The 52,877-nt window shown below is 41.7% G+C and carries 41 protein-coding genes and 2 pseudogenes; 38 read left to right on the forward strand and 5 right to left on the reverse strand.

The window, feature by feature from the left end; genetic code table 11:
* From BM097_RS11725 to BM097_RS11740, 4 genes and pseudogenes are all read left to right on the forward strand, one after another.
* Window positions 1-189 (forward strand): annotated as a pseudogene (locus BM097_RS11725) (transposase); the annotation flags it as partial.
* Between the two features lie 1,018 nt (window positions 190-1,207).
* Window positions 1,208-2,029: a hypothetical protein gene (locus BM097_RS11730; RefSeq protein WP_143084986.1), complete on the forward strand. Its 822-nt coding sequence runs from the start codon at window positions 1,208-1,210 to the stop codon at window positions 2,027-2,029.
* 78 nt (window positions 2,030-2,107) lie between these two features.
* Complete coding sequence (locus tag BM097_RS11735) at window positions 2,108-2,617, forward strand: RNA polymerase sigma factor (RefSeq protein ID WP_242944707.1); 510 nt, start codon at window positions 2,108-2,110, stop codon at window positions 2,615-2,617.
* Between the two features lie 2 nt (window positions 2,618-2,619).
* Window positions 2,620-3,414 carry a hypothetical protein gene (locus tag BM097_RS11740; protein ID WP_090549876.1) on the forward strand — a complete coding sequence of 265 codons (795 nt, stop codon included), beginning with the start codon at window positions 2,620-2,622 and terminating at the stop codon, window positions 3,412-3,414.
* A 66-nt stretch (window positions 3,415-3,480) separates the two neighbouring features.
* On the opposite strand, the gene BM097_RS11745 is transcribed toward BM097_RS11740, so the two are convergent.
* Complete coding sequence (locus tag BM097_RS11745) at window positions 3,481-4,428, reverse strand: P1 family peptidase (protein ID WP_090549879.1); 948 nt, start codon at window positions 4,426-4,428, stop codon at window positions 3,481-3,483.
* Window positions 4,429-4,623: 195 nt separating this feature from the next.
* Between BM097_RS11745 and BM097_RS11750 the strand changes: the two genes are divergently transcribed.
* The 6 genes from BM097_RS11750 to BM097_RS11775 all read left to right on the forward strand — a co-directional run bounded on the left by BM097_RS11750 (window position 4,624) and on the right by BM097_RS11775 (window position 10,055).
* Window positions 4,624-4,977 carry a GntR family transcriptional regulator gene (locus BM097_RS11750; protein WP_090549881.1) on the forward strand — a complete coding sequence of 118 codons (354 nt, stop codon included), beginning with the start codon at window positions 4,624-4,626 and terminating at the stop codon, window positions 4,975-4,977.
* Window positions 4,978-4,979: 2 nt separating this feature from the next.
* On the forward strand, window positions 4,980-5,690 hold the full coding sequence (locus tag BM097_RS11755) for an ABC transporter ATP-binding protein (protein WP_090549884.1): 711 nt from the start codon (window positions 4,980-4,982) through the stop codon (window positions 5,688-5,690).
* A complete protein-coding gene (locus BM097_RS11760; RefSeq protein ID WP_090549887.1) occupies window positions 5,690-6,442 on the forward strand; it encodes a hypothetical protein in 753 nt (250 codons plus the stop codon). The genes BM097_RS11755 and BM097_RS11760 overlap by 1 nt, the downstream gene beginning before the upstream one ends.
* Window positions 6,443-6,576: 134 nt before the next feature.
* Window positions 6,577-8,025: an efflux RND transporter periplasmic adaptor subunit gene (locus BM097_RS11765; RefSeq protein ID WP_090549890.1), complete on the forward strand. Its 1,449-nt coding sequence runs from the start codon at window positions 6,577-6,579 to the stop codon at window positions 8,023-8,025.
* 14 nt (window positions 8,026-8,039) lie between these two features.
* Complete coding sequence (locus tag BM097_RS11770) at window positions 8,040-8,765, forward strand: ABC transporter ATP-binding protein (RefSeq protein ID WP_330389642.1); 726 nt, start codon at window positions 8,040-8,042, stop codon at window positions 8,763-8,765.
* Window positions 8,766-10,055: an ABC transporter permease gene (locus BM097_RS11775; protein WP_090549893.1), complete on the forward strand. Its 1,290-nt coding sequence runs from the start codon at window positions 8,766-8,768 to the stop codon at window positions 10,053-10,055. It begins immediately after the preceding gene.
* Between the two features lie 2 nt (window positions 10,056-10,057).
* On the opposite strand, the gene BM097_RS11780 is transcribed toward BM097_RS11775, so the two are convergent.
* Window positions 10,058-10,690: an endonuclease III domain-containing protein gene (locus BM097_RS11780; protein ID WP_090549896.1), complete on the reverse strand. Its 633-nt coding sequence runs from the start codon at window positions 10,688-10,690 to the stop codon at window positions 10,058-10,060.
* Window positions 10,691-10,983: 293 nt separating this feature from the next.
* Between BM097_RS11780 and BM097_RS11785 the strand changes: the two genes are divergently transcribed.
* The 4 genes and pseudogenes from BM097_RS11785 (at window position 10,984) to BM097_RS11800 (ending at window position 22,513) form a co-directional block, all read left to right on the forward strand.
* Complete coding sequence (locus BM097_RS11785) at window positions 10,984-17,811, forward strand: CehA/McbA family metallohydrolase (protein ID WP_090549899.1); 6,828 nt, start codon at window positions 10,984-10,986, stop codon at window positions 17,809-17,811.
* 3 nt (window positions 17,812-17,814) lie between these two features.
* Window positions 17,815-18,948 carry a YibE/F family protein gene (locus tag BM097_RS11790; protein ID WP_090549902.1) on the forward strand — a complete coding sequence of 378 codons (1,134 nt, stop codon included), beginning with the start codon at window positions 17,815-17,817 and terminating at the stop codon, window positions 18,946-18,948.
* A 128-nt stretch (window positions 18,949-19,076) separates the two neighbouring features.
* Complete coding sequence (locus BM097_RS11795) at window positions 19,077-20,864, forward strand: ABC transporter ATP-binding protein (RefSeq protein WP_090549905.1); 1,788 nt, start codon at window positions 19,077-19,079, stop codon at window positions 20,862-20,864.
* Window positions 20,857-22,513: pseudogene (locus BM097_RS11800) on the forward strand (ABC transporter ATP-binding protein). The gene BM097_RS11795 and the pseudogene BM097_RS11800 overlap by 8 nt, the downstream one beginning before the upstream one ends.
* Window positions 22,514-22,622: 109 nt before the next feature.
* On the opposite strand, the gene BM097_RS11805 reads toward BM097_RS11800, so the two are convergent.
* On the reverse strand, window positions 22,623-23,174 hold the full coding sequence (locus BM097_RS11805; RefSeq protein ID WP_143084987.1) for a hypothetical protein: 552 nt from the start codon (window positions 23,172-23,174) through the stop codon (window positions 22,623-22,625).
* Between the two features lie 300 nt (window positions 23,175-23,474).
* Between BM097_RS11805 and pyrE the strand changes: the two genes are divergently transcribed.
* From pyrE to BM097_RS11860, 11 genes are all read left to right on the forward strand, one after another.
* Window positions 23,475-24,161, forward strand: a complete 687-nt coding sequence (gene pyrE, locus BM097_RS11810; RefSeq protein ID WP_090549911.1) for an orotate phosphoribosyltransferase — start codon at window positions 23,475-23,477, stop codon at window positions 24,159-24,161.
* Window positions 24,161-24,502 (forward strand): hypothetical protein, encoded by a 342-nt coding sequence (locus tag BM097_RS11815; RefSeq protein ID WP_090549915.1) that lies wholly within the window; start codon window positions 24,161-24,163, stop codon window positions 24,500-24,502. Before pyrE ends, BM097_RS11815 begins: the two co-directional genes overlap by 1 nt.
* Before the next feature lie 2 nt (window positions 24,503-24,504).
* Window positions 24,505-26,556 (forward strand): aminopeptidase, encoded by a 2,052-nt coding sequence (locus tag BM097_RS11820; protein WP_090549918.1) that lies wholly within the window; start codon window positions 24,505-24,507, stop codon window positions 26,554-26,556.
* Window positions 26,557-26,724: 168 nt separating this feature from the next.
* Window positions 26,725-27,231 carry a 5-(carboxyamino)imidazole ribonucleotide mutase gene (gene purE / locus BM097_RS11825; protein ID WP_090549922.1) on the forward strand — a complete coding sequence of 169 codons (507 nt, stop codon included), beginning with the start codon at window positions 26,725-26,727 and terminating at the stop codon, window positions 27,229-27,231.
* A 226-nt stretch (window positions 27,232-27,457) separates the two neighbouring features.
* The gene (gene purM, locus BM097_RS11830) at window positions 27,458-28,483 is read left to right on the forward strand and encodes a phosphoribosylformylglycinamidine cyclo-ligase (RefSeq protein ID WP_090549926.1); all 1,026 of its coding nucleotides are present in this window, start codon (window positions 27,458-27,460) and stop codon (window positions 28,481-28,483) included.
* Between the two features lie 137 nt (window positions 28,484-28,620).
* On the forward strand, window positions 28,621-29,247 hold the full coding sequence (gene purN / locus BM097_RS11835; protein WP_090549929.1) for a phosphoribosylglycinamide formyltransferase: 627 nt from the start codon (window positions 28,621-28,623) through the stop codon (window positions 29,245-29,247).
* 540 nt (window positions 29,248-29,787) lie between these two features.
* Window positions 29,788-31,059, forward strand: a complete 1,272-nt coding sequence (gene purD, locus BM097_RS11840) for a phosphoribosylamine--glycine ligase (RefSeq protein WP_090549932.1) — start codon at window positions 29,788-29,790, stop codon at window positions 31,057-31,059.
* A gap of 13 nt (window positions 31,060-31,072) precedes the next feature.
* Window positions 31,073-31,414, forward strand: coding sequence for a hydrogenase maturation nickel metallochaperone HypA/HybF (locus BM097_RS11845; protein WP_028243060.1), 342 nt, complete (start codon window positions 31,073-31,075; stop codon window positions 31,412-31,414).
* Between the two features lie 27 nt (window positions 31,415-31,441).
* A complete protein-coding gene (locus tag BM097_RS11850) occupies window positions 31,442-32,023 on the forward strand; it encodes an ABC transporter ATP-binding protein (protein ID WP_090549935.1) in 582 nt (193 codons plus the stop codon).
* A 17-nt stretch (window positions 32,024-32,040) separates the two neighbouring features.
* The gene (locus BM097_RS11855) at window positions 32,041-32,736 is read left to right on the forward strand and encodes an MgtC/SapB family protein (protein ID WP_090549937.1); all 696 of its coding nucleotides are present in this window, start codon (window positions 32,041-32,043) and stop codon (window positions 32,734-32,736) included.
* Window positions 32,737-32,763: 27 nt separating this feature from the next.
* A complete protein-coding gene (locus tag BM097_RS11860) occupies window positions 32,764-34,341 on the forward strand; it encodes a helicase HerA-like domain-containing protein (protein ID WP_090549940.1) in 1,578 nt (525 codons plus the stop codon).
* A 48-nt stretch (window positions 34,342-34,389) separates the two neighbouring features.
* Here the strand turns inward: BM097_RS11860 and BM097_RS11865 are convergent, their stop codons facing one another.
* Entirely contained in the window at window positions 34,390-35,172 is a 783-nt protein-coding gene (locus BM097_RS11865) for a biotin--[acetyl-CoA-carboxylase] ligase (protein WP_090549943.1), read from the reverse strand.
* Between the two features lie 201 nt (window positions 35,173-35,373).
* Between BM097_RS11865 and leuB the strand changes: the two genes are divergently transcribed.
* The 13 genes from leuB (at window position 35,374) to BM097_RS11930 (ending at window position 52,426) form a co-directional block, all read left to right on the forward strand.
* Entirely contained in the window at window positions 35,374-36,465 is a 1,092-nt protein-coding gene (gene leuB, locus BM097_RS11870; RefSeq protein ID WP_090549946.1) for a 3-isopropylmalate dehydrogenase, read from the forward strand.
* A 133-nt stretch (window positions 36,466-36,598) separates the two neighbouring features.
* Entirely contained in the window at window positions 36,599-38,269 is a 1,671-nt protein-coding gene (gene ilvD / locus BM097_RS11875; protein WP_090549949.1) for a dihydroxy-acid dehydratase, read from the forward strand.
* An 18-nt stretch (window positions 38,270-38,287) separates the two neighbouring features.
* Window positions 38,288-39,958, forward strand: coding sequence for a biosynthetic-type acetolactate synthase large subunit (ilvB, locus tag BM097_RS11880; RefSeq protein WP_090549952.1), 1,671 nt, complete (start codon window positions 38,288-38,290; stop codon window positions 39,956-39,958).
* A 24-nt stretch (window positions 39,959-39,982) separates the two neighbouring features.
* Window positions 39,983-41,065, forward strand: coding sequence for a 3-phosphoserine/phosphohydroxythreonine transaminase (gene serC / locus BM097_RS11885; protein WP_090549955.1), 1,083 nt, complete (start codon window positions 39,983-39,985; stop codon window positions 41,063-41,065).
* Window positions 41,065-42,228, forward strand: coding sequence for a phosphoglycerate dehydrogenase (locus BM097_RS11890; protein ID WP_090549958.1), 1,164 nt, complete (start codon window positions 41,065-41,067; stop codon window positions 42,226-42,228). Before serC ends, BM097_RS11890 begins: the two co-directional genes overlap by 1 nt.
* Window positions 42,229-42,326: 98 nt before the next feature.
* A complete protein-coding gene (locus BM097_RS11895) occupies window positions 42,327-43,199 on the forward strand; it encodes a mechanosensitive ion channel family protein (RefSeq protein WP_090549961.1) in 873 nt (290 codons plus the stop codon).
* Between the two features lie 12 nt (window positions 43,200-43,211).
* Window positions 43,212-46,124 (forward strand): insulinase family protein, encoded by a 2,913-nt coding sequence (locus BM097_RS11900; protein ID WP_242944708.1) that lies wholly within the window; start codon window positions 43,212-43,214, stop codon window positions 46,122-46,124.
* Between the two features lie 132 nt (window positions 46,125-46,256).
* Window positions 46,257-47,168 carry a GTPase Era gene (era, locus tag BM097_RS11905; RefSeq protein WP_090549969.1) on the forward strand — a complete coding sequence of 304 codons (912 nt, stop codon included), beginning with the start codon at window positions 46,257-46,259 and terminating at the stop codon, window positions 47,166-47,168.
* 3 nt (window positions 47,169-47,171) lie between these two features.
* Window positions 47,172-47,897, forward strand: a complete 726-nt coding sequence (recO, locus tag BM097_RS11910) for a DNA repair protein RecO (RefSeq protein ID WP_090549973.1) — start codon at window positions 47,172-47,174, stop codon at window positions 47,895-47,897.
* The gene (locus tag BM097_RS11915; RefSeq protein WP_090549978.1) at window positions 47,894-48,667 is read left to right on the forward strand and encodes a hypothetical protein; all 774 of its coding nucleotides are present in this window, start codon (window positions 47,894-47,896) and stop codon (window positions 48,665-48,667) included. The genes recO and BM097_RS11915 overlap by 4 nt, the downstream gene beginning before the upstream one ends.
* A 15-nt stretch (window positions 48,668-48,682) precedes the next feature.
* Window positions 48,683-50,080 (forward strand): glycine--tRNA ligase, encoded by a 1,398-nt coding sequence (locus BM097_RS11920; protein WP_090549981.1) that lies wholly within the window; start codon window positions 48,683-48,685, stop codon window positions 50,078-50,080.
* A 36-nt stretch (window positions 50,081-50,116) separates the two neighbouring features.
* A complete protein-coding gene (locus BM097_RS11925) occupies window positions 50,117-50,764 on the forward strand; it encodes a hypothetical protein (RefSeq protein WP_090549984.1) in 648 nt (215 codons plus the stop codon).
* Window positions 50,765-50,782: 18 nt separating this feature from the next.
* Window positions 50,783-52,426: a putative manganese-dependent inorganic diphosphatase gene (locus BM097_RS11930; RefSeq protein WP_090549985.1), complete on the forward strand. Its 1,644-nt coding sequence runs from the start codon at window positions 50,783-50,785 to the stop codon at window positions 52,424-52,426.
* A 188-nt stretch (window positions 52,427-52,614) separates the two neighbouring features.
* Here BM097_RS11930 and BM097_RS11935 read toward each other — a convergent pair whose 3' ends face one another.
* The gene (locus BM097_RS11935) at window positions 52,615-52,809 is read right to left on the reverse strand and encodes a hypothetical protein (RefSeq protein ID WP_090549988.1); all 195 of its coding nucleotides are present in this window, start codon (window positions 52,807-52,809) and stop codon (window positions 52,615-52,617) included.
* Window positions 52,810-52,877 lie beyond the last annotated feature (68 nt).

Genomic DNA, 52,877 nt, shown 5'->3' on the forward strand with positions numbered 1-52,877 from the left:
CAGACCTTAGGTATGAAAGATTTATACTCTCACAGAAAAGAAACCATAGAAAGAATCTTCGGAACAGCCAAAGAGAATCATGGTTTTAGATATACGCAGATGTATGGGAAGGCGCGCATGGTAATGAAGGTTGCGCTTACCTTTGCGTGTATGAATTTAAAGAAGCTGGCAAAGATACAGCAAGAATGGGATTTAGAAATGGCCTAAAGGAAGGCCTTTTTACATAAAAATCAAAATATAATCTTAGAAAAATGGAAAGGATGCTGCAAAACTTAGTTTTGCAGCATCCTCTTTGTCTACACTCTGTAATCTCACATACAGTTGTATGTGAGATTTTTTTATTAGCTTTAGGTTGGGGAACCTATTCAATATACGCCTTCACTTTTCTAGTGAGGCTAGAATTCTTTTGGCTATCATTTCGATAGCATATTTCATGGTAAGTTGGATTTTTCGTATCCATGCGCAGCAAGCAGGATATGGTTTATTTTCTGTACCTTTTTGCACTCTTTTTTTGCGAAGGCAGGGTGACAGAGGAATACTTTACACGGAAATAAGTAACTATTTTGTTTTGTGCGGGTGACAGGACTTGAACCTGCACGGAGATTACCACTGCGGAAGCTGATGTGGGAAGCCATAGTGGTAAAGTAAGCCGGAAATTACCACTGTGAAGCCGATGCAGGGAAGCCACAGTGGTAAAGGAAGCCGGAAATTACCACTGTGAAGCCGATGCAGGGAAGCCACAGTGGTAAAGGAAGCCGGAGATTACCACTGTGAAGCTGATGAATGGAAACGCAGTGGTAAAGGAAGCCGGAAATTACCACTGCGGAGCCGATGCGGGAAGCCACAGTGGTAAAGGAAGCCGGAAATTACCACTGCGGAGCTGATGCAGGAAGCCACAGTGGTAAAGTAAGCCGGAAATTACCACTGTGAAGCCGATGCAGGGAACCACAGTGGTAAAGCAAGCCAGAGATTACCACTGCGGAAGCCGATGCAGGAAGCCGCAGTGGTAAAGTAAGCCAGAAATTACCACTGCGAAAGCTGATGCAGGAAGCCGCAGTGGTAAAGTAAGCCGGAAATTACCACTGCGGAGCCGATGCAGGGAAGCCACAGTGGTAAAGGAAGCCGGAAATTACCACTGTGGAAGTTGATGCAGGGAACCACAGTGGTAAAGCAGAAGTCAGAAAAGCCAAAAAAGAAAAGGAGTATTATGAGTAAAGCTATAATTGATGTTTTAAACAAGGAAAGAAATCAACTTATCATGGAAAAAGAAAGATTAGAGAAAGTAATTGTCCCAGATGATGGTAGTTATTTGGAAATTAAGAAGAACAAGGGAAAGTATGTCCAGTATTATAAGTGTAGCAAAAAGGGAAATAGCATGGCTTCAGCCAAAACTTTTATTAGAAAAAGTGATTTAGATATCGCAAAGCAGCTTGCTCAGTCTGAATTCGATAGGAAGCTTTATGCAGATATCAATACCAGATTCAATAGATTAGATTCTTTGCTAAGCTATTATAGCAATAATAGAATAAGTGATTTATATTCAAAGTTATCCCCTGAAAGAAGAGCATTGATAGAAAGTACTTATTTAGATGATGAGAATTATATAAAGCAGTGGCAAGAGTTATATGCAAACAAAGATGATGAATACATAAGTAAGTACCCCATCGAAACCCAATATTACACCGAAAAAGGCGAACATGTCAGATCAAAGTCTGAAATGATAATAGCAGACAAGCTTTCCAAAGCAGGTGTTCCTTATGTATATGAGCCAGCCTGTGATTTGAATAAGAAAGGACTTCACCCAGATTTCGCTGTACTCAACATAACAACTAGAGAGACATATTTCTATGAGCATTTTGGGATGATGGATAAGCCAGAGTATGCCACAGCAGCAATAAGAAAGATTGCTAAGTATCGCGAGCTAGGATACGAGTATGGGCAGAAGCTGTTGTTTACATTCGAGACTGGTGGAGATGGATTAAGTATAAAAGATTTAAAAATAATAATTGAAAAATATTTACGAAATTAATAATTTTACTGTCATATTTTGTCATCATTAGTCGTATTATAAGTGAAGGCCTTTCAAAAAACATACGAGGTGAAAAAGATGCCATATATGAATAGCCATAACGTGCAACAGCTTGTAAATCGATATTCTGATATGATTCTAAGGATTAGTTTTATGCAGCTGAAAAGTACTGATGATGCAGAAGATATTTGCCAAGATGTATTTATGAAACTTTTAACTGGGGATTTTCAGTTCGAAAGTGAAGCGCATGAAAAAGCTTGGATTATCCGCACAACTATAAATGCATGCAGAGATCATATGCGAACAAGTTTCTGGAAAAGAGCGACCGTATTAGATGAAGCCTATGGAATTCATGCAACAATGCAACAAGATTCAGAGATGCTAGAAATCATCATGACATTACCTAAGAACTATAGAACCAGTATTTATCTGCATTATTACGAAGGATATTCAGTAAATGAAATCGGGACAATGCTAAATAAACCTGCAAATACCATATCTGCATATTTATCTAGGGGAAGAAAGAAATTAAGACCGTTATTGAAAGATGCTTATGATTTGCAGTGTAGTTCACTTGAAAGGAGTTAATCATGGATAAAGATTTACGAGAAGAGATAATAGAATCTATGGATGCAATTTGTTTTTCACCTTCAGATAAGAAAAGGATTGTGGCTAATCTTACACAAGCTAAGATTACACCAATTGAAAGAGAGGGCAAAAATATGAAGAAATGGAAGCTGCCAAAGGTAGCAGTAATTGCAGTAACAGTTATAGCTTTGACTGGTGGAGTAGCTTATGCAGCAGGTACGATTTCAAGCACTTCAGTAGGTTCATCGATATTCGATTATAAATACACCTATGAAAAGCTTGATAAGATATATGATAAGGCAGGATTTGAAGGATATATTATAGAGGAATTCTCAAATGGATATTCCTTTGATAAAGCTGCAGTTTTAAAAGTTAATGGGCAGGATAAAAATTTAAACAATGTTAAATCTTGGAATGAAATTGATGTAAAGTATGAGAATGCTCAAGGAGATGAAATAGGCCTTGCATTGGACGAAAGTATAAATACAGGAGAGACTGAAGACGATAGGACTCCATCCTCATCAAGAGACATAAATGGAATCATTGTTAAATATAACGAGGATGAGTATGTATTTTTGCCAGGTAATATGGAAAACAATGTGCCAGAAGAAATAAAAAAGAGGGCTGAAAATGATGAACATTACATTATTAGTTATGGTTCAGATGAAGAAGAGCATTCAACATTCACTAGTATTAATTTTGTGAAAGATGATGTCTATTATTTGATATATGGACAGAATACAACCCTTTCAGAGGATGACTTTTATTCAATGGCAGAAGAGATTATTAATGAATAACAAAGAACCGGAGATTTTCTAATAAAAGAAATCTCCGGATTTTTGTTATTATAATGAAAAAAATGTCTATACATTAACGCTGCGCTTGATAGCTTCGCACATAACCTGGTTAGCCAAAGTACCAACCACATCCAGTGAAGCTTCCACTGAACCTAAGGATATGGCGTAGATGCTGTCACCGTCCATAGATGTGTGGACAGGGCGAATGCAACGGGCATAGGCATCATGTGTCATGCCAGCAAGCTTGCAAAGCTGAGTCTTGTTGAACTTTGCATTCGTAAATACGATACCGATAGTAGTGTTAGTAGTTACCCCGGCAGGTGGATTTGCTACCATGTCATACATAAGCTCCTCGCAGGAAACATCGTTAAGTGAAGAGCCATCAGCAGACAATACACCGGCGATGCGCTTGTTGTCTACATAATCATAAACATCTCCAACAGCGTTTGTGCATACAATTGCGCCCACCTTCAAATCTCCTAAAGCAACAGCGTAGCTTGCGATACCTGATTTTGTACATCTATCAGGGCCAAGTAATTTTCCTACTGTGGCGCCACAACCAGCACCAAAGCAACCTGATTGGAAATTACCGGCAGCGCCCTCAAAAGCAAGGGAAGCAGCCTTGTAACCCATTTCCTTATCCGGGTAAACATCATTTCTGCCATAGCCTAAATCAAAAATATCTGATTGGCAAACAAGTGGAACAACCACATCTCCAACAGGAAATCCAATGCCATGTTCAGCTAAATATTTCATAACACCGCCAGCAGCATCTAGACCAAAGGCTGATCCGCCGCCTAAAACTACAGCGTGAATTACCTCTGCGGCAGCAAGTGGGTCCATAAGACCTGATTCGCGACTGGCAGGGCCGCCACCTCTAATATCTAAACCGCAAGGCGCACTTTCAGGTGCGATGATAACGGTAACACCTGTGCCAGCGTAAGCCTCCTCAACTTGACCAATTTTCACATTGCCAATATCTGTAATAGGAATTTCTTTTAAAAGTTTATTCATTTGATTTCTCCCAATTCATTAAAAGTATCGATTCAGACCGCCCAGCCAACTAAGCATAATCAGCAGCCCAGCCCAACCTAAGTTTAATTATAATACTTCTTTCAAAAGAAATGTGTAAAAAATCTTGACGGCTATAGTATCATAGTGTACTATACAGATAGTACACTAGTACAAACGAACAGGAGGAGTGTGGATATGCAGTATGATTCAAAAATACCCATTTATTTGCAGGTGATTAAATTCCTCAAAACCGACATTATTAGCGGGCAAATAAAGTGCGGACAGAAGCTACCATCCAGCCGCGAGCTGGCAGTAACATATACGATTAATCCTAACACCGCAGCCCGTGTTTATCAGGAACTGGAGCGTGAGGGTGTGTGCTATACCAAGCGAGGTATGGGCACTTTTGTAACAGAGGATGAAGGAGTGATTACAATGCTAAGAGAGCAGATGGCAGAGGAAGCATTAGATGTATTTTTAAAATCTATGAGCGAATTAGGGATATCTATTGATGAAGCGGTAGAGCTTCTAAAGCAAAGGGAGGAATAACTATGCTAGAAAGTATTGATGTAACCAAAAAATTTGTGGGCAAGACAGCTGTGGATGGAATCACTATGCAGCTTGAACCAGGGCACATATATGCATTGCTTGGGCCAAACGGAAGTGGTAAGACCACATGGATGAAAATGGCAGCAGGCCTTATAAAGCCTACCTCGGGACAGATTAGATATAACAATCAGCCTATTTCCATAGCTACCAGAAATGAAATTGCATACATGTCAACAGAGCCATATTTCTATGATTGGATGACTGTTGGGGATGTTGGAAAATACTACGCAGATTTTTTCCAGGACTTCTCCATGGAAAGATATGACTACATGCTTGAAAAAATGGATTTGGACAAGAAGCTAAAGGTTAAATCCCTTTCATCAGGTATGATGGCAAAGCTTAAGGTAGCAGCTACCATGGCGAGAGATGCAAAGGTTTATATGCTTGATGAGCCTCTTAACGGCATCGATTTGCTGGCAAGAGATTCAGTGATGAACATGATTTTGATGGCAGCAGACGAAACCAAAACCTTATTGGTTTCCAGCCACTTGGTAGAGGAATTAGAATCAGTTGTGGATAAGGCAATCTTCATTAAGAGAGCCCAGTTCGCTGGAATGTATGATGTAGAGGCACTTAGAACAGAAGAAAATACATCCTTGGCAGATAAATATCGTCAGGTGTTTTCTGATGTGGAAATGGGAGGAATTCAGTAATGTTAAATCTTATTAAATATGAGTTCAGAAAAAGTTGGATTATCAAAGCAATCATTTTAGTGTTCACTGCTGTATTTGAATTGATGTTTATTGGTGGCACTATTTTTAACAACGAAGATTTTTTAGGCATGGGAATAGCCTTCTTGTCCCTTACAACAATCTGTGCACTTTTCATTATTGGAGTGTACGGAATATTCAGATTGCATAAGGATTTAACTACAAAACAAAGCTACATGCTTTTCATGACACCAAACAGTAGCTATAAGATTCTTGGGGCGAAGCTGATTGAAAATGCAGGCTCTATTTTAGTTGCCGGTTTATTTTACGTACTTTTAGCCATCGTTGATTTCACTTTCCTCATGGCGGCAAATGGTGAAATAAGAGAAGGAATTGAATTTTTAAATCAGATACTGGGGGCACATTATTCAGTGGATACCTATGGCTTTGTAATGGTCAGCCTAAACCTTATTGTTATATGGATATTTACTATTGTTGTTGGATATCTTGCAGTCATCATTTCAGCAAGCATATTAAGTGGAAGAAAGTTCAGCGGTGTTATCAGCTTCATCATCTTCCTGATTATCAACGGGGTAGTGCAGAAGATTCATGGAATTATCCTGGAGCTAGTTGGATTTGATACTTTCGGATTTTCCACTGGAAAGACAGTGCTTGGATTAGTTTTTGATATCGTATTTGCGATAATTGTTTACTTTGCTGCTGCATGGATTATGGATAACAAGCTATCTGTTTAAGAATTTATTAAAATTATAAAATTTGTATAAATTATTTGTGATATCTATTTACATAAAAGAATAATGAAATTACACTAATTAGCAAATGTGTGTTAATCATTATGTGCCCTAAGGCAATTCAAGGAGGATGAAACGTGAAGGTTTTAAAGAAAATAGGGGGCTTTTTAAAGAAGCACCTTAAACTGGTAATTATATTGGCAGTTATATTGGCAATAGTTGGACTAATAGTTCACAATGCGAACTCAGCTAAAAAGGCAATGGAGGAAGCGGCAAACGAGCCTGTTACCTCTGAAATCAAAAAGATGGATTTGCAGAAGAGCGTGGCAGTGACAGGTTCCCTTACTGCAAACGATAAGGCAACAGTTACTTCCACAATCGGTGGCACAGGTATCACTGGTGTAAAGGTTTCAAAGGTAAACTACAAGGAAGGCGATTATGTTGAAGCAGGCACTGTTGTAGTTGAGTTTGACGGCGATGATTACGAGAGAAAGCTTGCGGAGCTTAATGCTCAAAATAACATTGATAATAAAGTAAGCTTGAAGGACATTGCAGATTTACAGCAGAAGATTCTTGATGCACAAAAGGATTTGGAAAACACTCAGGCAGATATTGTAAAGAAGCAGGAGTGGCTTGATAAAAACGAAAAGTATTATAGAGATATAAAGGATGCTTTTGAAAATGGTCAGAAAGATCCTTATTCAGATGAAACAGAAAGATATCTCGAGCAGAGCGCAATAGTTCAGGAAAGATATGGATTCACTATCGATAGCTACGAGGCAAAGCAGGACGAGCTAAAGACCTTAAAGGACAAGGCAAAGACACTTCAGGACACCATTACAAATACTCAGCAGTCCATTGAAATCGCTCAGCTTAAGCAGAACTTTGCACAGACCTATACTCAGGTAGATGCCAAGGATGATGTGTACGAGAGCATGGAGAAGACCCACGTATCAGCACCAATTTCTGGTTACATCATCACAATGAATGTAGAAGAGGGTAACAACTATACTCAGGGTAATACCGTATTTACCATAGCAGATACCAGCGGCTTTGTGGTTGCAGCAACTGTTAATGAATACGATGTAGCCAATATTGCAACTGGTCTTCCAGCAAAGATTAAATTTGAAGCAACAGGTGATGAGGAATTTGATGGGGAGGTAACCTTCGTGTCAGTGGCATCTGAAGGCTCTATTTCAGAGTCGAACCCACAGGCACAGGCTGCTGCAGCAGGTACCAGCGCAGGAGTGGCTAACTACAAAATCAAAATTCAGCTTAAAAATAATGATGACCGACTTCGCGTAGGCATGACAGCAAAGGCCAGCGTAGTATTGGATTCTGTAGATAACGTGCTTGCTGTTCCATACGATTGCATTCAGCAGGATGATAAAGGCAAAGATTTTGTTGCCGTTATCGACAAGGATGGAAACAAGAAAAATGTATACGTAACAGTTGGACTTGAAAGTGACTACTATGTAGAAATCAAGGGCGACGGCCTTAAGGAAGGCATGACAGTAGAGGCGATTGTTAAGGATGCTCCAAGTACAGACATTATGGATTACATGGAGATTTCAACAGAAGAATAGCGGAGGAAATTAAATTGGAAGATAATGTAATGCTTGACCTTCGCAATATTCATAAAAGCTTTTTCATCGGAACCCCTAACGAGTTTGAGGTTTTACACGGACTTAATTTCACGGTGAAAAAGGGCGAGTTTGTTTCCATAGTTGGTCAGTCTGGTTCAGGTAAATCTACTCTGATGAATATCATCGGCGCACTGGACAGGCCTACAGCAGGGGAGTACACCCTGGATGGAATTGATATTGAAAAAGCGAAGGATCATGAGCTTTCAGCTTTAAGAAATAAGAAAATCGGATTTGTGTTCCAAACCTACAATCTGATTGCCAGAACCAATGCTCTTAAAAACGTTGAGCTTCCTATGATGTATGCGGGAATGGGCAGAGCCGAGCGTATGGAACGAGCAAAGATGCTTCTTGAAGAGGTAAATATGACTGATAGAATGCATCATAACCCGGACGAGCTTTCAGGTGGACAGAAGCAGCGTGTGGCAATTGCCAGAGCTATGGCAAACGACCCAGCAATCATCCTTGCCGATGAGCCAACAGGTGCCCTGGATTCTGCAACAGGTAGAATGATTATGGATATCTTCCATAAGCTTCATGAGGAGCAGGGCAAGACCATCGTTCTAATCACTCACTCTCCAGAGCTTTCTCAGGAGACTGAACGCATAATCACCTTGAAGGATGGCAACATTATTGGTGAATCAGCAGGCAATTGGAACAGAGCAACAAAGGAGGTGGAGTAAATGCTATTTACTGAAAACATCCTGGTTGCTTTAGCAGGACTTAAAGCCAACATAATGCGTTCCTTGCTCACCATGCTTGGAATCATCATCGGTATCGCATCGGTTATTGCTATCATGACAGTTGGTAATTCTATTACCTCAATCGTCAACAGCACCATGCAGGATTTAGGTGCCAACAACCTGGAAATGGGCGTTATGCAAAAATCCAGGGACAACAAAGCCTCAGATTCAGGTGAAAATTACGGCAGTGGCTATGTCCGTGAAATGACTGATCAGGATTTGATTACAGAAGACATGCTAAAGGCCTTCAGGGCAGAATTCCCGGATGACGTTAAATACGTGCTTAAGTATGAGAATGTTGGGGATAAGGGCAAGGTGACAGAAGGCAGTAAAAACGCTAACGTTCAAATCATTGGTTATAATAAGGATAATTTTGATTTTAAGGATAAGAAAATCCTTGCTGGACGTGGATTTTTGAATCGTGATTATGAAGAGGCTAAAAAGGTTTGTATCGTTACCGATAAGCTGGTAGAAAGAATCTATAATGGCGACAATGAAAAGGCTTTGGGCCGGCAGATTGAAATCAATGTGGGTGGCACCTACTATAGCTACTACATTGTAGGTGTGTACGAATACGTGCAGGAGCAATTCTCCTTCGGTGTTTCTGACAATCCTACAACAGAGCTTATCATCCCTTACGAAACAGCAAGGGTAGCCAATCATAATCAGAATAAGGGCGATTATTATTTCACCTTGGTAACCTCTGTAAATACCAATAATGATGAGTTCGCCACAAAGGTAAGAGATTACTTCAATATTAATTACTATTCAAGAAATGATGCCTACGAGGTTATGGTTGTTTCCATGACATCCATGATGAATCAGATGAATACCATGATTGGTGCCATTCAGCTGGCGCTGTCAGTTATCGCAGGCATATCCCTTGTGGTAGGTGGTATCGGCGTTATGAACATTATGCTGGTGTCCATCACCGAGCGTACCAAGGAAATCGGAACCAGAAAAGCACTTGGTGCTACAAATGGTTCCATCAGATTGCAGTTCATCACCGAATCAGTGGTTATCTGCCTGATTGGTGGAATTATCGGAATTGTTCTTGGAATTGTTCTTGGAACAGTTGCTGTAAAGATAATGGGCTATGATGCTGCGGTTTCCCTACAGAGTATCGTAATTGCGGTAGGATTTTCTATGGCAATCGGTATCTTCTTCGGATACTACCCAGCTAATAAAGCTGCCAAGCTTAACCCAATCGACGCTTTGCGTTACGAATAAAACTATATACGTTTTAAACATACATCTGAAAGGCAGCATTTGTCGCAGTAAGGCGCGGTGCGGGCAGTGCAGACAGCACGACCGTGGTCAACCAGTCTGTGGCAAAGGTTGTTGCCTTCTTCAGGAGGAACGATTTTCCTAAGAGCCATCTCAACTTTGGATGGCTCTTTTATATTGTCTACAAGGCCGATTCTATTTGACAGACGGATAGCGTGGGTGTCGGTGACGATGGCAGGCTTGCCAAAAACATCTCCTAGTATAAGATTGGCAGATTTGCGGCCTACACCAGGAAGCGCCAACAATTCCTCCATAGTATCAGGAACCTTGCAATCGTACACATCCCTAAGCATTTTCATGCATGCCACAATATCCCTGGCTTTAGATTTGCCAAGTCCACAAGGTCGTACAATTTCCTCAACCTCACTTACATCAGCATCGGCAATTGCGCTGATGGTAGGAAATTTGGCATACAGATGTGGAACGATTTCATTTACCCTGGCATCAGTGCACTGGGCTGCTAGCCTGACACTTACTAACAATTTCCAGGCATCGTCATAATCCAATGTGCAATCGCTGTATGGATATTCCTTTTTTAATCTTTCAATTACTATTAGTGCTAATTCTTTTTTTCTCATGTGATAATAATAACACAGATACTTTACATAGGGGATGACTTTTGAATAATACATTCAATTAGTAAAAAGCACAGAACATTTTTAATTTTTTGTATAATGTGATGAAATGTGTCTAGAGTGTGAATTTTATATTGAAAAGAATTTTCAGAAATGATACTCTAACATTACACGACATAACGATTTAGGGAAGGCGATTTATATACCGAATCATTTGGGGCTATATTGGGATGATTAGGTAGGGTCGCTTTTTTTGACGCGTTTTGTCAAAAAATTTTAAGGAGGAGAGTATAGGAATGAAAAAATTGGCTCGAAGAGGGCTTTCTTTGGTTCTGGCTTTTTTCATGGTTGCAACTACTGCATATTCTGATATGTCCTTTGTATCCCTTGCAGAAGAAGCTAATCATGTATGGACTAAAGTAAGTCTTAACGAAATCACTTCTAATGACTCTATTGCCATCGCAGTTACAACATCTGATGGCGAAACCTATGTTATGCCAAGCGTATCCTCTACTAAATCTGGACCTAGTGCAGTTCTAGCAACAGTTAGTGGAAGCGAGCTTACCGTTTCAGAGGGTAAGGACAGCGATTATGCTTGGAGCGTTAGCACAAAAACAGTAGAAGAAACTGTTGTTGCTAATAGCGAAAACAATGCTGAGGCTGAGGAGGATTCTTTAGTAGAAAAGAATCTTTCAGATTCAGAGGATAAATCCGAAGAATTAACTTCAGAGAAAACAGCTGAAGAAACTGTAGTAAATACAGATGATTCTTCAAAGGCTGCTGTTGAGGAAGATGCTAAGGAGCAGCTTTCAGATAATAAGGAAGCTTCAGAAGAATTAAAGGAAGATGCTTCAGCAGAGGAAGAACAGGAAGAAGATAAGAAGGAAGAGACTGTTACAAAAACATACTACACCTTCGCTTCTGGTACTAACTATCTATATACTACTGCAGCAAACAATGGTGTAAGAGTTAACAGTATGCCAAAGGATGAAGTAGGCGCTAGATGGGAATTAGCTGATAACGGCTATCTATCAGCCAAGGATTCTAAGGGGGTAGCTCGTTATTTAGGAATCTATAATAAGAAGGATTTCAGAGCTTACACTTCAAATGGTGGAAATATTGCTGACCAGTCAGTGGCTTTCTACAAGCTCACCACCAAAAACGCAGGTGATGCCAAGGTTGCAGCACCTACAGCTTCAATCGAAAGCGGAAAAGCTGTTGAATTTGGCACAGAGGTAACTCTTTCATGTGCTGATGAAGACGCAAAGATTTATTACAACGTAAACGGTAGTGAGGATAACTATTCCCCATACAAGGAAGCAGTTGTAATCACAAAGGACACTACAATCTACGCTTATGCTACAAAGGATGATAAGAAGAGCGAAATCGTTTCTTTCAATTATACACTTGCAGCAGGAAGCAAAATCACTGATGTAACAAAGCTTGATTCTGAGCAGGAGTTTGTTCTTGCATTTAACGATGCAAACATCATGACAACAACTGCTACAGCACCAGATAAGAAGGGTAATACAAAGCTTGAAGCTCTTAAGGCAGAGCTTGATTCTGACAAGCACCTTGTTTACTCAGAGGCAGAAGCACCTATCGCAAAGCTTTCATTAGAGAAGGCTGAGGCAGATGGTGAGTATTACATCACAACAAACATCTTTATTGAAAATGTATTAACAAAGCATTATTTAACAACTACAGCTACAGGCAGTGCTCTTTCTTTTGTTACTGAAAAGACAGATTACAGCACATGGTCAGTAGAGACACAGGAAGATGGTAGCTTATTAATCAAAAATACAAAGGCTATTTATCACGATGCAAAGAAGAACATTGATAAGCCACAGTACATCGAGTTTTTCAATACCTTCACAGCTTACAGCTATGTTGCAGGAACAGATAAAATCGATGCATTCAAGCTTAATGCATACACAGTTCCTTCCCTTCAGGTAAAGGAAGACGTTCCTACTAAAAATACTGTAGGCAAGCTGCTTACAAGAGAGCTTTATGATGGTGACCAGGTAGTTGCATATCATCCAGGCTCAGGCAAGGTTATGACATCGGTTGCTGAAAAGGGTGGTCTTCAGGGAATCGACCTTAAGCCAGCTGAAGATGAAACAATTGATATCAAGGATACTGAAGCAGTTGTTCTTACAGTAGTAATTGATGAAAACGGAAACTATCTGTTCAAGACAGAAGATGGTAAGTATCTTACAATCGAAAAGTTAGAGACAGAAAAGGATGGCAAGACAAAGACAACAATCAATCTTATTCTTGCAGATAACGCAACAGATGAAAGTACATGGACTCTTGCAGCAGCAGATGACAAGAATGCTGGTAACTTCTATCTAAAGAGTGCAACTGTAAAGGTTGGCTCTAGCGTTCAGGCCTTCGAGTACTACGGCGGTGATTTCAAGGCTTATGGCTTCAAGGAAGATCCAGCTTACGTATTTAATTTCTTCGCTTTAGAAGAAGGCGAGAAGACAGTTAAGCTTGAGTACGAGGACGAAAGACTTGCTGTTGCACAGTGGGCAGGTAATGCTCATTACAACGAGTTTGAAGATTGTGCTAAAGCAATCTATGGTGATAAATACGCTACAAACGATATGCTTGATAAGTCAGCAAAGTTCACATCAGTCGTTGGTGGTGTAGAAACACAGCCATGGACATCTGCAAAGAGCTCAACAACAGGCTCAACAAGCTTTTACATGGGTTCAACTGGTGTTGCAAATGCTGCAACAGATTACATGCAGCTTGCTCTTTCAACAGTTGGCTATGGAAACCTTGAGCTTGGCTTTAGAATGAGAGCTTCAAATACAGCAGCTGGTTCATTCCAGTTACAGTATTCAACAGATGGAGAGAACTTCAAAAACTTCAAGACAGGTACTTACTCATACAAATATTCTGCATACAAGAAATCTGGTAAGCAGGATGAAAATGGTAAGGAAATCATGGAGCAGTATGAGGTAAGTGGTTCTGGCGATATTGCAGACGGTATTGCAAAGACATCTTATGCTCCTACATATTATGTGAGCTTTAAATTTAATGTTCCAAATGCAGCAGCAAATGCTGAGAAGCTTTATATCAGATTTGTTCCAGGCAATTTAAATGCTAAGGGTGACAAGGAGCCATCTAATGGCGGCGTTATCCGTATGGATAGTGTTGCATTATCAGGAAACCCAGTTATCGACCCTACCAGAGCAAGATTTGTAGTTGCAAATCCAAGCAGCTCAGAGGTTGCTATTGGACAGAAGATTGATCTTTCATCACTTACAGAAGGCGCAGATATTTACTATTCAGTAAATGGTGGCGAATTCGTTAAGTATGATGAAAACGAAAAGCTTACAATCACTGAGCTTCCTGCAACAGTTCAGGCATACGCTACAAAAGAGGGTATGGAAAAGAGTATCACAGTTAGCTACTCATATACTCAGGCTCAGGTTCAGGCAGTAAAGGCTGCACCAAACGGTGGTGCCGTTATCGAAAATCAGAAGGTATCACTTAAGACAAAGACAGAAGATGCAACAATCCTCTACAGATACATGACTGAAGAAGAGATTGCGGCAGCTGATGCAAAGGCTACAAAGACTGAAGAAAAGGCAGAGGGCGAAGAAGCTACTGAGCCTACAGAGCCTGCAACAGAAAAGGAAGTAGAGCACGAAGACTGGATTACCTACACAGGTTCATTCGAGCTTAAGGCTCTTCCATGTCAGCTTCAGGTAAAGGCTGTTAAAGAAGGCTATAAGGATAGCGCAGTATCAACAATTAAGTTCACAAAGAGACTTAATGACAAATACAATATCTACTTCGGACAGGTTCATGCTCATACAAACATTTCCGATGGTGCTGGTTCACTTGAGGATGCCTTAAAGCATGCAACAAAGGTAGATAACTTAGATTACATTGTAATCACAGATCACAGTAACTCAATTGATAATGAGAAGGAATCAAAGATTACTGAAAACGTTGATAAGTCTGCAGATGATGAGTGGACATACGCTCACAATCTTGTAAAGCAGTACTCAACAGACAAATTTACATGTGCTTACGGTTATGAAATGACATGGTCAAACGGACTTGGTCACATGAACACCTTCAACACACCAGGTTTCCAGAGCCGTACACAGACAGAATATTCAACATATTCAACAGCTCTTCAGAACTACTATGCAGCACTTAGAACTGTTCCTGATTCAATCAGCCAGTTCAACCACCCAGGTACTACATTCGGTGATTTCAGTGATTTCGCATATTACTCAGAAGAGAATGATAACCTTATCACAATGATCGAGGTTGGTAACGGTGAAGGAACAATCGGTTCTTCAGGTTACTTCCCATCATACGAGTACTACACACGTGCACTTGATAAGGGCTGGCACGTAGCTCCTACAAACAACCAGGATAACCACAAGGGTAAGTGGGGCGATGCCAATACAGCACGAACAGTAATGCTTGCTGATGTAAATGATGAGAACGCTATCTACGATGCAATGAGAAACTATCGTATTTACGCAACAGAGGATAACGATCTTTCAATTTACTACACACTTGATAATTACATCATGGGTACAATCCTTGAGAAGGATGCAGTTGGCGACACAGTAGAGCTTAAGGCAGACATTAAGGATCCTACAGATTCAAAGATTGGCAGAGTTGAAGTTATTGTAAACGGTGGACAGTCAATCGCTATGCAGAACGTATCAGGTAATGATACAACGGTTAAATTTGAAGTACCTTCAAGCTATTCATACTACTACTTAAAGATTACAGAGGATGATGGCGATATCGCTGTTACAGCTCCTGTATGGGTAGGCGAGGTTGAAGCTTGTGGTATCAACAAGACTTATACAAACACAGTTCTTCCAGTTAAGGGAGAAAGCCTTGACGTAAATGTTGATTTATACAACAACGAAGCAAGTGCTCTTGATATTAACTTCATCGACGTTGTACTTAAGGACGTTGATGGTAAGGAAACACCGGTTGCATCACTTACAGGCGAGGAAGCAGGGGTTGCTTCAGTTGCTTCAAATGATACAGCTACATTCAAAACAGATTTTGTTTACAACGAAGCAGGTCAGGTAACCTACGAAATCACAGTTAGAGCAACACTTAACGGTGTTCCAAAGGTTTACACAGATAAGCTGCAGGTAAGCTACGCACTTCCATCTATGATTGCAGACATCGTTATCGATGGTACACATGGAAATGATTATGTAACAGGCTACTACGGTGGAAACGTAAATGCGTTTATCAAGCTTTGCGCAGCAAAGAATATCCGTGCAACAGTTGTAAGAGACAAGATTACAGCTGACACACTTAAGAATGCTAAGCTTCTTGTAGTTTCAGCTCCAGCAAAGAAGTCTGGTACTGCAAACGCAGGAGATTACAAGGTAAGCCATTTCGAAGATGAATTCATTGCTACTGTTAAGGACTACGTTGCAAACGGTGGTTCAGTTGCAGTTTGCGGTTTGGCTGATTACTCAGATACAGCAGAAGGTCAGACAGGCACAGAGCAGAACAAGCTTCTTTCAGCAATCGGCGCAACAATCCGCATGGGTTCTGATGAGGTTTGCGATGACAAGAATAATGGCGGTCAGGTTTACAGAATGTATCCTACAAATGTAAATCTTGATTCTGAGCTTCTTGCAGGCTTCAGAGAGGGCCAGAAGTACAGCCAGTATTCAGGCTGCTCAGTTGATATTTCAAATGCTACAGCAAACGATGTTGTAGATGCAGCAGAATGGCTTGTAAAGGGATATAACACAACATACTCTGTAGATTGCAAGGATGATAATGGTAAGGCAATCGAAGGCACCCTTGAAAATGGAGTAAAGGGTAAGAAGCTTGACAACGAAGGCAACGTAACCTTCCTTGCTCGTCAGAAGACAAAAGCAGGTGGACAGATTATCGTAGCCGGTGGCGTATTCCTTTCAGACTTCGAAGTAAAGGCAGAGATGGACAACAACGATTCTCTTCCTTATGTAAACCACACAATCGTAAACAACATTTTAGATGGTTCACAGGTTGAGCTTCCAGTATCAACAATCGCTGAAGCAAGAGCCGGTGAAATGAATGAAGTGTTTGCCGTAGAAGGATATGTAACATCTGGTACAGACAACGAAAACACAACATTCTTCGATACAATCTATCTCCAGGATGAGACAGCTGGTATCGATATCTTCCCATACGCAACACCAGGTCTTGCAATTGGTACAAAGATGCGTATCGTTGGATATGTTTCACAGTACCAGGGAGATAAGGAATTAAAGGTTATTTCTTACAAGATTCTTAATGATGAGCCACACATTTGGGAGCCTAAGAAGGTTGATACAAAGACAGCAATGGATTACGACAAGCTGGGCGGTTCATTACTTGAGACAGAAGGTAAGGTTACAAGAGTAGCAATTGGTGCTGATGGTGCCATTGAAGAGTTCTGGCTTAAGGATAAGTCAGGTGTTGAGGCAGCTATCTTCATCGATGGTTACATCAAATCAGCTACAACAGGTAAGAACACTCTTACTGATTTTGTAAAGGTTGGCGCTACAGTTTCTGCAATTGGTGTACTTTACAAGCATCCAGAAGGAGCTTCTGATGTATCAGTACCAGTATTCAGAGTAAGAAACTGCGATGACATTAAGCTTATCAAGGCAGCTCCATCAGTTACTCCAGGTGGTAACGGTGGAAATGGCGGAAACAGCAATCCTATTGCAAATATTATCAGCAACATCAACAAGGCTATTGATAAGGCAGTAGATGCTATTATCGCTCCAATCGAAAACACACCAGTTGGTCGTGTAGTAAGAAATGTAGTTGACAGAATTAGAACTGTAAGAGACAGATTCTTCGGAAACGGTGATGCAACTGTATCAGAGGATACTACTGAAGCAGTAGTAGAGGATGAAGCAGAAGAGCAGCCAGAAGAAGAGCCGGCAGATGAGGAAGTTTCTGTAGATCCACAGCCATCTGAGACAATCGAAGATGAGCAGGTACCAGAAGCTGGCAAGGAAAAAACATCATTCCCAGTAGTGCCAGTTGCAGCAGCATCTGTTATAATCGTAGCAGGAGTTGGAGCAACACTTGCAGGAAAGTTTGGACTACTAGGAAAGTTGTTTGGAAAGTAAGAAATGAAAAACGAACTGATTATTAAAATTGTATCAGTCGTATTATTTGTAGGTTTAAGCATTGGCGTAATTTTATACGCTAATGCTGACAAGCCTACATACACTATTACAGAGGACTCTGGCGTTGAATTCGAAACCGCTAGAGTTCTTTCTGTATTAGAGGATAATACGACAGTTGATGAAGAAACAGAAAATGTAAAAAAGGGAGACACCGACCTTGAGGTAGAGCTTTTGACTGGCCGCTACAAGGGTGATGTGTGCCATGTTACCAATTACTACAGTGCCCTTTACAATGTGGATGTGTCAAAGGGAGACAGGGTAAGCGTACGAATCGATACTACGGGAAAACATGAGTACACAGTCAGCATCTATAATTACGATAGAGTGCCACTGATGATTGGACTTGTTATCGTATTTGCGATAGTTCTTATTGCACTTGGTGGCAAGCAGGGCTTGAAGGCATTTTTAGGTCTTGTGTACACAGTGCTTGTGATTGTGTTTGTGCTTCTTCCTCTTACACTTAAGGGAGTAGCGCCAATACCACTTACCATAGCAATCGTATTTGTTACCTCGGCAGTGTGCTATTTGCTTATCGGCGGTCTTCAAAAGAAGACTATTGCAGCAGCCCTTGGTAGTCTAGCAGGAGTACTTATTGCGGCACTTCTTGGAGCCACAGCAGCACACATAGGCGGTGTAACCACCTTCCAGATGGATGAGGCAGAGGCACTGCTTCTTGTTAAATCAAGCTACCCAATTCAGCTTAGGGGCTTGTTTATAAGCAGTATTCTTATAGCAGCCATCGGTGCAGTAATGGATATTGCCATGTCTATATCATCTGCAATAGGAGAAATCCACGAAGCCAATTCAAAGCTTGGCTTTAAGGAGCTTTTTGCGGCAGGCATGAACATTGGCCGTGATGCAATGGGAACCATGGCAAACACACTTGTGCTTGCTTATGTGGGTGGGGCACTTAATATGATGGTGCTTATATATTCCTATGGTGTTTCATTCATCCAGTTGGTAAATACCGATTTTGTTGCTATTGAAATGATTAGAGCCATCGCAGGTTCCATCGGAATCATCGGCACAGTGCCTTGTGTTTCGGCGATTGCAGCATATTTATATTCGAAGAAGTAATAATAGAGTCTCCTTTGTGGAGGCTCTATTTTTATAAAAAAGAGTTAGACATAGCTAACGCGAAGTAGTAATATATAACCGAGATAAATAAATCTCGTGGTTTAATGAGTTCCAAGAAGGAGGACTATATGAAAAAAAGAAGTACATTCTCCTGGGTAATTCAATTTGCAGGGAGAAAGAAGAGTTATTACATCGGTAGTGTGCTACTTGCTATTATAGGTGTTGCCATGTCATTTATTCCATATTTGATAATTGCAAAGATCGTTGGAATGCTTTTATCAAAGGATATGGATTTCAGCCATTACATGCCACTGATTTTGATGATGGCGTTATGTTGGATTCTTAGAGTTGCGCTTCACTCAACATCTACAACATTGTCCCACATTGCCACATTCAACGTATTAGGCGGGATTAGAACTCAGCTTTGCAAGAAGCTTTCAACCATTCCCCTTGGTTCGGTTTTGGACGACAACAGTGGTGCCTACAAAAATATTATTGTAGAGCGCGTTGATTCTATGGAAACAACTTTGGCTCATATTGTGCCTGAGTTTACAGCAAATATCTTGTTGCCTATAGTCATGTTCATTTACATTCTTGTTTTGGATTGGCGCATGGGCTTAGCAAATCTCATTTCAGTTGCAATCGGTTTATGTTTTGTAGCTGGTATGATGACCCGAAGTCAGGGTGAATTCGAATATACGATACAAAAAACTAAATATTTAAATGATACAGCTGTTGAATATATCAATGGTATTGAGGTTATCAAAGCCTTTGGTAAGACAGGAAGCTCCTATGAGAAATTCGTACTTGCTGCAAAAGAAGGGGCAGATTGCTTCATCAATTGGATGAGAAAATGTATCTGGTTCCAGGCAGGATGCTTTGCCTTTACACCTGCTACATTCCTTGGAATACTTCCAGTTGGTTTGCTTTTAGTGAAAAATGGTAGCATGACTCCAGAAGATTTCATCACATCAGTTATTCTCTCAGCAGGTCTCATGGGACCTTTGATGATTGCCTTTTCATACATGGACGACATTATGAAAATGCAGGCAATCTTTGGGGAAGTCACAGAAATCATTGAAAGAGAAGATATGGTGAGACCTGGTACTCTTACAAAGCAGCCAGTTGGCGCTGATATTTCTCTCAGAAATGTGCATTTTTCTTACAAGGATCAGGAGATTTTGCATGGACTGAATATGGATATCAAGCAAGGTGAGGTTAACGCATTTGTGGGACCTTCCGGTTCAGGAAAGAGCACCATTGCCCGTCTCATTGATTCACTGTGGGATGTGAATGAAGGCACCATCACTTTTGGCGGAGTGGATATTAAGGAACTTCCGCTTGATTATTACACAAGTCAGATTGCTTATGTTGCCCAGGACAACTATCTGTTTGATATGTCTGTAATGGAAAATATCAGATTGGGCAAGGCAGGTGCAACAGATGAAGAGGTTATCGCCGCAGCGAAAGCTACTGGATGCCATGAATTCATCCTTGGCCTTGAAAATGGCTACGATACCATAGTTGGTGGCTCAGGCGGACATCTATCAGGGGGAGAGCGACAGAGAATCTGTATAGCACGAGCAATGCTTAAAGATGCACCGGTTGTAATTATGGATGAGGCTACCGCATATACGGATCCAGAAAACGAAGCGCTGGTACAGGAAAGTGTGGCAAAGCTTGTTGCGGGCAAGACACTTATCGTTATTGCTCATAGACTTTCAACCATCATGGATGTGGATAAGATTTTCGTTATAAATGAGGGAAATGTGGAGGCAAAAGGCACCCATGCTCAGCTCCTAGCTGATTGTCCTCTCTACAGAAATATGTGGGAGGCACACACCATGTCGAAGGATGATGACGGAGTGGATTCAGTCATGGGTTCTGAAGCTAGAAGGGAGGCCGCTCATGCTTAAAATTCTGATGAAATTTTTCAAATTTTGCAACGAAGAAAACAGAAAAAAGTTTTATATATCAATTGCATTCGGTGTTCTTGATGCAATATTTACAGGCATGAAAATTCCTGCAGCTTATTTTGCAATTGATGGTTATAAATAGGTTCTATCAGATGCTTCTAACAGAAGGAGGCTATAGGACCTGCGCTGGCAAGCGAATCGAAATTGGCGAGCATCTCAGATATTTGCCAATGGGATATTTTAATGATACAAGCCTTGGGCATATCACATCTGTTACCACCAATATTTTGGAGCAGACCGGAGATATAGCAACCCGCGCAATAATATTAGTAATGCAGGGCACAATTACAACAGCTATCGTTAGCCTTGGCATGTTTATTTTCGATGTGCGAATCGGCTTGATATGTGTTGCTGTTATCCTGATTTTCTTTATCTTCAATCAGTTTACAAACAAGAGCGTAGAGAAGGTTGCTCCTGAGAAAATTGAGGCAGATAAGGACATGGTTGGCGTAATTCTTGAGTTCATCCAGGGCATTGCAGAAATCAGAAACTACAACATAATCTCCATGAACAACGCAAGACTCAATAAAGCAATCGAAAGAAAAACAAAGGCTGATATCAAAGCGGAGATTGCAGCCATTCCTTTGGTAGGCGTGCAGATGCTCATCTGTAAGCTTGCGGGAGTAGTAATTGCAGGCGCATCAATTGCTTTTTATCTGAATGGCACCATGAAGCTCACATACTGCATCACAATGATGCTTTGTGCATTCATTATCTTTGAATCCCTTGATTTGGCAGGAACTTACACAGCTCTTATCAGAATCATTGGAAAAGGCGTTGATATGGTAAATGAGATTATGGAAGTTGAGCAGATGGATATTAATGGTGAGGAAATTCATCCTTCAAACCGTGACATTCATCTTGAACATGTCAGCTTTGCCTATGAAGATAGAACCATTATTGATGATGTAACTTTAGATATCAAAGAGAAAACAACTACAGCTATTGTTGGCCCATCCGGTGGTGGTAAAACCACTATAACATCCCTGATTGCAAGATTTTGGGATGTAAAATCTGGAAAGGTCACCTTAGGTGGAAGAGATGTAAGGGATTATAGCTTTGATTCATTGATGGAAAACTTTAGCTTTGTTTTCCAGCGAGTTTATCTATTTGAAGATACCATCGCAAACAACATCAGATTTGGCCGTCCTGAAGCTTCCATGGAGGATGTAATTGCTGCAGCAAAGAAGGCCTGCTGCCACGATTTTATCATGTCACTTCCAAATGGATATGAGACAGTTGTGGGGGAGGGCGGTGCCACATTATCAGGTGGAGAAAAGCAGAGAATCGCCATTGCAAGAGCCATTATGAAGGATGCGCCAATCATCATTTTGGATGAGGCCACCGCTAATGTGGATCCAGAAAATGAAAAGGATCTTACAGAGGCAATCGAAAATCTCACTAAGGAAAAGACAATCATCATGATTGCCCACAGATTAAAGACTGTAAGACATGCCGACCAAATCGTAGTAATTGATAAGGGCAAAATCGTGCAGCAGGGTAAACACGACGAGCTTATGGCGAAGGATGGGATCTACAAGAAATTTGTAAGTGGACGTAAGAAGGCTGTCAGCTGGAAGATAGCGTAGATTCTTGCTAAATTATGAGGCATGAAAAGTAAAAGAAATAGAAGGTGTAGAAATATGACACGAAAGTAAGGACTAGGCATTTTGCCTAGTCCTTGCTGAGTGCTTTTATTTATGAACGAATATTTACAGTTTTTGCAACACCGTTTTCGATTTCTACTTCAAAGAATAGGCCGGAATCTAGTAGACCATTGAATATTTCTTCAAACTCTTCACGTGTCTTTTCCTCGGGACCAGATTCACCACCATATAACAGGTATTTTGTGTTTTCATCAACTTTAAATGTATTTACATCACCAGGAACCATTCCGATTGGGTCCTGAGACATATCATTCTTGAAGTTTAAAGTACCTTCTAGTGTAAATGTGTCTCCATCTAAATGTGCATCATAAATTATTGCACGTATAACGCCATACTCATCAGGCTCACCGCTGAGCTCCTTATTTGATGCTTCTAGATATCCGCACCATACTTCTGTCTGCGCTGCGTCTTCAGAGTCTTCTTCTACATCCTCTGTTGATTCTTCTGAAACAGTATCTTCCACAGGCTGTTCTACAGATTCTACAGGCTCAGATGTCTCTGGTGCAGAATCCTGCTTTCCACAGGCGATTGTAGCTAATCCCATGCAGAAAATCATAGATAATACGATTATTCTTTTTTTCATTTTCAAACGCTCCTTATTTTTAGGCATAATTTTATTCCCTCACGACCACTAGAGTAATGCTTTTGTGGTAAAAAAACAACTAAAGAAATCTTAAATGTATGTGCAACATATTTGTTGATTAATTCTTTACTGACATTCTTTCAATAAAAGAAAAACAGATTGTTGTGGCTTTTTAAAGATAGGTGAATAGTGCCATTTCTTATAATAATGTAGTGCTTTATCATTGAAAAGCACTCCTTCTTATGTTACAATCGGAAAGGTTTTGAAAATTAATCTGTTTGTAACGAAGGAGAATCGTTTATGGAAAGCTACAAGTCAGAATTTATAGAGTTTATGGTGGAGGCAGACGTCCTAAAGTTCGGTGATTTTACATTGAAGTCAGGGCGTAAGTCTCCTTTTTTTATGAATGCAGGAGCATACGTTACAGGTAGTCAGCTAATGCGCCTTGGCGAGTATTATGCAAAGGCTATTCACGATGCTTATGGAGAGGATTTCGATGTCCTCTTTGGCCCAGCTTATAAGGGCATCCCTCTTGCTGTAATCACAGCAGAGGCATTCCACAGATTGTACGGTAAGGAAGTTAAATATTGCAGCAATCGTAAGGAAGAAAAGGACCACGGCGCTGATAAGGGCGGCATTTTAGGTTACAAGATACAGGATGGCGACAGAGTAGTTATGATAGAGGATGTTACAACATCTGGTAAGAGCATGGAAGAAACAGTTCCAATCGTTCGCGCCCAGGGAGATGTTACAATCGTTGGTCTTATGGTTTCTCTTAATCGTCAGGAGTTCGGTCTTTCAGGAGACAGAAGCAAGACAGCACTTGATGAAGTTGCTGATACATACGGTTTTAAGACAGCTGCCATCGTTTCAATGGACGAGGTAGTAGAACATCTTTGGGACAGACAGTGCCAGGGACGTGTCGTTATCGACGACGAAATGAAGTCACGTATTGATGCATATTATGAGGAATACGGAGTTAAATAATGAGTATAGGTAGAGGACGTTTTCACAGACGCAGCTCTTATGGAAATCAGCTGAAGGCACTTCCAGTAGAGGCCATGTATGCAGCAGGTGTTTCACTGGGCACATTAGTTTTATATGTTGCCATTATGGTTGGTTCTGTTTACCTTTCAGGAGAGACTCCAAAGTGGCTGGGAGGCCTTGGAACATTAGGCTTTTTAGTTGCATTTTGTGCACTGATTTATAATATCCGTCAGATGAAAACGAAAACAGAGTTAAAATACAGAGCAACCTGCCTTGCTATTAGCAGCGTTGTTATGATTGTTTGGATGGCCACACTTGTTGTGGGGATTATAAGAGGTTAATTATGAGCAAAACATTTTATCAGCAAACAGATGATATATTAGAGCGTTTCCAGCTTGCAACAGAGCGCATCTCTACTATAAAGGAAGACCATGATTTACCTGAAAAGCTTCAGGCTTATTTCAATCAGGTAGCAGACTTTTTCATGACAGTTCTTCCTATTATGAATAAGGCAGCTGATGGTACACTTTTTGATCGTACTATCACAGAATGTGAAAAAGACAATGATGCTGTATTTGCTATCTATGGTGAGGATACCTACAAAAACAGCTTCCTTTGTCCTACATACGCAGTGGCAGAGCTTGGTCAGGAATTAGGTGGCCCACTTTCTGCTATTTTCTACGAGATGACAAACATCATCGAGGCAGCCTTCGCAGGTCGTCTTGATAAGTTTACTATCTACGCAGAATTATTCCTTCAGGTTTATGGCGAGTGCCAGATGGAGGAAGAGGACAAATATCGCAAAGAAGGCATCCTTGATGCTATGTATTCTGCAAAGCATGATTACTCTCAGTTATTTATGTCTGAGAGCATTATCAGCATGATTGATGCAGACTACGATTATTATAGAAACATCATCATGAAGGATGATTTGTCTGATGACAGATACATGTACAAATATGGTATGTACATCGGACCAAATGAAAGAAAGATTGCAGCTCATTTACGTAGTCTTCCTCACGAGGATGTTGTTGCTATGGCACGCACCTATGTAGAAGGATACATCAAGGGCTTTGAGGTTACAGGCAAGGATATCACTATTAAGGATACTGTTGGTGTTCATGCACCAGTTGGTTTCGAGCTTATGACTCGCGAAGCTATCCGTCTTTTCGACGAGGCAGGTCTTGCATCTACAGTTAGATTTGGTGGTATGACATCACGCAACCTTTATTCATCAGTTCCTAACAAGCAGTGCGAATACGACCACAAGGATGACAGAGCATACTACTGGGACAAGGGTATGGCAGACAGAATGCTTGAGGTTCTTAAGAATACCTTCGAAAAGAACAAGGAGCTTGCAGCAGTATTTGGTGGCCCAGCTGTTATCGAAACCTTCGGTGAGAAGCCATTCGAGCCAGTTAACCACGATGCTAATGCAAAATACAGCGATAAGCAGAACGAGCTTAACGTTTATTTTGCCAGCCAGAATGGACAGATTACAAACGAATACATCCATGGCGAGGAGCGCAGCTTCACAATTATCGCATATCCGATACCAGAAATCGGCAAGGACTTTAACGAAATCTTCAACGAAACAGTTGCAGTAAATACAATGGATTACGAGCTTTACAAGAACATCCAGCAGCACATCATCGATGTACTTGATCAGGGTGAAACTGTTCACATTACAGGACGTGGCGACAACCACACAGACATCACTGTAAAGCTTCATCATCTTGATAATCCTGCAAAACAGACCAACTTCGAAAACTGCGTAGCTGATGTAAACATCCCTGTTGGTGAAGTGTTCACATCTCCTGAGCTTGAAGGTACAAACGGTGTGCTTCACGTTACTCAGGTTTACCTTAACGAGCTTGGTTACCGTAACCTTGAGCTTAAGTTTGAGGAAGGCAAAATTGTTTCATACACATGCAGCAATTTTGATTCAGAAGAAGAAAACAAGAAATACATATATGATAACGTATTGTTCAAGCATGACACCCTTCCAATGGGAGAGTTCGCCATCGGAACAAACACAAGAGCATTTGTCATGGGACAGAAGTATGGCATCGCCGACAAGCTTCCAATCCTTATCGCTGAAAAGACAGGCCCTCACTTCGCAGTAGGTGATACCTGCTATTCACACGCAGAGGATGTACCAATGTACAATCCAGACGGCAAGGAATGCATCGCCCGCGACAATTCATGCTCACTCCTAAGAAATGAAGATATTTCAAAGGCATATTTCAATTGCCACACAGATATAACAATACCTTATTACGAGCTAGGTGACATTACAGTCCACACAGCGGATGGCCGCACTCTCGATGTCATTCGCCAGGGCCGCTTCGTAATCCCTGGCACCGAGGAGCTGAATAAGGTTCTCGATTCGTAAATGGCCCAGGTCGTAGACGTGGACGGCGCGAGTCGGTGGTTAGACCAAGTATAAATAGCCAGTAGGTAACAAGCTATTAGGTTTCTTAAGCGAAGCTTCCTATGCGGAGCGTAGAAACACTAATGCTTGTTGCCGTAACTGGCGGGATATAGACTAGGAGGATATGTTATGGCAAAAGTAAGTGTAGTTATGGGTAGTGATAGCGACATGCCTATTATGGCAAAGGCTATCGAAGTTTTGGAGCAGTTTGGGATTGATTACGAGGTTCGTATAATCTCAGCTCACCGCGAACCAGACATCTTTGTGGAGTACGCAAAGACTGCAAAGGACCGTGGGGTGCAGTGCATCATCGCAGGTGCAGGCAAAGCTGCACATCTTCCAGGCATGTGTGCAGCCATCTTCGAAGGCCCAGTTATCGGCATCCCTATGAAGACTAGCGATTTAGGTGGAGTGGATTCCCTCTACTCAATCGTTCAGATGCCAACAGGAGTTCCTGTAGCTACAGTAGCAATCAACGGAGGCGCCAACGCAGGCATTCTTGCAGTTAAAATGCTTGCCATGACAGATTCAACCCTAGCAGGCAAACTCCACGATTTCATCGTAGAGCAGAAGGAGTCCGTAGAATCAAAGGACGCAAAATTACAAAGCGAAGGCTATCGTGCCTTCTTATCTTAGATACGTAGAAGGAAACTCTTATAAAAAAGGGTTTCCTTTTATTTATAAATTTTTAATGAGCTTGTACTAAACCAAGTTGGAAGGCGCGAGCAAGAGGGCCCCATGCAAGCTAGGAAGGAACCGCGGAGCGGGAGGTTGCCTAGCGCAGTATGGGAGATGGCTTGCGGGAGCTTAGAAAGACAAAATTGTACAAGCGGATTATAAGTAATGTAAAAAGGAGAGAAACATGGATTACAAGAGTTCAGGAGTGGATATTGAGGCAGGATATGAGTCAGTGGAGCTCATGAAAAAGTTTGTGAAGGGCACTATGCGCCCAGAGGTCCTCGGCGGCCTTGGCGGTTTTTCAGGAGCCTTCGACTTAAGCGCTATTAAGAATATGGATGAGCCAGTACTTTTATCGGGTACAGATGGCTGTGGCACAAAGGTTAAGCTAGCATTTCTTATGGATAAGCACGATACAATCGGTATCGATGCAGTTGCAATGTGTGTAAATGATGTTGCATGCGCAGGTGGTGAGCCTCTGTTCTTCCTAGATTATATTGCATGCGGTAAGAACATCCCTGAGAAGATTGCTACAATCGTTAGCGGTGTTGCAGAGGGCTGTAAGCAGTCAGGATGCGCACTTGTAGGTGGCGAGACAGCAGAACACCCAGGTCTTATGCCAGAGGAAGAGTACGACCTTGCAGGCTTTGCAGTAGGTATCGTAGATAAGAAGGACATCATCACAGGCGAGAATCTTAAGGATGGTGATGTGCTTATCGGTATGGCATCTACTGGTGTTCATTCAAATGGTTTCTCTCTTGTAAGAAAGATTTTCGATATGACAAAGGAAAGTCTTGACACATATTATGATGAATTGGGTTGCACACTTGGCGAAGCACTTATCGCTCCAACACGTATTTACGTTAAGGCTCTCAAGGCTGTAAAGGATGCAGGCGTTCGCGTAAAGGCTTGCTCACACATCACAGGCGGTGGTTTCTACGAGAATATTCCACGTATGCTTCCAGAAGGAAAGCGCGCCGTTGTAGAGAAAAATTCTTACGAAGTTCCTGCAATCTTCAAGCTTATGGCTGCTAAGGGTAACGTATCAGAACAGATGATGTACAACACCTACAACATGGGCCTTGGTATGATTGTTGCAGTTGACCCAGCAGATGTTGATAAGACAATGGAAGCTATGCGCTCAGCAGGCGACACACCTTACGTAGTTGGTAAAATCATCGACGGCGAAAAGGGCGTAGACCTCGTATAATCGCCTTTAATTGCATATAAGTATAACTTAGGCAACTTCTAGCTAACAATCTATTATATTTCTCAAGGGAATCGTGTTAGATGACCGGAGAAATATAATGATTGTGAGCGTAAGAAGTAGCCGGATTTGGAGAATAGATGAAAATTGCTGTATGTGTGTCTGGCGGTGGCACAAACCTCCAGGCAATTATTGATAAAATTGAATCAGGTGAGATTCACAATACTGAGATTGCAGTTGTAATCTCAAATAATAAAAATGCCTACGCCCTAGAGCGTGCAGCAAAAGCCGGAATCGAAGGCGTGTGCATCAGCCCAAAGGATTATGCATCCCGCGATGAATTCAACAAAGCATTTCTTGAGAAGCTTAATTCTTATAATGTAGATTTAGTAGTGCTGGCAGGATTCTTAGTGGTGATTCCAGAGGAAATGATTCGCCAGTATAGGAACAGAATCATCAATATCCATCCATCCCTGATACCAAGCTTCTGTGGCACAGGCTACTATGGCTTAAAGGTACACGAGGGGGTTCTCTCCCGCGGTGTAAAAGTCACCGGCGCCACATGCCACTTCGTGGATGAAGGCACCGACACTGGCCCAATCATCTTGCAGAAGGCTGTCGAGGTTTTAGAAGGCGACACTCCTGAAATCCTCCAGCGTCGTGTCATGGAGCAAGCCGAGTGGATTATCATGCCACGCGCCATAGACCTAATTGCGCGTGGATGTGTCAGCGTGGTAGATGGCAAGGTACATATCGCTGCAAAATAAATGTATTACCACTGTAGGAAGAAAGATAGAAAATGCAGTGGTAAAAAAAGAGTAGGATTACCACTGTAAGAGAAAAGGCACGAAATGCAGTGGTAAAAAAAGAGTAGGATTACCACTGTAAGAAGAAAGACATGAAATATAGTGGTAAAGCAAGCGGGAAAATACCACTGCAAATCAGTCAGCGCGAAATACAGTGGTAAAGTAAGAGAGAAATTACCACTGTGACCCAGCTAGTGCAAAATCCAGTGGTAAAAATAGAGAGATTACCACTACCACCCAGTTAAAATGGAAAAGCTAGAGGTAAAGAAAAAGCAAATTACCACTAGTGAAGCTGAAAATCTAAGCTGCTAGAGGTAAACCAAACAGAGATTACCACTAGCACCCAGCGAAAATAGAAATGCTAGTGGTAACCTAGCAAAAATTACCACTAGCACCCAGCAAAAATAGAAATACTAGTGGTAACCCAGCAAAAAATTACCACTACCACCCGGTACAGACAGAAGCGCTAGTGGTAAAGGAGCAAATATTGGAGGAGAATACATGAAAGTTTTAATAGTAGGTAGCGGCGGACGTGAGCATGCAATTGCACTTGCGGTTTCAAGAAGCCAGAAGGTAGACAAGATTTACTGCGCACCAGGAAATGCAGGTATTGCGGAGCTTGCAGAATGCGTAGATATAAAGGCAATGGAGTTCGACAAGCTTGTTGCCTTTGCCAAGGAAAAGGAGATTGACCTTACAATCATCGGCATGGATGATCCACTTGTAGGTGGCGTAGTTGATGAATTTGAAAAGGCTGGTCTTAGATGCTTTGGCCCTAGAAAGAATGCGGCTATCCTTGAGGGTTCAAAAGCATTCTCAAAGGATTTAATGAAGAAATATAATATCCCAACAGCGGGCTATGAGAATTTCACAGACCCAGAGGCTGCCTTAAAGTACCTTGAAACAGCAAAATACCCAATCGTATTGAAGGCTGATGGCCTTGCACTTGGTAAGGGGGTGCTTATCTGTGAGAATCATGAGCAGGCGGTAGCAGGTGTTGCAGAAATCATGCAGGACAAGAAGTTTGGAAACGCTGGCAACACAATGGTTATCGAAGAGTTCATGACAGGTCGCGAGGTTTCTGTACTTTCATTTGTAGATGGAAACACAGTAAAGATTATGTCATCTGCGCAGGATCATAAGCGTGCAGGTGATGGGGATACTGGCCTTAACACAGGTGGTATGGGTAACTTCTCGCCATCTCCATTCTTCACAAAAGAGGTAGAGGAATTCTGCCAGAAGAATATCTTCCAGCCTACAGTAGATGCTATGAAGGCTGAGGGAAGAGAGTTCAAGGGAGTTATCTTCTTTGGTTTGATGCTTACAGAGGATGGCCCAAAGGTTCTTGAATATAATGCAAGATTTGGAGATCCAGAAGCACAGGTAGTGTTACCTAGACTAAAAAATGATATAATCGATGTAATGGAAGCTTGCATTGATGGTAAGCTTGATGAAATCGATCTACAGTTTTCTGATGAAGCAGCAGTTTGCGTAGTACTTGCTTCTGAGGGTTATCCAGTTTCTTACAAGAAGGGATTTCCTATTACAGGCTTTGACAAGTTCAACAACAAGGATTATTTCTGCTTCCACGCTGGCACTGCCTTTAACGATAAGGGCGAGATTGTCACAAACGGAGGACGTGTGCTTGGCATTACAGCACTTGGCGATACATTAGTAGAGGCTCGTGCAAAGGCTTATGAAGCTACCGAATGGATTGATTTCGAAAATAAATATATGAGACATGATATCGCAAATGCGATATTAAATAACTAGCAACGAGGAAGATATGCACGAATTAGCAGTAACAGAATATGTTTTTAACTTGGTAAAAAAGCAGGCTGAGGCCAATGATGTAGAGAAGGTGGAGAAGATTCATTTACTTATTGGTGACCAGTGCGATTATGTACCAGAGATTATCGAGGAATATTTGCAGGTAATGAGCGAGGGGACACCACTTGATGGGGTAAAGGTAGACGCTAAGGTAAAGGAATCCACAGTGCTTTGCAAGGATTGTGGTGCTACATTTACCAGACATGAATTTAAAGGAAGTTGTCCAAAATGCGGAAGCGATAATCTAAAGCTTAATCGATGCACAGATTTTATCGTAGAAAATATTGAGGCTAGATAATTATTAGAAATAGAAGGTTTTTACAAAATGACAATCATACTAGATGGCATAACTAAATCATACAACGGCAAAAAGGTTCTTGATAACTTAAAGGTGGAAATAGAAGATGGCAGATGCTATGCCTTCGTTGGGGACGAAGGTTCAGGCAAAACCACCGCTCTAAAGATTTTCATGGGATTAGAAAATCCTGACGAAGGAAGCGTGGCACGAATGGGAGATTACAAATATCCTACACTTCACAGCGCCTACGTTTCCCAGGATGGCCAGCTTAATCTTAAGAAAAGCGCTACCTGGAATGTTAAAAAGGCACACAGATGGGCCAGCAAGGGAAGAGCAGCAGAGGAGCTGTCGCGCTTCCTTCCTGAGGACAGATTGGAGATTCCGGTTGGTGAGCTGACATCTGTTGAAAGACGTTTGGTGGAGCTTACCAGAGCATTCTTTGTTCCTGCTGATTTCATAGTTTTGGACGAGCCATTTGAAGGAATGGATGAAGAGCTTAGAGCTAAATGTCTGGATTACATTATGCAGATAAAAGGCAACAGACCTCTTCTGATAGCTCAAAGAACAGAGGACGGATTGGATTTCGCTAAAAAGATAAGATTGTCATAATGCTACGGGGGGTGTTTATGGTAAATACGATATTTGATTACTTAGAGGGAATGAGCGATGGAGCAGTAGCAATCCGTCTGATTTTAGCGACCTTTTGTGGAAGCTTAATTGGATGGGAGCGTGTGGTTAGACGCCACAGTGCTGGCATCCGCACATTCTCTCTTGTTAGTTTAGGCTCTGCAGTTGCAACGGTATTGAATATTTATTTATCATACCTGCCTGATTTAAATGCAGATGTTAGCCGTATTCCTGCGGGAGTTGTAAGCGGCATCGGATTTCTTGGTGCCGGCACAATCATTGTGACTGGCCGTAACCAGATTAAAGGTCTTACCACTGCGGCTTCCCTTTGGGTGGCATCCTGCATGGGAATGGCCTTTGGAGCTGGCTATCTGTTTGTAGGATTAGTATGCTTTGTACTGGTAATGACAGCCAATGTGATTTTGGTACATGTCAGTCAGAAGGTGGAAGAATACAGCCGTTATGTCAGCGTATATGTTGAGGTGGAGGAGAACAACGGTGTGAAAAAGCTTAGAAAGAAATTTGCAGAGATGGGCTATCAAATCTCCAGCATGAACAAAACAAAGGATAAGACCTTGTTGGGCACTGACACCGCACTGATGATAGAGCTTGATTTCGGGGGGAGACATTCTCATCAGGAGCTTTTAGAAACACTTAACAATTTAGATTTTGTAAGCTATGTGGAAGAAGTATAGCAGGGGATATTTTATTGGAGGGTGATTATGATTAGAGATGGTAAAGTTTGGCTAGCAAACACTAAAGAGGGCGAACCAGTGTATATCTTGCCTAAGATGGCAAACAGGCATGGACTTATAGCTGGCGCTACCGGCACAGGAAAGACTATCACTCTTAAGGTGATGGCGGAGTCATTTTCAGATATGGGTGTACCAGTTTTCCTGGCTGATGTTAAGGGCGATATTGCTGGCATGATTAATCCTGGCAAGGACAGCGAGGATATGCAAAAGCGCATCACAAAATTCGGCTTGGCCACCCAGGGGTTTGAATATCACAAATATCCAGTTACCCTGTGGGACGTGTTTGGTAAAAACGGTATCCAAATCCGCACTACCATCACAGAAATGGGGCCATTGCTGCTTTCAAGAATCCTTGATTTGAACGAAAATCAAAGCAGCATCCTTTCTATTATTTTTAAGATTGCCGACGAAAGCAATCTTGCCCTGATTGACACAAAGGATTTAAAGGCCATGTTAAATTACGTGGCAGATAATAATAAAGATTTCGAGGATGATTACGGAACTCTTAACAAGCAAAGCATCGGCGTTATACAGCGTGCAGTAGTGGCACTTGAAATGGCTGGTGGAGACCAGTTCTTCGGTGAGCCTGCAATAGATATCCGTGACTGGTTCACGGTAGGCGAGCAGGGCAGGGGCATGATTCACATTTTAGACAGCCAAAGCCTTATCAACAATGGCACACTTTATTCCACCTTCCTGCTGTGGATGCTTTCAGAGCTTTTTGAAACCATGCCAGAGGTGGGAGATTTGGACAAGCCAAAGATGGTATTCTTCTTTGACGAGGCCCATCTGCTTTTCAAGGACACACCAAAGCCACTTTTGGATAAGATAGAGCAGGTAGTTAAGCTGATTCGCTCAAAGGGAATTGGCATATATTTCGTAACACAAAATCCTAGGGATATTCCTGATGGGGTTTTGGCGCAGCTTGGAAACAAGGTGCAGCATGCCCTTCATGCTTACACACCTTCAGACCAAAAGGCTGTTAAGGCAGCAGCAGATTCATTCCGTGAGAATCCTGCCTTCAAAACAGCTGATGTAATAGAAGCCCTTGGAACAGGCGAGGCAGTAGCATCCTTCCTTCAGGAGGATGGCACACCAGCAGTGGTGGAGCAGGTTGATATTTTGCCACCTCAGTCACAGATGGGAGGAATCTCGGATTCAGAAAGAGATGCTGCAATTAAAGCCAGCCTTCTTTATTCTAAATATGCTAATGGCTATGATGCCGAATCGGCTTTCGAGCTGCTTGCCAGAATGGGAGTCGAAAAGGCAGAAGCAGAGGCTAAAGCCAAGGCTGATGCAGAAGCTGCAAAGGCTGCCGCAAAGGAACAGGCCGCCGCTGAAAAAGCAGCTGCCAAAGAAGCAGAAAAGGAAGCTAATCGCAGAAAGCGAGCAGCAAAATCTGTAGGAACTACTGTGGCAGGAACTGTTGGCCGAGAGGTTGGCAAGAAGGTGGGCAAGCAGCTAGGCGGAAAGTTCGGTCAGACACTTGGCGGCAACACAGGCGCCCAGCTGTTTAGAGGAATATTAAATACATTGTTAAAGTAAAGAATATGCTAAAAATGAAAGGGCCGCAGCAGAAGCTGTGGCCTGATTTTATTTAACGATTCTATTGTATATTTCAGCAATCAGCTGATTCTTGGAAACACTGGCCTGTCCTGGCTTAAACAGCGAGCCTACAATATCTTGAAGCTCTTTTGGAAATGCTGACAAATCAGAATCAAAGTTTATTCCGATGCCTACAACAATCCACTGAACCAGTCCCGAATCAAATTCCGTGCCGGCTTCAGTAAGGATGCCGCAGATTTTTTTGCCATCTACGAATAGGTCATTGATAGGCTTGATAGCAGGCTTGACCTTGCAAAGCTGTTCAATAGATTGGCAAACAGCGCTTCCAACCTGTAGTGTAATATCATCTGGCTTAAGGCTATCAAGCTTTTCAGGTGATAATATGATGCTCATATAGATGCCGCCTTTAGGAGAGTAAAAGCTATGATCCTTACGCCCCCTGCCAGTGCCCTGAGTATTGGCTACAATAAGAGTACCATGCTCGGCCCCAGCGATAGCCATTTCCTTTGCCAGCTTGTTGGTGGAATCCACCGTATCATATATATGAAATTTATCTATCAATCCATTATCCTGGCTGCCAGATGTTATATAGGAAGCAATGCCCTGGGCAGAAATAATATCGTTATCTTCTCCAAGCATGTAGCCCTTATTGCTAACTGCTTCTATTTTATATCCAGCCTTGCGAAGCTCATTGATGGCCTTCCAAATGGCATTTCTCGAAAGCCCAAGCTGGGATGCGATAGCTTCCCCAGAGATATATTCTGTTTTGTTATTCTCCAATAATTCTAAGACCTTGTCCTTTGAACTCATTTATGTCTCCTAAGTATTTATGTGATTAGTAATATTATTTTTGCACTTTAAAGTGGTAAAGTTTACTAAACTCTCCATATATATATTAGAAGTATTTATGCTATTTTGTCAAAGTTATTAAAAAGATGTGGTAATTCTTGAATTTCACACTTTAGTGCGATAAACTATTTAAAATGGTTTTTATAAAGGGAAGGGATAATCATGACTTACAACATTGGCGTAATCAAAGGAGACGGAATTGGACCAGAGATAGTAACCGAGGCGGTAAAAGTGCTTGATGCCATCGGCACTAAGTTTGGTCATCAGTTCAATTATACTGAGATTCTTATGGGAGGTTGCTCAATCGACGCTACAGGTGAGCCTCTTACAGATGAGGCAATAGCGGCGGCAAAGGCCTCTGATGCAGTGTTGATGGGTTCAATAGGTGGCAACACATCTACCAGTCCATGGTACAAGCTACCAGCAGATAAGCGCCCAGAGGCAGGCTTGCTTAAGCTTAGAAAGAGCCTCAATCTTTTCGCAAATCTTAGACCAGCATATTTATATGAAGAATTAAAGGAAGCGTGCCCACTTAGGGACGATATCATTGGAGAGGGCTTCGACATGATGATTATGCGAGAGCTCACTGGTGGTCTATATTTTGGAGAGCGTTCCACAAAAGAAGAAAATGGTCAGCTTGTTGCCAGAGATTCTCTTACATATTCAGAAACTGAAATCAGACGTATTGCAAAGCGCGGCTTTGATATTGCCATGAAGCGCAGGAAAAAGGTTACATCTGTTGATAAGGCCAACGTGCTAGATAGTTCACGTCTTTGGAGAAAGATTGTTGAGGAGGTAGCAGCAGATTACCCTGAGGTTGCCTATGAGCACATGCTTGTTGATAACTGCGCAATGCAGCTAGTCAAGGACCCAGGCCAGTTCGATGTAATTCTTACAGAGAACATGTTCGGAGATATTTTAAGCGATGAAGCATCCATGGTTACCGGTTCCATCGGAATGCTGTCATCTGCATCACTTAATGATACAAAGTTTGGACTTTACGAGCCATCAGGCGGCAGCGCCCCTGACATCGCAGGAAAGGGCATCGCCAATCCGATAGCCACAATCCTATCCGCAGCCATGATGCTTCGCTACAGCTTCGACCTAGACGCTGAAGCAGATGCCATCGAAGCGGCAGTAAAGCAGGTGCTTAAGGACGGCTACCGCACCATCGACATCATGCCCCGCGACGGCAGCACCGTAAAGCAGGTAGGCACCGTGGAGATGGGAGACTTGATTGTAGAAAGACTATAAAAAGGCTTCGCCCCTTGGGGGGAGAAGCTGTCACCGCAGGTGACTGATGAGGGGGGATATAAATGAGACCCTCATCCGTCTGCTTCGCATCCACCTTCCCCCAGAGGGGGAAGGCTATGAAAGGAGTCAACAAATGAGAAGTGACAATGCTAGAGCTGGCATGCAGCAGGCGCCAGCGAGAAGTTTGTTTAATGCACTGGGATTTACCCCAGAAGAAATGAAAAAGCCAATGGTTGGTATCGTATCCTCGTACAACGAAATCGTACCAGGCCATATGAATATTGATAAGATTGTGGATGCCGTAAAGCTAGGCGTAGCCGAAGCAGGCGGTGTTCCAGTAGTTTTCCCGGCAATCGCCGTATGTGATGGTATTGCCATGGGACACATTGGAATGAAATATTCCCTTGTAACACGTGATTTAATTGCAGATTCAACAGAGTGTATGGCACTTGCACATCAGTTTGATGCACTTGTTATGGTTCCAAACTGTGACAAGAACGTGCCAGGACTTCTGATGGCAGCAGCCCGCCTTGATCTTCCTACAGTTTTTGTATCAGGCGGCCCAATGCTTGCAGGCCATGTAGGTGGTCAGAAGCGTTCACTTTCTTCTATGTTTGAGGCAGTTGGTGCTTATGCAGCTGGCACAATGACAGAAGAGGATGTTGAAAATTACGTAGAAAATGTTTGCCCTACCTGCGGAAGCTGCTCAGGTATGTACACAGCCAATTCCATGAACTGCCTTACAGAGGCACTTGGAATGGGTCTTAGAGGAAACGGTACAATCCCAGCAGTTTACTCAGAAAGAATTCGTCTTGCAAAGCACGCTGGTTACGCTGTTATGGATATGTATAACAAGGGCATCACAGCTCGTCAGATTATGACAAAGGATGCAATCCTTAACGCCCTTACAGTAGATATGGCACTTGGATGCTCTACCAATTCAATGCTTCACCTGCCAGCTATCGCTCATGAAATCGGATTTGATTTCGATATCGAATTTGCAAATCCTATTTCTGAAAAGACTCCAAACCTTTGCCATCTTGCACCAGCAGGTCCTACATACATGGAAGACCTTAACGAGGCAGGCGGTGTGTGGGCTGTTATGAAGGAGCTTGCAGATATCGGCTTACTTAACACAGATTGCATGACAGTTACAGGAAAGACTGTTGGAGAAAATATTAAAAATGCAGTAAACAGAAATCCAGAGGTAATCAGACCTGTGGACAATCCATATACAAAGACTGGTGGACTTGCAGTCCTCAAGGGAAATCTTGCACCAGACGGTTCTGTTGTAAAACGAAGCGCAGTAGTGCCAGAGATGCTTGTACACGAAGGTCCAGCCAGAGTGTTTGACTCAGAGGAAGATGCTATCACAGCCATAAAGGGTGGCAAAATCGTAGAGGGAGATGTAGTAGTCATCCGCTACGAAGGACCAAAGGGTGGCCCAGGTATGAGAGAGATGCTTAATCCTACATCAGCTATTGCTGGTATGGGACTTGGCTCATCAGTTGCCCTCATTACAGACGGACGATTCTCAGGAGCCAGCCGTGGAGCTTCCATCGGACATGTTTCCCCAGAAGCAGCCGTAGGCGGACCAATCGCCCTAGTAGAAGAAGGCGACATCATCGCCATCGACATACCAAATTACACCATGACACTAAAGGTAAGTGACGAAGAACTAGCTGCCCGCAAAGCAAAATGGCAACCACGTGAGCCTAAGGTTACAACAGGCTACCTAAGAAGATACGCAGCACAGGTTACTAGCGGCAACCGCGGAGCAATCCTTCGTACACCGGAATTATAGAGGACTAGGAGATTATATATGTTATTAAACGGTTCAGAAATAATTATAGAATGTTTAAAGGAGCAGGGAGTGGATACAGTTTTTGGGTATCCAGGCGGTGCAATCCTTAATTTGTATGATGAGCTTTATAAGCATCAGGATGAGATTCATCATGTGCTTACCAGCCACGAGCAGGGCGCAGCTCACGCAGCAGATGGCTATGCCCGTTCAACAGGTAAGGTAGGTGTGTGCCTTGCAACTAGCGGCCCTGGAGCAACAAATCTGGTGACAGGTATAGCTACGGCCCACATGGATTCTGTTCCAATCGTTGCGATTACCTGTAACGTTGCAGTGCCTTTGCTTGGAAAGGATTCCTTCCAGGAGATAGATATCACTGGCATCACAATGCCTATCACAAAGCATAATTTTATTGTGAAGGATATCAAGGATTTGGCAGAGACAATCCGCCGTGCATTTACTATTGCACAGTCAGGTCGCTCAGGTCCAGTTCTTATTGATGTGCCAAAGGATGTTACAGCTCCTTCTAATAAATGTGAATATATGCCAATGAAGCCTATCCCAGTAGGTAGAGTAAAGAAAAACATTACTCCAGATGCAATCGCTCAGGCTATCAGCATGATTAAGAAGGCTAAAAAGCCAGTGATCTTCGTTGGTGGTGGTGCAGTTCTTGCAAATGCAGCAAAGGAATTAAAGAAGTTTGTAGAGCTTGTTGATGCACCAGTTTGCGATACTCTTATGGGAAAGGGCGCATTCAACGGAACAGATGAAAAATACACAGGAATGCTTGGAATGCATGGCTGCAAGGCTTCAAATCTTAGCGTTTCTGAATGCGATTTGCTTATCGCTGTTGGAACAAGATTTTCTGATAGAGTTCTTGGCAATCCAGATAAGTTTGCCAGCAATGCAAAGATTCTTCAGTTCGATGTTGATCCAGCAGAAATAAATAAAAATATTTTGACAGACCACGCTGTAATAGGCGATGTTAAAGAGATTTTATCTAGAATTAACAAGGAGCTTGACCAACAAAAGCATGATAAGTGGGTGGAACATGTTAAACAGCTTTCAAATGATAATCCACTTACCATTCCCCAAAATGGTCTTTCAGGTCAGTTTATTGTAGCTGAAACCTATCGCCAGACAAAGGGTGATGCAATCATCACCACAGAGGTTGGCCAGAATCAGATGTGGGCTGCTCAATATTATAAATTCAAAAAGCCACATCAGCTGCTTACATCAGGCGGTCTTGGAACCATGGGCTACGGCCTTGGTGCTGCTATCGGTGCGGCAACAGGAAACCCTGATAAGAAAGTAATCAATATTGCTGGTGATGGTTGCTTCAGAATGAATATGAATGAGATGGCAACAGCTGCTAGAGAGAAGCTTCCAATCGTGGAAATCATTATCAATAACCACGTGCTTGGAATGGTTCGTCAGTGGCAGACCATCTTTTATGAAAAACGCTATTCTGCAACAGTTTTAGACGACGGGGTAGATTATGTAAAGCTTGCAGAGGCGATGGGGGCTAAGGGAATCAGAGTTACAACTCAGGAAGAATTCAAGTCGGCACTTAAGGAGGCACTGTCCTCCGAGAGCCCAGTGCTCATTGACTGTATCATCGATTCAGATGACAAGGTATGGCCAATGGTAGCACCGGGAGCACCTATTAACGAATTCTTTAATGAAGATTAACCTTAGACAAAGGAGAAAAGAGTAATGAGTAGAGTTTACAATTTTAGTGCAGGACCAGCAGTTTTACCAGAAGAGGTATTAAAGGAAGCAGCAGAGGAGATGCTTGATTACAGAGGATGTGGAATGTCTGTAATGGAGATGAGCCACCGAAGCAAGGTATTTGATGAAATCATCAAAGAGGCAGAGGCTGATATTCGTACACTTATGAACATCCCTGATAATTACAAGGTATTGTTCCTTCAGGGTGGCGCCAGCCAGCAGTTTGCAGCAATTCCAATGAACCTTATGAAAAATAAAAAGGCTGGCTATATCATCACAGGTCAGTGGGCAAAGAAGGCTTTTGCAGAAGCAAAGATGTACGGCGAGGCTGTAGAGCTTGCTTCATCAGCTGACAAGACCTTCAGCTACATTCCAGACTGTTCCGACCTTCCTATCACTGATGATATGGATTATGTTTACATCTGTGAAAACAATACAATCTACGGTACTAAATTCAAGACTCTCCCAAATACAAAGGGAAAAGATTTGGTAGCTGATGTTAGTTCATGCTTCTTATCTGAGCCAGTTGATGTTAATAAATACGGCATCATCTATGGCGGCGTACAGAAGAACGTAGGACCAGCAGGTATGGTTATCGTAATTATCCGTGAGGATTTAATCCGCGACGATGTACTTCCTGGAACACCTACCATGCTTAAGTACAAGACACAGGCAGACAATGACAGCTTGTACAACACACCTCCATGCTACGATATCTATATTTGCGGCAAGGTATTTAAGTGGTTACTCAAGAATGGCGGCCTTACAGCAATGAAGGCACTCAACGAGAAAAAGGCCAAGATTCTTTATGATTATCTTGATTCTTCAAAGCTTTTCAAGGGCACTGTTAGAAAGGAAGACCGTTCTTTAATGAACGTGCCATTCGTTACAGGCAACGAAGAGTTAGACGCAAAGTTTGTAAAGGAAGCTACAGCAGCAGGCTTCGTAAACCTTAAAGGCCACAGAACTGTAGGTGGTATGCGTGCATCTATCTACAACGCTATGCCTATCGAGGGTGTAGAAAAGTTGGTTGAGTTTATGCGTAAGTTTGAGGAGGAGAATGCCTAATGTTTACATATAATTGTTTGAATCCGATTTCAGATAAGGGACTAGTTAATTTTTCTACAGATTATAAAAAGGTTGAGACTATCTGCGAAGCAGATGCATGTCTTGTACGCTCTGCAGCAATGCATGACATGGAGCTTGGCAAGAATCTTAAGTGTATTGCCAGAGCAGGCGCAGGCGTCAACAATATTCCTCTTGTAAAATGTGCAGAGGAAGGTATCGTTGTATTCAACACACCAGGTGCCAACGCAAACGGTGTTAAGGAGCTGGTTTTTGCTGGAATGCTTCTTGCAAGCCGTGACATCGTAGGTGGTATAGAGTGGGTTAGCGAAAACAAGGATGATGAGAACATCGGAAAGACTGCAGAGAAGGCTAAAAAGGCTTTCGCAGGAACAGAAATTGCAGGCAAAAAGCTGGGCGTAATCGGCCTTGGCGCAATCGGTGTTAAGGTGGCCAATGATGCAACACGTCTTGGCATGGAAGTACTTGGCTTCGACCCATACATTTCAGTAAATGCCGCATGGAATCTTTCACGTAATGTAAAGCACGTTACAAACGTTGAAGATATCTACAAGGAATGTGATTTCATTACAGTTCACGTTCCACTTACAGATACAACAAAGGGAATGATTAATAAAGAAGCTGTTCAGGCTATGAAAAAGGGTGTGGTTATTCTTAATTTTGCTAGAGACCTTCTTGTAGATGAGCAGGCTGTTTTAAATGGAATTGATTCTGGTAAGATTCGTAAATACGTTACAGATTTTGCAAATCCTACAGTTGCTGGCAAGCCAGGGGTTATTTGCACACCACATCTTGGTGCATCAACAGAAGAGGCAGAAGATAACTGTGCAATAATGGCTGTTAAAGAAATCATGGATTACATGGAAAATGGTAACGTTACCCATTCTGTTAATTATCCTGATTGCGATATGGGTGTTTGCAAGGCAGAAAGCCGCGTGGCTATCCTTCACAAAAACAAGGCAGGTATGATTGCTGCATTTACATCTATCCTTAGTAAGGAAAATGTAAACGTAGAAGACATGACCAACAAGAGTCGCGGAGATTTCGCATATACACTTCTTGATTTAGGAAGCAAGCTTTCTGACCAGGTTATTTCAGAGATTGAGCAGGTTGACGGAGTAATCAAAGTTAGAGTTGTAAAATAGCATAAAAAGCCTTAAAGACGGTGGGAATCCACCGTCTTTTTTCATGATTGATAATGTGCTATAATGGTTAAGATTGTAAAAATGGGAGGATTGTCGGTATGGAAACCATGGAGACAGTTACAGCGGAAGAATTAGTGGACGATATTCAAAAGGGTGTTTTCCAGCAGCAGCTAGAAAAACTCATCCCAAAGTTTTGGAGTTTTGGCTGGAGCGTCGTTTTAGCCATAATAGTATTTTTCATTGGCTCTAAAATAATAAAGGGTATCATTAAGCTGTTTCACAAAACAATGGATAGGCATGATTTCGACCCAGGCGTTGAGACCTTCCTTGAATCTGTTATCAGATGGATTTGCTATATTATTCTTATCACTATCATTTTAGGCTTATTCGGTGTTACTACAGCCTCTATTTCAGCAGCAGTTGCAGGCCTAGGTGTTACCATCGGTCTTGCTTTGCAGGGAGCTTTATCAAATTTCGCAGGTGGTATTTTAATACTTCTCATGCATCCCTTCAGAGTGGGAGACTACATCATAGAGCACGCTACAGGCCAGGAGGGCACAGTAGAAAAAATCAACATCATTTATACTACACTTAAAATGCTAGATGGCCGCTTGGTTCAGATTCCAAACGGTACACTTTCTGCGGCATCACTTACCAATTGCACTGCCCAGGAGTATCGTTTATTCAACGAAACTGTCGGAATCAGCTATGACAGTGATATTAAAAAAGCTAAAGAGATTTTAAAATATATTGCAGAAAACTGCCCACACAAGCTGGATAATGTACCTGTTCAGGTGTTTGTTTCAGAGCTTGCAGACAGCGCAGTTATGATTGGACTCAGATTCCCAATCGATATTGATCATTTCTGGGAAGAGAAATGGAACACACTAGAGGAAATAAAGAATAGATTCGACAAATCCGGCATCGAAATCTGCTTTAATCAGTTGGATGTACATATAAAGGAAAAATAGAAAGGCACAATTTTGAACAAGTCGTACGAATTACTTAAAGAGGAAAAGCTTGAGGGCCTTGATTCCCTTGGCTTTATATTTGAACATAAGAAAACAAAAGCACGTATCTGCTTTATATCAAACGATGATAATAACAAAGTTTTTTATATAGGCTTTAGGACACCACCAAAGGATTCCACTGGCGTAGCCCACATCGTAGAGCACACTGTTCTTTGTGGCTCCGATAAATATCCAGTGAAGGACCCATTTGTAGAGCTTGTAAAGGGAAGCTTAAACACCTTCCTTAACGCAATGACCTACCCAGACAAGACAGTTTACCCTATCGCCAGCACCAACGACGCAGATTACATGAATCTTATCGATGTTTACATGGATGCAGTTTTCCATCCAAACATCTACAAGTATCGTGAAATCTTCGAGCAAGAGGGTTGGCACTATGAAATGGAAAACGAAGATAGCGATTTAACTATCAATGGCGTTGTATATAACGAAATGAAGGGTGCTTATTCATCACCAGATGATGTGCTTTCACGCCAGATTCTTAATTCACTATTTCCACATACAACCTATGCCATCGAATCAGGCGGTGATCCAAAGGTAATCCCTAATCTTACCTACGAGGATTTCCTGGCATTCCACAGCAAATATTATCACCCTAGCAATTCCTACATTTATGTATATGGTGATGTGGATATCGATGAGCTTTTAGAATATTTAGACACCAAATATCTACGCTACTACGATTACCTGGAGGTTGATTCTGAAATTAATATGGAGCCAGCCTTCGAAAAGCCAGTAGAAATCACAGTAGATTACCCAATCGGCGCCGACCAGGACACAGCCAACAATGCATATCTTTCTTATAATGTATGCATCGGCGATGTACTTGACCCTAACATGTACAGGGCCTTCGATATTTTGAATTACGCCCTTGTTTCTGCACCAGGTGCACCTCTTTACAAGGCCTTGATTGACGCTGATATAGCCGAGGATGTAGAATGTTCATTTGAGTCCTCTCAAAGACAGATGTATTTCTCTGTCGTTGCCCGTGGTGCAAATGAAGAGGACAAGGACAAATTTGTTAATATAATCGAATCCACTCTTAAAGAGCAGGTTGCAAAGGGCATCGATAAAAAGACCTTGTTCGCCTCTATCAATGGCGAACAGTTCCGTGCCAGAGAGCTTGATTTTGGTAGCGCACCAAAGGGACTTATTATCGGTCTGCAGCTTCTTGATAGTTGGCTATATGATAAGAACACACCATTCTTACATTTGCATGCCGTAGATACACTCGAAAAAATCAAATCAAGAGTTAATAATGGATTTTTTGATAACATCACAGATGTATATCTTTTATCCAACAATCATAAATCTATCGTTACACTTCGTCCAAAGCAGGGACTTACAGCTGCAGATGACGAGGCATTAAAGAAAAAGCTGGCAGACATTAAGGCGTCTCTTTCAAAGGAAGATATCAAGAAAATTGTTGAGCATACAGCTTACCTTAAGGAGTATCAGCAGACTCCTAGCTCAAAGGAGGATTTGGCAAAAATCCCTATGCTTAGCAGGTTCGACCTTACCAGAGAGGCAAGGCCAATCGATTTGGAGGTTTATGATGAGGATGGCACTACCATTTTGCATCATAAGGTAAGCACCAATGGAATTCATTACTTTAATATGGTATTTGATATTTCAGATTTACCACTTCAGGCGGCGCCTTATGTATCATTGCTAGAGCGTTTCCTTGGATTGATGGATACAAAGAATTACACCTACACAGATTTCACTAATGAAATGTATCTACACACAGGTGGCATTACTACCAATTCTGCAGTCCATGAGATATACGGTCAGCATGATAAATACAAGATAACCTTTGAGGTTCGTTCTAAATTTATATATGATGAGGCTGATGCCGCCAAGGATTTAGCCTTAGAAATGATTTGCAATACAATCTTTTCAGATGAAAAGCGTTTAAAGGAATTAATCACAGCCGAAAAATCTCACATGGAATATATACTTAACACCAAGGGCAATTTGGTGGCAGCTACAAGAGCTCGCTGTGGTTATTCAAAACGTGCGAATATTTCTGATATGGGAAGCGGAGTTGGCTTCTATCGATTCCTTAAGGACATCGAAGAAAACTTTGATAGCCGAAAAGAAGAAATTATATCTACACTTAATAATATGTGCAAAATCGTTTTTGCCAAGGATAGATTACTTATTTCATCAACAGGCAAGGCAGAAGTACTTAGCCAATCCAGAAGGCTTGTACAGGATATCAAGCCACAGCTTACTCAGGAAAAGCTCTCATTCCAGGGCGAAGACACATTTGTCATCCATCCAGTAAAGGAAGCTTTAAAGGATGCATCACAGATTCAGTACGTTGCCATGGCTGGGGATTTTGTTAAGGAAGGATTTAATTATAATGGAGCTTACAAAATCCTTAACACAGTCTTAGGCTACGATTACTTTTGGATAAAGGTAAGAGTTCAGGGTGGCGCTTATGGCTGCAATATGAATTCCAGCCGCCAGGGAGATATGGTATTCGTTTCATATCGTGATCCAAATCTTTCAGAGACCTTAAAGGTATTTGAACAGACAGGCGATTATCTTAGAAACTTCGAAGCCGACGAACACGATATGACAAAATATATTATAGGTACTGTCAGTGGCATGGACACTCCACTCACTCCATCCCAGCGAGGCTTGCGTGGACTTAATTGCTACCTGTCAGGTATCGACTATGATATTATTCAAAAGACTCGCGACGAAGTACTAGATGCCACCGTAGAAGACATCCGTGCCCTGGCCGCACCAGTAGACGCCGCCATGTCACAGCGTTACATCTGCGTTGTCGGCAATGAGTCAGTTATCGAGGGCAATAAAGACATATTTAATAATATAGAGAGTTTATATAATTAATTTAGGAAGTGTGCCCTCATCAGTCAGCTGCGCTGACAGCTTCCCCCAAAGGGGGAAGCCTAAAAAGCCTTCCCCCTCTGGGGGAAGGTGTCGCCGCAGGCGACGGATGAGGGTGTATCTAGAGGTATTAGAATGAGTGAGAATTTTAAATCAGGTTTCGTTACTATAGTGGGCCGCCCAAACGTAGGCAAAAGCACTCTTATGAACCACATCATTGGTCAGAAGATTGCCATCACAAGTAACAAGCCACAGACCACAAGAAACAGAATCCAGACAGTATACACAGATAGTGAAAAGGGACAGATTGTATTCCTTGACACACCTGGTATGCATCAGGCTAAAAATAAGCTTGGTGAATATATGATGTCTGCTGCCAAAAGCACTGTAAATGATGTGGATTTAGTATTATGGCTGGTAGAGCCTGATACAAAGGTAGGAGCAGGAGATAAGAAAATCGCAGAATTGCTTGCTACAGTTGAGACACCAGTTATTCTTGTTATTAATAAGATTGATATGGCTGATGGTGCCAAGGTAGGCGAGTCTATTTCTGCCTATAAGGATTTGTGCGATTTCGCAGAGGTAGTTCCTGTATCAGCTCTTCATGGTGAAGGCTGCGAGGATTTACTTTCTACTATATTTAAGTATCTTCCAGAAGGCCCAGCCTTCTACGATGAAGAAACAGTTACAAATCAGACTCTTAGAGAAATCACAGCAGAAATCATCCGAGAAAAATCACTTCACGCTCTTAACGATGAGGTACCACACGGTATCGCCATCATGATTGATAGCATGAAGGAGAGAAATGGTGGTAAGCCAATGTGGGATATCGAAGCTACTATCGTTTGCGAAAAGAATTCCCATAAGGGCATTATTATAGGAAAGGGCGGTGCTATGATTAAAAAAATCGGCACCAACTCACGTTACGAAATCGAAAGACTTCTTGATGCCAAGGTTAATCTTAAGCTTTTTGTTAAGGTTAAAAAGGATTGGCGAGACAGCGATTTCGAGCTTAAGAATTTTGGTTACAAAAAAGAGGATTTATAATAGATGGGACTAGTTACCTTAACAGGACTTGTGCTTTCTAGCTCCGATGTGGGAGAATTCGATAAGAGACTTGTTATCCTTACTAAGGAAGCAGGCAAAGTCACTGCTTTTGCAAAAGGGGCAAGGCGCCCTAATAATTCAATGATTGCAGCCTGTTCTCCATTTTGCTTTGGAGTGTTTGATGCATTCGAGGGACGAAATTCCTACCATCTTAGCAAAGCTAATATTTCCAATTACTTTAGGGATTTAGTGATGGATTATGATAAGGTTTGCCTTGGCTCCTATTTTTTGGAGGTTGCAAGCTTTTTATCTGTAGAAGGTGGCGATGAAAAGCTTAGGCTGGCACTTTTATATCAAAGCCTCAAGGCATTGGAATCGGGCAAATTCAGTCACAGGCTATTAAAGGATATCTACGATTTAAAGACCTGGGTGATTGATGGCGAGTATCCTAATGTATTTTCTTGTATGCTTTGTGGAAAGAAGGAAGATTTATCCACATTTTCAATAAAGCACCATGGAACATTGTGCAAAAGTTGCGGAAATTTAGAAGCAGGTGTTAAAATTTCCACTTCAACCCTCTACGCAATGCAATTTATTGTTTCCTCTACCATTGAAAAGTTGTATACTTTTGTGTTGAATGGAGAAACTGAAGAAGAATTGACTAGAATTTTGGACGCTTATAGATTAAACTATAGGTCGCACAAATATAAGAGCGAGGAATTTTTATGACAAACTATAAGTCAAGGACGACAGGAATGCGCTCTAGAAATAACGGGGCACGTCCTAGACCAGGAGTAGCATCAAGAGAGCTACAGGAGGCCAGAAGAAGAAAAAGACAAAGAGAGGTTATGCGTAACCGCATTATCTTTGGTACATGCCTGTTGGCATTCGCATTACTTCTTATATTTATAATTGTTAAATTAATAGGCTTGGCTCTAAACGCAGGTAAGTCTTCCGATACATCCACCCTTACCTTCGCAGCAGATGGAAAGGTTGTATTTGAGGAAGTAACAGATTTCGATACAGATACCTATTCTAAATCAGAGCTTAAATCCTACACAAACGATTTAATCAAAAGCTTCAACGATACCTACGGCTCTAAGGCAATCAGTCTTGATAAGCTTAGGGTAAAGGGCGACAAGGCATATCTTAAGACTACCTACAAGGATGCAGATTGCTACAGCGCCTTCACTTCATATACTACATATAATGCATCATACACAGATGCAGTTGAGGCTGGATACGATTTTGGTGTGTTATTCTCACAGGTAGCAGATGATAAGCTTTTAGAAGCTGGTGTTATAAATGCAGATACAGAATTTGCAGATTATAATGTAGCTATCGTTAATGAAAATATCACAGTTACAGTTCCAGGAGATATTGCATACGTATCAAATGCTGATGTAGAACTTATCGATTCAGATACAATTACCATTTCACAGGCAGATGGAAATTCAGATGCCACAGATATGGTTTATATAATATATAGTACTAAATAGAAGGGAATATATATCATGGAAAAAACAATGGACAAAATTATTGCTCTTGCAAAAGCCAGAGGCTTTGTATATGCAGGATCAGAAATCTACGGTGGTCTTGCGAACACTTGGGACTATGGTAACCTTGGTGTAGAGCTTAAGAACAATGTTAAGAGAGCATGGTGGCAGAAATTTGTACAGGAAAACCCATACAATGTTGGTGTTGACTGTGCTATTCTTATGAATCCACAGACATGGATTGCATCAGGTCACCTTGGTTCATTCTCAGATCCTCTTATGGATTGTAAGGAATGTCATGAGCGTTTCAGAGCTGATAAAATCATTGAGGATTTTGCAGCTGAAAACAACTTTGAGCTTAAGTCTTCTGTAGATGGCTGGAGCAAGGAAGAGATGAAGGAATTCATCGAAAGCAACAATGTTCCATGTCCTACATGTGGAAAGCACAATTTTACAGACATCCGTGAGTTCAACCTTATGTTCAAAACATTCCAGGGTGTTACAGAGGATGCTAAGAATACAGTTTACCTTCGTCCAGAAACAGCACAGGGTATTTTCGTAAACTTCAAGAATGTACAGCGTACATCACGTAAGAAGGTTCCATTTGGTATTGGCCAGATTGGTAAGTCATTCCGTAACGAAATCACACCTGGTAACTTTACATTCCGTACTCGTGAGTTTGAGCAGATGGAGCTTGAGTTCTTCTGCAAGCCTGGTACACAGGATGAGTGGTTCCAGTACTGGAGAAGCTTCTGCCGTGATTGGCTTGTTAGCCTTGGCATGAAAGAGGATGAGATGCGTCTTCGTGACCACGATCCAGAGGAGCTTTCATTCTACTCAACAGGTACTACAGATATCGAGTTCTTATTCCCATTTGGTTGGGGCGAGCTTTGGGGTATCGCTAGCCGTACAGATTACGACCTTACACAGCACCAGAATGTTTCAGGTCAGGATCTTACATATTTTGATGATGAGCTTAACGAAAAGTATTTACCATACGTTATCGAGCCATCACTTGGCGCAGACCGTGTAGTACTTGCATTCCTTTGCGCAGCTTATGATGAGGAAGAAATCGGTGATGAAAATAGAAGTGATGTTCGTACAGTTCTTCACTTCCATCCAGCACTTGCACCAGTTAAGATTGGTGTGCTTCCACTTTCTAAGAAGCTTAATGAAGGCGCTGAGAAAATCTTCGCAGAGCTTTCTAAGAAGTATAATTGTGAATTTGACGACAGAGGAAATATCGGTAAGAGATATCGTCGTCAGGACGAAATCGGTACACCATTCTGTATCACATACGATTTCGATTCAGAAGAAGATCATATGGTTACAATTCGCCACCGTGATTCTATGGAACAGGAGCGTATCGCAATTGCTGATTTGGACGCTTACTTTGCAGATAAGTTTACTTTTTAAACTTAACGAATTGAAAAACTTTGGAGGAGACATGCTATGGAGAAATCAAAATTAGAAGGCAAGACGGTAGATTACCGTGAGCTAGAAAACACAATGCCTTCTGAACTCGGGGAAGATTTGCTTTTAGAGCAAATCGATGCCTTCCGTGAGAAGGCAACACAGCTCCAGCAGTTAATAGCTCAAAAGGAACAAAAGGCTGCAGAGCTAGAAGCATTAGTTAAAGAGAAAGAAGAAATAAATGTTATGCTACAGGATGAGCTCTCTAAAAAGCAGCAGGAGGCTGATACTCTCGTTGCCGATGTAGAGACTCAGGTAGATAGAATGATGCAGGTTGTTAAAAACAACATGGATCAGTTAGAGGTAGATATTAAAGGTCAGGTTAGTGGTAACCAGCAATCATACGAGGAACACAGTAGAAATCTTCAGGATACACTTAAGAGTGTTTCTTCAGGACTTGATTCTATCCAGAGCGAGCTTTCAGAAAAGACTCACTCAGAATCAGTTCATTTATATCGTTTGATTCAAGATTTACTTAAAGAACATGACAACAGCGAAGAGCAGGCACTTAAGGCAGTAGAGCACTACAAGTCCTTAAAGAAGCTTTCTGTTGTCGTTATAGTATTATTGGTACTTTCACTTGGTTTATCAGCTGCTTCATTTATTCTTTCTTTAGGTATTATTTAGAATTAAAATGGAGGAATTATGCCGAAGTCAGTTTATATTATCGGTCACAAAAATCCAGATACAGACAGCATTTGTGCAGCAATAGGGTATTCTTATCTTAAGAACGCTCTTAGTACTGGTGAAAATTATGTCCCAAAGAAGGCGGGCTCACTCAATGAGGAGACTCGTTATGTATTAAATCGTTTCAATATTCCAGAGCCAGAGACAGTTACAGACGTAGGTGCTCAGCTTAGCGATATTGAATACAGACAGTTAGAGGGAGTTAGTGGACATATCTCTCTTAAGAAGGCATGGGAGACTATGCTTGATAAAAACGTTGCAACCCTTCCAGTTGTAGGACAGACTGGTAAGCTTGAGGGTGTTATCGTAAACGGAGATATTGCTTATTCATACATGGATATATATGATAACAGCATCTTATCTCGTTCACGTACTCAATATTCTAATATTATTGGAACTCTTAATGGTAGACTTGTTACAGGTAACCCACACGCATATTTCGTAAAGGGTTCTGTAGTTATCGCATCAAGCAGCCGTGAGGAGCTTATCGATGATATTAAAAGAGACGACCTTGCCATTGTTGGTAACATTACAGCTCGTCAGCTTATCTGTATTGAAGCAGGCTGTAGCTGCTTGATAGTTTGTGGAACAAGCAAGGTAGAAAAGGAAGTAGAAGAGCTTGCTGAAAAGAATCAGGTAGTTCTTATCACTACAGAATTTGATACATTTACAGTTGCAAGACTTATTCATCAGGCTATGCCTATCCGTCAGTTCATGCAGAAGGATGATATTATCAGCTTCGAGCTTGACGATTATGTTGATGAAGTAAGAGAGGTAATGAAATCTGTTAGACATCGAGATTTCCCAATCCTAGATGAAAACAGACATTACATCGGAATGGTTTCTAGACGTCTTCTTTTAAATATGGAGAAGAAGAGAATCATCCTTGTTGACCACAACGAAAAGTCACAGGCTGTTGATGGAATTGACCAGGCTGAAGTATTAGAGATTATTGATCACCATAGATTAGGTTCATTGGAGACAGTTTCTCCTATCTTATTTAGAAATCAGCCTTTAGGTTCTACAGCTACTATCGTTACACTTATGTATAAGGAACGTGGCGTAGAAATCCCTAAGGACATAGCAGGTATCCTTTGCTCAGCTATACTTTCTGATACATTGATGTTCAGATCACCTACATGTACACCTACAGATGAATCACTTGCAAGAGAGCTTGCAGAAATCGCAGGTGTAGATGTTACAGAGCTTGCAACATCTATGTTTGAAGCAGGTAGTGATTTCAAGGATCGTACAGCAGAGCAAATCTTCCACCAGGATTACAAGATTTTCTCTAGTGGCGAGACAAAGTTTGGTGTAGCTCAGGTTAGCTCAGTATCACGCAGCCAGCTTAATACAATCAAGGACGATATCAAGTCATACATGGATACAGTTCTTGAATCAGCTAATTTGGATGCAGTATTCGTAATGCTCACAGATATTCTTAACCAGACAACAGAGCTTTTATTCGTAGGTTCTGATGCAGACAAGATTATCGCAGATGCATTCCGCATGCCAGTAGCTACTGATAGCTATATGCTCGAGGGTGTTGTTTCCCGCAAGAAACAGCTCATTCCACCTATCATGGAATCCCTTCAGGAATAGAATTAATAAAAACTATGACCTTTTTGTGAAAAACGGTCACAATGCATTTTAGATGTTATAATAGGTGTTACATGAAAGCAAACGCTTGAATGTAACGCCTTTTTTACTTTATAGGAAATTTCTCCTTCGGAGAAATCTTGAACTAAAAAGGCCCGCGCGGAGGCGGGCATGAAAACAAGAAGTATTACTTAGAAGATATAAAAACCTTCTGCACCTACTTCATCTTCTGGATCAAAATCATCATCTTCAAGGAAATAGTGCATATCTAATAAATCATCATCGCTCATAGCTTTGATGTCAGATGCCGTCATTCCTTCAGGTGGATTTTGGATATATTTAGTTCTTATTTCATCTACAGGATTGTTGTTACTAATAAGAATCACCTCCAAGCTTTTTAATGATTTTAACACTTGGAGAAAGATATAGGAACCTATCCAGCTTTAGCCCAAGC

Source organism: Pseudobutyrivibrio sp. OR37, assembly GCF_900113655.1.
GTDB lineage: Bacteria > Bacillota > Clostridia > Lachnospirales > Lachnospiraceae > Pseudobutyrivibrio.

Bases quoted from the DNA above. Each gene is read 5' to 3' on its own strand.
- BM097_RS11730 (WP_143084986.1), top strand. From the start codon at position 1,208: ATGAGTAAAGCTATAATTGATGTTTTAAACAAGGAAAGAAATCAACTT.
- BM097_RS11735 (WP_242944707.1), top strand. From the start codon at position 2,108: ATGCCATATATGAATAGCCATAACGTGCAACAGCTTGTAAATCGATAT.
- BM097_RS11740 (WP_090549876.1), top strand. From the start codon at position 2,620: ATGGATAAAGATTTACGAGAAGAGATAATAGAATCTATGGATGCAATT.
- BM097_RS11745 (WP_090549879.1), bottom strand. From the start codon at position 4,428: ATGAATAAACTTTTAAAAGAAATTCCTATTACAGATATTGGCAATGTG.
- BM097_RS11750 (WP_090549881.1), top strand. From the start codon at position 4,624: ATGCAGTATGATTCAAAAATACCCATTTATTTGCAGGTGATTAAATTC.
- BM097_RS11755 (WP_090549884.1), top strand. From the start codon at position 4,980: ATGCTAGAAAGTATTGATGTAACCAAAAAATTTGTGGGCAAGACAGCT.
- BM097_RS11760 (WP_090549887.1), top strand. From the start codon at position 5,690: ATGTTAAATCTTATTAAATATGAGTTCAGAAAAAGTTGGATTATCAAA.
- BM097_RS11775 (WP_090549893.1), top strand. From the start codon at position 8,766: ATGCTATTTACTGAAAACATCCTGGTTGCTTTAGCAGGACTTAAAGCC.
- BM097_RS11780 (WP_090549896.1), bottom strand. From the start codon at position 10,690: ATGAGAAAAAAAGAATTAGCACTAATAGTAATTGAAAGATTAAAAAAG.
- BM097_RS11785 (WP_090549899.1), top strand. From the start codon at position 10,984: ATGAAAAAATTGGCTCGAAGAGGGCTTTCTTTGGTTCTGGCTTTTTTC.
- BM097_RS11790 (WP_090549902.1), top strand. From the start codon at position 17,815: ATGAAAAACGAACTGATTATTAAAATTGTATCAGTCGTATTATTTGTA.
- BM097_RS11795 (WP_090549905.1), top strand. From the start codon at position 19,077: ATGAAAAAAAGAAGTACATTCTCCTGGGTAATTCAATTTGCAGGGAGA.
- BM097_RS11805 (WP_143084987.1), bottom strand. From the start codon at position 23,174: ATGAAAAAAAGAATAATCGTATTATCTATGATTTTCTGCATGGGATTA.
- pyrE (WP_090549911.1), top strand. From the start codon at position 23,475: ATGGAAAGCTACAAGTCAGAATTTATAGAGTTTATGGTGGAGGCAGAC.
- BM097_RS11815 (WP_090549915.1), top strand. From the start codon at position 24,161: ATGAGTATAGGTAGAGGACGTTTTCACAGACGCAGCTCTTATGGAAAT.
- BM097_RS11820 (WP_090549918.1), top strand. From the start codon at position 24,505: ATGAGCAAAACATTTTATCAGCAAACAGATGATATATTAGAGCGTTTC.
- purE (WP_090549922.1), top strand. From the start codon at position 26,725: ATGGCAAAAGTAAGTGTAGTTATGGGTAGTGATAGCGACATGCCTATT.
- purM (WP_090549926.1), top strand. From the start codon at position 27,458: ATGGATTACAAGAGTTCAGGAGTGGATATTGAGGCAGGATATGAGTCA.
- purN (WP_090549929.1), top strand. From the start codon at position 28,621: ATGAAAATTGCTGTATGTGTGTCTGGCGGTGGCACAAACCTCCAGGCA.
- purD (WP_090549932.1), top strand. From the start codon at position 29,788: ATGAAAGTTTTAATAGTAGGTAGCGGCGGACGTGAGCATGCAATTGCA.
- BM097_RS11845 (WP_028243060.1), top strand. From the start codon at position 31,073: ATGCACGAATTAGCAGTAACAGAATATGTTTTTAACTTGGTAAAAAAG.
- BM097_RS11850 (WP_090549935.1), top strand. From the start codon at position 31,442: ATGACAATCATACTAGATGGCATAACTAAATCATACAACGGCAAAAAG.
- BM097_RS11855 (WP_090549937.1), top strand. From the start codon at position 32,041: ATGGTAAATACGATATTTGATTACTTAGAGGGAATGAGCGATGGAGCA.
- BM097_RS11860 (WP_090549940.1), top strand. From the start codon at position 32,764: ATGATTAGAGATGGTAAAGTTTGGCTAGCAAACACTAAAGAGGGCGAA.
- BM097_RS11865 (WP_090549943.1), bottom strand. From the start codon at position 35,172: ATGAGTTCAAAGGACAAGGTCTTAGAATTATTGGAGAATAACAAAACA.
- leuB (WP_090549946.1), top strand. From the start codon at position 35,374: ATGACTTACAACATTGGCGTAATCAAAGGAGACGGAATTGGACCAGAG.
- ilvD (WP_090549949.1), top strand. From the start codon at position 36,599: ATGAGAAGTGACAATGCTAGAGCTGGCATGCAGCAGGCGCCAGCGAGA.
- ilvB (WP_090549952.1), top strand. From the start codon at position 38,288: ATGTTATTAAACGGTTCAGAAATAATTATAGAATGTTTAAAGGAGCAG.
- serC (WP_090549955.1), top strand. From the start codon at position 39,983: ATGAGTAGAGTTTACAATTTTAGTGCAGGACCAGCAGTTTTACCAGAA.
- BM097_RS11890 (WP_090549958.1), top strand. From the start codon at position 41,065: ATGTTTACATATAATTGTTTGAATCCGATTTCAGATAAGGGACTAGTT.
- BM097_RS11895 (WP_090549961.1), top strand. From the start codon at position 42,327: ATGGAAACCATGGAGACAGTTACAGCGGAAGAATTAGTGGACGATATT.
- era (WP_090549969.1), top strand. From the start codon at position 46,257: ATGAGTGAGAATTTTAAATCAGGTTTCGTTACTATAGTGGGCCGCCCA.
- recO (WP_090549973.1), top strand. From the start codon at position 47,172: ATGGGACTAGTTACCTTAACAGGACTTGTGCTTTCTAGCTCCGATGTG.
- BM097_RS11915 (WP_090549978.1), top strand. From the start codon at position 47,894: ATGACAAACTATAAGTCAAGGACGACAGGAATGCGCTCTAGAAATAAC.
- BM097_RS11920 (WP_090549981.1), top strand. From the start codon at position 48,683: ATGGAAAAAACAATGGACAAAATTATTGCTCTTGCAAAAGCCAGAGGC.
- BM097_RS11925 (WP_090549984.1), top strand. From the start codon at position 50,117: ATGGAGAAATCAAAATTAGAAGGCAAGACGGTAGATTACCGTGAGCTA.
- BM097_RS11930 (WP_090549985.1), top strand. From the start codon at position 50,783: ATGCCGAAGTCAGTTTATATTATCGGTCACAAAAATCCAGATACAGAC.